Source organism: Frigoribacterium endophyticum (assembly GCF_011759585.1).
In the GTDB taxonomy this organism is placed as follows: Bacteria; Actinomycetota; Actinomycetes; order Actinomycetales; family Microbacteriaceae; genus Frigoribacterium; species Frigoribacterium endophyticum.
In genome coordinates, this window is sequence record NZ_JAAOYV010000002.1 from 1,031,248 (window position 1) to 1,087,196 (window position 55,949).

Here is a 55,949-nt window from a genome sequence, read left to right on the forward strand (position 1 = left end):
GGCGGCCTTCTCGGCCGCGGCCTGGAGGGCGAGCACCTGCGCGACGGGGGCGTTCCGGGGCGGGGTGCCCACCGCCTCCACCATGGCTCGGTTCATGCGCGACCGGCCGCGGGTTATGCCGAGCGGCGCGCTCTGCACGATGGCGCGGCGGAACAGGCCGCGGGCGCCCTCGCTGATCATCAGGTGGGCGACCGAGTCGCCGCCCGCCGACTGGCCGAAGAGCGTCACGCGGTCGGGGTCGCCGCCGAACGCCGCGACGTTCTCGTGCACCCAGCGCACGGCGGCCACTTGGTCGAGCAGCCCGAGGTTGGCGGGCACCGAGGCACCGTCGCCGTAGAAGCCCAGCATGCCGAGGCGGTAGGTCACCGTGACGACGACGACGCGCTGCTCGGCCACGAGCGCCCGCGGGTCGTAGACGCCGAGGTCGCCGGCGCCCGTGACGTACGAGCCGCCGTGGATCCACACCATCACCGGCAGCGACTCCCCCGGCTCGAGGTCGGCGGGCAGCGTGATCGACAGCGCCTGGCACTGCTCAGAGTCGACCATGCCGTCGCTCGCGCCCTCGATCAGGGCGCTGAGCGTGCGCGACGAGAGCTGCGGCGACGCGGGCGCCCGCGAGAACGCCTCGTAGGGCACGGCCCGGCCGTCGGCGTCGACCGCAGGAGTCGCGGGTCGGGGAGCCTCGAAGCGCTCGGCCTCCGCGTACGGCACGCCGAGCACCCGCACCACGTCGCCATCGACGAAGCCCACGACGGGCCCGCTCGGCGGGGCGAAGGAGCGGGTCTCACGGAGGGCTCGGGGCTGGGTCGGCGCGGTCACCGCCCCACGCTAGTCGCGCCTCCCCGGGGCCGGGCTCCGCGCTCGGTAGCGTGCGGGCATGATCGACTTCTCGTCCAGCTCCGTGTTCAAGCTCAGCCACATCGACCCGGCGGAGGTGCGCCCGCAGATCGAGGGGCTGCTCCTCGAGGGCGAGGTGCTCCTCGTCGCCGCCAAGACGATCCGCGACTTCGTCGTCTTCACCGACAAGCGCGTCATCGCGGTCGACGTGCAGGGCATCTCGGGCAAGAAGCGCGACTTCACCTCGCTGCCGTACTCGAAGATCCAGGCGTTCTCGGTCGAGACGGCCGGCACCTTCGACCTCGACGCCGAGCTGACGCTGTGGTTCAGCGGGCTGGGCATGGTCCACTTCGAGTTCCGCGGGGCCTTCGACGTGACCTACCTCGCCAAGCTCATCGGCTCGAAGGTGCTCTGACCCGCTCGTCTCGCCCCGGCCCCGGGGCCCGGGCTGGCCCTCGTGCGATCACGGGACAGCGCGGGTTCCTGGGGTCTCGCTGTGCAGTCGCGCCGTTGTCTTGAATGATTCAAAACTATGGTTAGAGTAGAGGCAACGCCGACGGTGACGAGGAACGCCACCCGACCCGACGGTGCCGCCTCGCCGCCCCGCACGCCGAGGAGGCCCCCATGAGCACGAACCACACCCGCACCGCCGCCCCCGCCCAGCCCTTCCCGCTGGGTGGCCAGTACACCAGCACCGCTCGCCGCGACGAGCCGGTCGGCAGCTACGTGACGTCGACCCGCAGCGCCGAGCGCCTCGTCGGGTCGTACGTCTCCCCGTCGGTGCCTCGCACGTCGCTCGGCCGCTACGTCCGCGCCCAGTTGGGCCGCCTGGCCACCCACACCTCGACGATCCGGACCCAGACCGGGTCGATCGTCCTCGGCCGCTAGCCGAGCCCCAGACCGGCACCGCTCCCCCCGGCGGTGCCCCGGCGGCGTCGTCCCCCCGACGCTGCCTGACGCCCTGCCTCGCGACGTGCTCACGCTTCCCGCGAGGCAGGGCGTCGCTGCGTCCGCGCGCCCCGATCGAGGTGACCCGATCCGGGCCTCGCGACCCTGCAGGGGCCCAGGAGGAGTCACCCCGTGCGTCGCGGCGTCGGGCGACCTGCTCGTGCGCTGCGTGACCGTCGTCGAGGTGACCCGATCCGGGCCCGGCGCGCACGCGGGGGCCCAGGACGCGTCACCTCGCTGCGGCGACACGCGCCGCGCGCCACGCACGCGGACGAGGTGGCCCGCCCCGCTCCCTCCACCGTGGTGGGGAGGGCGGGGCGGGCCACCTCGGCGGTGTGCCCGGGTCGCTACGCGCCCTGGACCGTGTCCTTCGACTGCTGGGCGCTGTCCTTCACGTCACCCGCGGCCGACCGGGCCTCGTCCTTGACGGTGCCCGCCGCCTCCTGCGCGGTGTCCTTGACGCTGGCGAACGCCTCCTGCGCCGGCTCCTTCAGGTTCTGCGCGACGTCCTGCGCGGCGCCCTTGACGGCGTCGACGGCGGGGCCGGCCTGCTCCTTCGCCTGGGCGACGAGCTCCTGCTCCTTGTCGGAGGCGGGGATCAGCGACGACACGAGCCAGCCCGCGCCGAAGGCGATCAGGCCGACGGCGAGCGGGTTGCCCTTCGCCTTCTGGACGCCCTGCTGCACGGTGTCCTTCGTGGAGTCGACGGCGCCCGACGCGGCGCCCGAGACGCTGCTCGAGCCGTGGTGCGCGGTGCCCATGACGGACTCCTTGACGCTGCTGAACTTGCCCTTGACCTTGTCGGTCTGGCGGTGGGCGATGCTCGTCGGGTTCACCTTGTCGGCGAGGGCGTCGACGTCGTAGCCGAGGCCGGCACGGGTGCGCTCGATCTCGGCCCGGATCTGCTCCGGGGTCTTGTTCTCGTTGGCGGTGCTCATCAGTGGCCTCCAGGCTTCACGGTCTCGGGGATCTTCTTGAGGGAGTCGGCCGTCTTCGGTGCTCCCGTGATGTCCTTGACTTCCTTGCGTCCGCGCGTGAACAGCACGAGCGCGACGACGGCGTAGACGACGGCGATGATCAGCGACGACCAGCCCACGCCGATCAGCTCGCCGAGGCCCCACATCGCGGCCAGCGACAGGAAGAGCAGGGCGAACAGGCCGGTCAGCCCTGCGCCGCCGAACATGCCGGCGCCCTTGCCCGCCTTCTTCGCCGACTCGGTCAGCTCCGCCTTGGCGAGGTCGACCTCCTGGCGGAAGAGGGTGGAGATGTCGCTCGTGACGCTGCCGAGGAGGTCGCCCAGCGACGTCGTCGCCGCGCGGTCCTCCGGGTCCGGCACGCCGGGGGTGGGCCCGCCGGCGGGCACGCCGCCGCCGGGGAAGGTGGCGTCGGTCACGGGCGCGTCGCCCCCTCGCCCGGGAAGGTGCCCGGGGTGCTGGAGCTCGTGGTCGTGCCGAAGCCGGGCACGTCGCCCTCGGTGACGACGTCGTACTCGCCCGCGACGGGGCCGGTGATCGTGGCGTCGCCCGTGGGGGGCGCGGTGCGGCTCGTCACGCCCGCGGGCGTCGTCGAGGCGGTGCCGGTGCCGGTCGAGCTCGCGTCGCTCGCGTGCTCGCTCTTCGCCTCGGCGGTGAGCGCCTTGACGACGCGTCCGGCGAAGAGGCCGGAGACGGCGGCGATCGCGATGAAGGTGCCGGGCTTGCGCGCGGCGTAGTGCTTGACGTCGTCGAGCAGGGTGCCGGGGTCGCGGCCCTCGAGCCAGCTGGCGACGCCGTGGGCGCGGCCGCTGAGGTTGCGGACGAGGTCCTGCGCGAGCCCGGTGTCGCTCGAGTCGGCCATGGAGGTCAGCTGCTGGCTGACGGCGTGGAGGCCCTCGGCCGCCTTCTGCTGCTGTGCGCCGGCCTGGTCCTTCAGCTCGGCGGTGGCCTGGCCGAAGAGCTGCTTCGCCTGGCCGGACGCCTCGGAGGCGACCTTGCCGGCCTGCTCCTTCGTGGTGCCCGCGACCTGCTGCGCGGAGTCCGCCGCGTCGCCGGCGACGGCCTTCGCCGCGTCGGCCTTGCCGGAGCCCGACGAGTCGGAAGAGCCGGAGCCCGTGCCGGTCGTGGTGGTGCCCGGGGCGGACGTGCCCGCGACGACGGAGTCGAACGGGTCGCCCTGACCGGTGACGTCGCCCAGGGACGACGTCGAACCGGCCGCCTGGTCGTACAGGGGGGCCGACGGGGTGCCGTCGGTGTGGTCAGTGTCGCTCATGTCGAGACCTCTCGGGATGGTCGGTCGGCCGCGGGGGGAGCGGCCGCTCTGTGGTTGCGGCCACTCTCGACCGGCCGCTCCCGCACGGCGCCCGGGTTGGGCCTGAGGGGTACATCCCGTCTCAAACGTGCTTGACAGCCCGACTCGACACCGTTCGCGAACCTCGTCCGCGCACGCGGAAGAGCCCCGCTGCGCGGTGCGCAGCGGGGCTCTTCCGGGAACCACCGGTCGGGTCGTCGACCGGGTGGGGTGCGTCGCCGGAGGGCGACGGCGGGTGCTACTTGGTGGCGACGGTGATCTTCGCGACTCCGACGAGCATCTCGTCCTGGACGGCGTCGGTCTTGAAGGTCTGGTTCAGCAGCGCGGCCGCGTCGGGGCTGATGTGCACCGTCGTGCCCTCGAGGATCGCGTTGTCGCCCTCGGTCTGCAGGGGCTTCAGCGAGCCGCCGTAGAGGTTGAACAGGTAGGCGTCCTCGGCGGCGACGGTGCCGTTGGCGGTGACGGTGCCGTAGAGCTTCGACTCGCCCGGGTCGATCCGGAAGTCGGTGAGCTCGACGACGGTGCCGTCGGCGGCGGTCAGCGACAGGCCGGAGCCGTCGTGGTCGATCTCGCCCTGGACGTAGGGGCGGACGTCGCTGGCGGGGTCGTAGTAGTCGACGTTGCCGCCCGTGATCGGGAAGGAGAACGTGCCGGTGGCGGAGTCGAAGCCGGCGGTGCCGACGACGCCCGGGGTCAGGCCGAGGCTCGTGAGGGCCTCGACGAAGGACGCGTCGACGGTGACCTGCGTGTCGACGCCCTTGCTCAGGTCGGGCAGCGACGCCAGCGGCGTGGCCTCGGCCGTGGGCTCCGCGGCGGCGGAGGACGAGCTCGACGAGCCGGCGTCGGACGAGGTGTCGTCCATCGAGCAGGCGGCGAGCGAGAAGACGAGTGCGCCGGAGGCGACGAGGCCGAGGGCGGTCTTGGTGATGGTCTTGCGCGTGATGGTCACGATGCAGCTCCTTGTCTGTGGTTCCCGGTGGGGATGACAAGGGTTCGCCGCCCCTCCCGAGATCGACTGGTCTCGTTACCCGACCGTGACCTGCGGGCCTGCACCGCGACTCCCGCCGGCCCGTGCCGAGGCAGCGCCGGGGCCGTCCGCGGCCGTCAGCTCGCGATGGCGAACAGCCCCCCGAGCCCCACGAGGTACAGCACGAGCACCACGAGCGAGTCGACGCCCATGCCCGCGATCCGCCGCCGGGGGCGGAAGAGCAGCCCCACCACGTAGACCAGCGTCAGCAGGGCCGCGAGCGCCGTCAGGTAGATGTCGGAGGCCTGCGCGGCGGGCAGCACCGCCTCGCCCGAGATGAGCGTCGCGACGAGGAAGAGCACGGGCAGGAAGGCGTTGCCGCCGAAGATGTCGCTCATCGCGAGGTTGTCGTCGCCCTGACGCACGGCCTGCAGGCCGGTCGAGATCTCGGGCAGCGACGTGGCGAGCGCCAGCACGGTCGCGCCGAAGAGCACCCCCGACAGCCCCAGCTGCGACGACGCCGCGTCGCCCGCCCGCTCGAGCACGACGCCGGCGGCGAGCGTCGCGAGGGCCGACACGGCGAAGACGACGGATGCGCGGGTCGTGCTCATGCGGGAGTGCGGCTCGGCGGGCTTCCGACGTCGGTGCCCCGTCGTGTGGGGCGACGCGTCGGGGGCCCGGCCCTCCTCGTGCCAGGGCAGCCCCTTCCCGGCGCGCTGCACCAGCAGCAGCCCGACCACCCAGAGGACGGCGATCAGCACCACGTCGGGCGTGAGCCGCAGCAGCACGAGCCCGTCGGGCAGCTGGCTGCCGGCCACGACGACCGTGAGCACGGCGACCACGACGACCGCCTCGAGCACGAGCGTGAGCGACGCGGCCCGGTAGGTGAGGGGCGCGACCCCCTTCCCCCGGCGGCCGAAGACGTCGAGCACCACGAGCACCACGGTCTGGATCGCGATGCCGCCGAGGATGTTGCCGACCGCGACCGACACGTCGCCCGACAGCGCCGCGCTGACCGTGATCGCGATCTCGGGGAGGTTGGTCGCGACGGCCAGCACGATGAGCCCGCCGAGCGCGCTGCCGATGTGCAGCCGGTCGTCGAGCACGTCGGTCGTCTTCGAGAGCTGGATGCCGGCGACCCAGGTCACGGCCGCCGCGGCGACGAAGATCACGATCAGGAGCCAGAGGGGGAGGGAGTCCACACGGCGAGGCAACTCCTCCCGACGGGCCGTGTCCGGCTCCGGGCCGCGGAGATCCGCCGTCGTCCGGGAGCGGGGCGCGGCCGCCCCCACTAGCACCCGGGGAGGCGCGGTGCCCGATCCCGAGGGAGGGCTCGACCCGCCGCCGGGGCCGGTCTAGGCAGGAGGCATGTCGTGCACTCCTCGTCCGTGCCGGGCCGCCCCGGCCGCCCCGGTCGCTCGGCGCCCGCGCTCGGTGGCCCTCGTCGCCGTCGCGCTCGTGATCGCCGGGCTCGCGTCCGGCTGCGCGGGCCCGTCCGACGGCCCCCGCGAGGTCGGTGAGGGCTTCGCCGCCGCCGTGGCCGACGGCCGGCTCGAGGACGCGTGCGCGCTGTTGACCCCGGCGGCGCGCGACGACCTCGGCGACGACTGCGCCGCCTCCCTCGGGGGCCTCGACGTCGCGCCGCCCGGGCCCGTCACCGGCGTCGAGACCTACGGCCGGGCCGCGCTCGTCCGCTACGACGACACCGTCGCCTTCCTCGCCCGGACGGGCTCGACCTGGCAGGTGCGCGCCGCCGACTGCAGCCCGCCCGCCGAGGCCGCGCCGGCCGACTGCACCGTGGCGGGCGGCTGACGTGAAGCCGCTGTTCGCGACCTACCTCGGCGGGATCGGGCTGGGGCTGCTCGCCTTCTTCGTGATCGGGGCGCTGGCACGGTGACCGGCACGCGCACGACGCGGCGTCGCCTCGTCGACCGGATCCGCGACTCCGGCCTGGGCCTGTTCTTCGGGGCGCTCTTCGTCGTCGCGCTCGTCGCCCAGTCGTTCGCGGGGTGGGCGACCTTCAACGACGACCAGACGAGCGCCCGCCTGCAGCCGATCAGCTGGCTCGAGTACGTGACGTCGTCGAGCTTCGCCGCCGACGTCGCCGAGAACTGGCAGTCGGAGTACCTGCAGTTCGTCCTCTACATCGGCGCCACGGTCTGGCTCGTGCAGCGCGGGTCGACGGAGTCGGGCGAGCTCGACCAGGTCGGCCCGCAGAGCGACGAACGGCAGCACGTGCGCGGGCACGCCCTGCCCGGCTCGCCCCGCTGGGCCGCGGCCTCGGGCTGGCGGCTGTGGCTCGCCTCCCACTCGCTCGGGCTCGTGATGGGGGCGATCTTCGTCGCGTCGTGGGCGGCCCAGGCCGTCACCGGCCACGTGGCCCACGACGAGCAGCAGCTGCTCGACCTGGAGGCGCCCACGGGCCTCGCCGGCTACGTCGCGTCGGCCGACTTCTGGAACAGGACCCTGCAGAACTGGCAGTCGGAGTTCCTGGCGGTCGGCAGCATGGTCGTGCTGTCGATCTACCTGCGCGAGCGCGGCTCAGCCGAGTCGAAGCCCGTCGGCGCCGCCCACGACGACACCGGGGTCGAGGGCTGAGGCGCCCTCGGCGAAGAAGTCGGCGTAGCGCGCCTCGTCGACGGCCGGGGGCACGTCGGCGGGGGCCGCCGCCGGCACGGCGCGGCGCTTCGGGTACGCGCCGATGTGGGCGCGGGGCACCGCGGAGTCGCTCGAGTAGGCCGTCACGGTGCTGACGCTAGGGGACGGGGGCGACGCCCCGGGCCCCGGGCGACGGCGCACGAACACGGGCCCCGCCCCACCGCGCATGCCGGACAACCGGGGGCCGACCGCGGCCGTGCGCGGCCACTCCCGCTCGTTCTGCCGATCGTGCAACTAGTGTCGTGCAGGTCCCGACCAGACCCCACCGATCGATCCGAGCCCATGACCACAGCCGCCGTGAAGCCCCCGCCCCTCGACGTCACCGGGCGCCACGTCGTCGACGTCGCCGACGACCTCTTCAACTCCCGGGGCATCCGGTCGGTGCGCCTGCTCGAGGTGGCCACCGCCTCCGGCGTGGAGATCGACGAGATCCGCCGCCTCTTCCAGTCGAAGTCGGGGCTCGTCGAGGTCGTGCTCGAGGCCCGCCACGTCAGCTGGTCGCAGCACATCGCCGACGCGACCGTCGAGGTGCCCGACTCGCGCGACAAGCTGCTCGCCATCTTCGGCTACCTCGAGGAGTGGTTCGCGGAGGACTCCTTCCAGGGCTGCGTCTTCATCAACTCCTACGGCGAGCTCGGCCGCAACAACACGCGGATCGCCGAGATGGCCCAGCGCCACAAGGAGTCGTTCGTCGCCCTCGTCACCGATCTCGCGCTCGACGCCGGCCTGCCCCGCGAGCTCGGCTCGAGCATCGCCCTGCTGGCCGAGGGCGCCCAGGTCTCGGCCGCGATGACCCGCACGACCTCGCCGGCCCGCGACGCGCGCCAGGCGGCCGCGATGCTCATCGCGCTCTACCAGGACGACGACGAGCGCTGAGCCCGCTCCCCCGCGCCGAGCCGCTCCCTCGCCTCGGCCCCTCCCCTGCACTGGGGCCGCGCCCGGACGGTCGGTCTGTCCACCCCGCGCATCGTCGGGCTCCGGGGTACAGCCCTTCGTGCGACACTCAGCCAGTGCGCGCCCTCGAGAACACCCCCGTGAGGCTCGAGCTCACCTCGTCGGACCTCACCACGGCGCGCGAGACGCTCGAGGGCCCTTTCGCGTCCGGCCGCTTCGAGGCCCGGCCCGTCCGTGACCGCCCCTTCTCCTTCCGGCACGCGGCCGTCGGCGACACCGCGATGACCCTCCGCGAGACCCGGTTCGCCGGGCACCTCGGTGGCGGGCTCGCTCCGCACGACGAGTACGTGGTCGCGTGGATGCAGTCGGGCACGGGGTCGTTCACCGAGGGCCGTGACGAGACCGAGTTCACCTCCGGCATGCCGGTGCTGCTGCCGCTCGAGACCGACTACTCGTTCGCCTTCGACGACTTCGTGCAGAAGTGCGTGCACTTCCGCACCACCGACCTCGAGCGCGTCGCCGCCGAGCGGGAGGGCGCCGCCCCCGGCCGCCTGCACTTCGACCGCCGGGCCACCCCGACGCCCGCCGCGATCCGCGCCTGGTGGAACACCCTCGCCCTCGTCTCGCGCACGGTCACCGACCCCGAGGTCAGCCCGCTGCTCGCCTCCGAGATGTCACGGCTGGCGGCCGTCGCCCTGTTGCAGCTCTACCCGTACCGCAGCGCCGACCTGCCGCCGCAGCTGCAGGCCCCGCGCAACGCCCGCATGCGCACGGCGGTCGAGTACGTGCACGCCCACGCGCACCTGCCGGTCACCTCGACCGACATCGCGAAGGCGGCCGACCTCAGCCTCCGGGCCCTGCAGGAGGGGTTCCAGCGCACCTTCGACCTCGCGCCCACGGCGTACCTCCGCCAGGTGCGGCTCGACCGCGCGCACGACGAGCTGCGCTCGGCGGCCCCGGGCGCGACCTCGGTCGCGACCGTCGCCCGCACCTGGGGCTTCGCGCACCTCGGCCGGTTCTCGGCGTCGTACATGGAGCGCTTCGGCGAGTACCCGCGCGAGACGCTGGCGAGCTGAGCTGAGCCCGCTAGCGGCGGGCGGCGCGGGCCTGGCGCGCAGCGCGGTCGCTGCGGGGCGGCAGGCTGAAGAGCGGGATCACCGGGGCGAGCCCCTCCTCGGGCTGGGCCTCGACCGGGCGGGCGGGCTCGACCCGCGCCTCCCACGCTTCTCCCTCGTCGATGACGAGGCCGCCGAGCTCGGCGCCGACGGGCACGAGCTCCTCGAGCGAGGTGACGAGCGCCAGCCGGTCGCGGGCCTCGCGGTCGTGCCGCAGGAAGGCCGACGCGGGCGTCGCGGGGCGGCGGTAGAGCACGTAGCCCTTCACGTCGTCTCCCACCGTCGAGGTCGCCCGCGGCCTGGTCGGCGCGGGCCCGGCGAGGTCGTGGCCGGAGCCGGAGGGGGTGCCCCCGGATGCGCTGAGCCTACGCGGCGGCACGGCCGCTGTCCGCGGCCCGCGGACACGTGCCTCCTGAGGCTCGCTCAGTGGGTAGCCTGTCCTCCGGACGGGACACGATCCCGGCCATCCTCGGGGTCAAGGGCGACCACCGGCTCGCACCACACATCGCAGGAGTCAACTCATGGCTGAAGACAGTCGCCCCCACATCGTCATCGTCGGTGGAGGCTTCGCCGGCATCGCCGCCATGCGGGCGCTGCGCCACGCCGACGTGCGCATCACCCTCGTCGACCGCCACGTCTACAACATGTTCCAGCCGCTCATGTACCAGGTCGCCACGGGCGGCCTCAACGCGGGCGACGTGACGTACTTCCTCCGCAGCCTCCGCTCGAAGCAGTCGAACGCCGAGTTCCGCCACGGCCTGCTCACGACCGTCCGGGCCGACGAGCGCGTCATCACGCTGCGCGACGGGGAGGAGATCGCCTACGACGCCCTCGTGCTCGCGAACGGCGTCAACACCAGCTACTTCGGCACGAAGGGCGCGTACGAGTACGCCTACTCGATGTACTCCCGCTCGCAGGCGCTCCGCATCCGCGACGAGCTGTTCACACAGCTCGAGAACGCCGCGGCCTCGGTCGGCAGCGGCGAGGTCAGGGTCGTCATCGTCGGCGGCGGCGCGACGGGCGTCGAGATGGCGGGCTCGCTGGCCGAGCTGCGCGACCAGGCCCTGAAGGACGCCTACCCCGAGATCGACGCCTCGAGCATCACGATCACCCTCGTGCACCGCAGCGGCGAGCTGCTCAAGCCGTTCTCGCCGCGCCTCCGCAAGTACGCCGCGAAGGTGCTGCGCAAGCGCGGCGTCGACCTGCGCCTCGACACCGGCGTCGAGGAGGTCCGCCCCGACGGCGTCGTCGCGGCGGACGGCGAGTTCATCCCCGCCGAGCTCGTGATCTGGGCGACCGGCGTCGCCGCCCACGCCGAGGTGGCCGGCTGGGGCGTGCCGCAGACCCACGGCGGTCGCATCCAGGTCAACGACGACCTCACCGTCAAGGGCCTCGACCGCATCTTCGCCGCGGGCGACATCGCCGCGACCGACGACGCCCTCGCCCAGCTGGCGCAGCCGGCCATCCAGGGCGGCGAGCACATCGGCGAGCAGATCCAGCGCATGCTCGCGGGCAAGCCCCTCGAGAAGTTCAAGTACCACGACAAGGGCACCATGGCGACGGTCGGCACGAACGCCGCCGTCGTGCAGCTGCCGAACGGCTTCACCCTGACCGGCCCGGTCGCCTGGCTGCTGTGGGTGTTCGTCCACATCACCAGCCTGCTCGGCAACGGCAACCGCCTGTCGACGCTGACGCACTTCTTCGTGCGCTACCTCTGGGCGCTCCGCAAGCGGGCGATCCCGATCGTCGGCGACGTGCGCCCGGTGCGCCCGAACGGCGACCGCGCGCCCGAGAAGTGGCAGACCGAGAAGGCGGAGTAGCTCCGCCCTCCCCCCGCACGGCGCGATGAACCGCGTTCCGTTCCGTGAACCGCGGTGCACAGCGGTTCACGGAGCGGAACGCGGTTCTTCGTGGGGCGGGGGCATGCGGGAGGCGCGGTCCACGCAGCGGAACGCGGTTCTTCGTGGGGCGGGGACATGCGGGAGGCGCGGTGCCGGAGTGACCGACACCGCGCCTCCTGGGGGCTGCTGTGGGCTGCTCAGCCCATGTGCACCACGGGGCCGGAGGGGAGCAGGTCCTCCTTCGAGCCGCGGATCATCACGAACGAGATGACGGCGGCGACCAGCGTCGCGACCCCGGCGGCGACGAACGCGGCCGAGTAGCCCTCGACGAGGCTGCCGAGGCCGACGGCGGCGCTGCCGGCCACGGCCGACGCGTAGAGGTTCGTGTAGACCGCGAGGCCGACCGAGCCGCCGATCTGCATCATGGCGTTCGAGGTGGCGCTGGCCGCGCCCGCCTCGTGCGGGGCCACGCCGGCGAGGGCGAGGTTCTGCATCGGCACGAAGACGCCGGCGAGGCCGACGCCCATCACGATCAGCGGGGGCAGCACGTGCGTGGCGTACGCGCCGTCGACCGTCACGAGCGAGAGCCAGAAGAGGCCGGCCGCGGCGATGACCGGTCCGACGATCATCAGCACGCGCGGGCCGATCACCGGCAGCAGCTTGGTGAGGATCGGCGCCATCACCATGATGACGAGGGTCATCGGCAGGGTCGCGAGGCCGGCCTCGAGCGGGCCGAAGCCGAGCACGATCTGCAGGTGGAAGGTGAGGTAGAGCAGGGCGCCGATCATGACGCTTCCGACGATCAGCTGCACGAGGAAGGCCCCGCCGCGGACGCGGTCCGTCAGCACGCCGAGCGGCAGCAGCGGGTGGTCGGAGCGCTTCTGGATCAGCACGAAGAGGGCGAGCAGGCCCGCGCCGAGGGCGATGAAGCCGATGACGACGGCGGAGCCCCAGCCGTCCTCCGCCTGCGTGAAGCCGTAGACGAGCGAGGCGAGGCCGAGGGCCACGACCACGGTGCCGGCGACGTCGAGGCGGTTGTCGCCCTCGGCCTTGCTCTCGCGGACGACGAGCGCGGCCGCCACGATGGCGACGATCACGATCGGCACGTTGACGAGGAGGCACCAGCGCCAGCTGACGAACTCGGTCAGCACGCCGCCGAGCACGAGGCCGACGGCGGCGCCGGCACCGGAGATGGCGCCGAAGACGGCGAAGGCGGTGTTGCGCTCGCGCCCGCGGTCGAAGGTCGTCGTGAGCACGGCGAGGGCGGCGGGGGCGAGCAGGGCCGCGAAGACGCCCTGCAGGGCGCGGGCGGTGACGAGCAGCTCGCCGGTCGAGACGAGGCCGCCGAAGGCCGAGGCCGCGCCGAAGCCGACCATGCCGACGATGAAGGTGCGCTTGCGGCCCCAGAAGTCGGCGATGCGGCCGCCGAGCAGGAGGAGCGCGCCGAAGGCGAGGGCGTAGGCCGTAACGACCCACTGGCGGTTCTCGTCGGTGAGGCCGAGCTCGGCCTGCGCCTGGGGCAGGGCGATGTTGACGATGGTGCCGTCGAGCACGACGACGAGCTGGGCGAGGCCGACGATGACGAGCACCCACCAGCGGCGGCTCGGGTGGGCGGGGGCGGAGCCCGGCGTGCGCGACGCGGAGGGCGCGGTCGTCGGGACGGAGCCTGTCGATGAGGTGGTCACTGTTCTCCTGGGTAGGGCGGGTCCCGGCATGAGGACCGGGCAACACTACCAACCATTTGGTTGGAGCACCAGCGTGGGCTAGGTTCTCGGCCATGGCCCACGACGCGAACGAGACCCGGCGACGCATCCTCGAGGCGGCGACGGCGGAGTTCTCGGCGCGCGGGCTCGCGGGCGCCCGGGTCGACCGCATCTCGGCCGCGGCCGGCTGCAGCAAGGAGCGCCTCTACGCCCACTTCGGCGACAAGGAGGCGCTGTTCACGACGGTGCTGAACCTCTCGTTCGCGGAGCTGGGCGCCGCCGCCGCCGTGCCCTACGCCAGCGCCGAGGAGTTCGCCGTCGCCCTCTTCGACCACCTGGCCGAGCACCCCGAGAACCACCGGCTGCTCAGCTGGGCCCGCCTGGAGGACACGCACGACTGGCAGGCCTCCTTCGCCGTGCTGCAGGAGACCCGCGACGCGTCGATCGACCAGCTCGACCGGGTGGGCGCCGTGCGCGCGACACCGTGGGGCGGCGACGACCTGTTCGCCGTGCTGCTCTCGATCGCGTCGTCGTGGGTGCAGCTGCCCGGGCTGGAGGGGGCGCCGGCCGCGACGACGGGGCGGGACGAGCAGCGCGAGATCGTGCGGGAGGCGGTGCGGAGGCTGGTGCGGGGGTAGGGGGCGCAGGGGCGGCTGCCGCGGGGGCGGCGTCGGTGGTCGGCCGTACGGTCCGGGGATGGACCTGACCGACGCCCCGCCCTGCACCGGCGACGGCGACTGCCCGTACGCCGTCGAGCCGGGTGCACCCGTGCCGCTCTGTCGGCGGCACCTCGAGCTGGCCGCGGACTGGTGGGGCGACGCGGAGCGGGGAGGCGCGGGCATCGGCGTCGAGGACGCGCTGCCCACGCCGTGCCCGGCCTGCGGAGCGCGGCTCGGGGTGCGCTGGCCCTCCGCCTGGCTCTGCGCGGTGTGCGAGTGGCGGCAGGGGGACGTCCCGGACGGCGAGCTGGCGCCTCCCCGGGTCGACGTCGTGTACTACCTCCGCTTCCGCGACAGGATCAAGATCGGCACGACCGGGAACCCCCGTCAGCGCCTCGCCGCGATCTGGCACGACGAGCTGCTGGCGCTCGAGCGCGGCGACCGCGCCGTGGAGCGGGCGCGGCACGAGCAGTTCGCGGCCCAGCGGCACGGACGCACGGAGTGGTTCACCGCGGACCGCGAGCTGCTCGCGCACGTGCGCGCCCTCGCCGAGGGGCAGCCGGACCCGTGGGCGCTGCACGCCCGCTGGCGGAGCGAGGCGGTCGCGCGGCGTGTGTGAGCCGGGCGGGGCGGAGTGAGCCGGGCGGGGCGGGAGGCGCGGGGCGGGCGGGACACGCGGGGCGCGCCGGGTGGTCGTCGAGCATCGGGGCGTCGGCAGCGGGCGTGACCACGACCGTGACCGTGACCGGATCGTCCGTGCGCCCGGAAGGCGCCCCACAGAAAGCTCCATCCACTCCGGAGTGGAGCAGCCTGGCACGAAGGGCGCGCCCACCCCACGCCGCTCCACTCCAGAGTGGAGGAGCAGAAGCGAGGAGGAGCAGGAGCAGGGCGCACCACCCTCAGACGACCGCTCCACTCCAGAGTGGATCAGCGCGGAGCGGGACCGTCACCAGCGCCCCGTCATCTGAGCCTCGCGCCCAACGACCCGCGGAGAGCCCCTCCACTCCGGAGTGGATCAGCGCGGAGCGGGACCGTCCTCAGAGACCCGTCGTCCGCGACCCGCCCCGGCCGGCGCCCGGCGACCCGCGCCTCCGACGGAGCACCACGAGACGACCCAGCACCCCCACCGCGAAGACCCCCGCCCCGGCGAGCACCGACGCGAGCGGCAGCGTGACCACGAGCGCCACGCACGCGACCGCCCCCAGCACCGGCAGCACGCGGGGCCAGCGACGGTGCTCCCCCGTCTGCGTCAGCGCCGCGACGTTCGCCACGAGGTAGTAGACCAGCACGCCGAACGACGACGCCCCGATCACGCCCCGCAGGTCGACGGTCAGCACGAGCACGCCGACGACGGCGGCCAGCACCAGCTCCGCGCGCAGGGGCACTCCCCTCCGGGCGTCGACCACGGCGAGCGCCCGGGGCAGGTCGCCCTCGCGCGCCATCGCCAGGCTCGTGCGCCCGATGCCCGCGACCAGCGCCAGCAGGGCCCCGCTCGCCGCGACGCCCGTCGCGACCGCGACCACCGGCGCCAGCCACCCCGCGCCGGCCGCCTCGACGGCGTCGACGAGGGGGCGCTGCGACGCCGCCGTCCCCGCCGACCCGAGCGCACGGAGCAGCACCAGCGCCACCGCGGCGTACACGACGAGCGCGGCCGACAGCGCGATGACGACGGCCCGCGGGATCGTCACCGACGGGCGCCGCACCTCCTCGGCGAGGGTCGCTATCCGGGCGTACCCGGCGAAGGCGAAGAACAGCAGGCCGGCCCCCTGCAGGACGGCGACCGGCGTCGGTCCCGCACCCGCGCCTCCCGCACCGCCCGCCGCACCTCCTGCACCACCAGCACCACCCGCACCGGAGGCCGCGTCGACGACCGCCCCGACCCCGGGAGGCGCGCTGCCGACCACGACCACCACCAGCACCAGCACGGCCAGCACCGCGGCCACGATCACCGCGGTCGCCGCTGCGGTCCGGGTGATGCCCGCGGCGTTCAGCACGGTCACGGCGACGACGAGCAGGAGGGCGGCGGGGCGGGTCCACGGGTCGGGCACCAGCGCGACCGCGGCGGTGGTCGCCATCGCGGCGCAGCTCGCCGTCTTGCCGACGACGAAGCCCCAGCCCGCGACGAACCCGGGCCACTCGCCGAGCCGCTCGCGGCCGAACGCGTAGGCGCCGCCCGAGGTCGGGTGCTGGGCCGCGAGCTGCGCCGTCGACGTCGCGTTGCAGAACGCGACGACCCCGGCGATCAGCAGGCTCACGAGCAGCAGGTCGCCGGCCGCCGCCGCGGCGGGGGCGAAGGCCGAGAAGACTCCTGCGCCGATCATGGAGCCGAGCCCGATCACGACGGCGGCGCCGAGGCCGAGCCGCCGCTGCAGGCCCCCGGGCGCGGACGACGAGGGCGAGGCCGAGGGAGGCGGGGCGGCGGTCACGCGCGGAGCATACCCACCGCGGGTGACGCGCCCGCGCTCAGGCCCGGCTGTCGTACTCCCGCTGCGAGTCGCTGACGTCGCCGAAGTGCTCGATCGACCAGCGCTCGAGGGCCTTGAGCGGGGCCCGGAGCGTCTGGCCCGCCTCCGTCAGCTCGTACTCGACGCGCGGCGGCACCTCGGCGTAGACGGTGCGCGAGACCAGGCCGTCGCGCTCGAGCCCGCGCAGCGTCTGCGTGAGCATCTTCTGCGAGATGCCGTCGACCACCCGGCGGATCTCCGAGAAGCGCCGCGGGCCGTCGTCGAGGGTGCCGACGACCAGCACCGTCCAGCGGTCGCCGATGCGGTCGAGCACCCGCCGCGTCGGGCAGCCCGCCTGGTAGGGGTCGAGCTCGTGCGACGAGGCGTCGAGCTCGCGGGTCTCGCTCGTCGACTCGCTGAGCTCGTGCGTGGCCGGATCGATGGTTACCAAAAAGTGCCTACTTCCCGATGGATACCAATGGACGTAGCGTAGCCCCGTACCGCCCCACCGCGACAGAAGGAGAACCACATGACCCGCATCACCGTCTTCGGAGGAACCGGCTACGCCGGCAGCGCGATCGTCGCCGAGGCCGCCCGCCGTGGCCACGAGGTGACCTCGGTCAGCCGCAGCGTGCCCGAGCAGCAGGTCGAGGGCGTGCGCTACGAGACCGGGTCGGTGCTCGACGCCGACGTCCGCGCCCGTGCGGTCGCCGGAGCCGACGTCGTCGTCTCCTCCCTCTCGCCCCGCGGCGAGCTCGACGGCCAGATCGTCGAGGCCGACCGCGAGATCGCGACCCTGGCCGCCGAGCACGGCGCCCGCCTCCTCGTCGTCGGCGGCTTCAGCTCGCTCCGTCTCGAGGAGGGCGCCGAGCGCCAGGCCGACACCGGCCAGCTGCCGCCCGAGTTCGCCGCCGAGGCCCTCCAGATGCACGCCGTGCTGCTCGAGCTGCTCGACCGCCCCGAGGGCCTCGACTGGACCTTCGTCTCGCCCGCCATGCTCTTCGGCGCCTACGCGCCCGGCGAGGCGCTCGGCCGCTACCGCGTCGGCGACGACGTCGCCGTCTACGACGCCGAGGGGAACTCCGCGATCAGCGGGGCCGACTTCGCCCTCGCGATCGTCGACGAGGTCGAGACCCCGGCGCACCGCCGCGAGCACGTCAACGTCGCGTACTGAGCGACCACGGGGCCACACGGTGACCCCGCGCGGGAGGCGCGGTGACCGGTCGACGGGCACCGCGCCTCCGGCGTGTGGTGGGGTGGTGCGCTCGGCCCACGCCGCCCGGAGCGGCTCAGCCCCGGCGGCGGCCGATCGCGACCGCGAGCGCCAGGACGGCGACCGTGACGCTGCCGCCGACGGCGAGGAGGACGCGCTCCTGACGGCGGCCCGCGAGGGCGAGCCGGTTCGTCGCGTCGCGGAGCGAGTCGGCGGCCGTCTCGGTGACGTCGCGGCTCGCCTGCGTCACGTCGGCGACGATGCGCTCGGCGGCGGCCGCGAGGTCGCGGCCCTCCTCGGCGGCGTCGTGCAGCAGGCCGCGGGCGTGCTCGGCCGCGTCGCGCCCGGTCGCGGCGGCGCCGTCGACGAGGCGGGCGGCACGGTCGGCCGCGTCGCGCCCGGTCGCGGCGCTCTCGCGGACCTTCTCGCCCGCCTTCGCGGCGAGGTCGCGGAGGGCGGCACGGTCGTCGGGCGAGACGACGCCGCTCTCGTCGAGGGCCGACAGCGCACGGCGCGCTGCGGCGCGGAGGGAGTCGCGGGGCCTGTCGGGTTCGCTCATGTCGTCGCCTCTCGTTCGCGGTGCTGAGGGCTCGACGCTACCCCGCGCACATCCGGATGCCCCTAGGTGGGCCCCGGCGGGCGCGGAGGGCCCAGGACGCGGCATCTCGACGCCGCCGGGGCGCGGCGTGCCGCGGCGGGGGGCATCGTGCCGCGGCGGGGCCAGCATGGGGGCATGACCCTCACCTTCCCCTCCTCCTCCGCCGCAGCGCTGCGCGGGGGCCCCGCCCTGCGCTGGGGCGTCATCGGCGCCGGCGAGATCGCCGGCGACTTCACCGACGCCCTGCACTCGCTCACCGACCAGCGCGTCGTCGCGATCGCCTCCCGCAGCCAGGAGCGCGCCGACGCCTTCGCCCGCCGTCACGGCGTCGAGCGCGGCCACGACGACGCCGCCGCGATGGTCGCCTCCCCCGACGTCGACGTGGTCTACGTCGCCACCCCGCACACCCGGCACCGGCCCGACGCCCTGCTCGCGATCTCCGCCGGCAAGCCGGTGCTGATCGAGAAGCCGATGGCCGTGAGCACCGCCGAGGCCGACGAGATCGCGGCGGCGGCCCGGGCGGCGGGCGTCTTCGCGGCCGAGGCGCTGTGGACCCGCTACCTGCCCCACATGACGGTCATGGCCCGGCTGCTCGCCGACGGCGCGATCGGCGACGTGCGGCTCGCGACCGCCGAGGTCGCCTGGGCCAACGACCTCTCCGCGCCCGGCCGCATGACCGACCCGGCCCTCGGCGGCGGCGCCCTGCTCGACATCGGCGTGTACGCCGCGTGGTTCACGCAGTTCGCCGGCGGGCACCCGGTCGAGGTGCGCGCCTCGGGCACCACCCGCGCCGACGGGGTCGACCTCGAGGCCGCGATCGTCACGCGCAGCGACCGCGGGGTGCTGGCGACGGCGGCGACCAGCCTGCTGGCGACCTCGCCCGGGCGGGGCACGATCAGCGGCTCGGCCGGCTCGGTGCGGACGCTCGACAACCTGGTCTTCCCCGCCTCCTTCGAGCTCTCGACCGACGAGGGCACCGCCGTCTGGAGCGACCCCGCCGTGCCGACCGGCCGACGCGGGCTCGCCTACGAGGCCGCGGCGGTCGCGGGCTTCGTCGCGGAGGGCGTCACCGACTCGCCGCTGCACTCGCTCGCCGACGCCCGCTCGGTGCTGGCGACGATCGAGGCGGCCCGGGCGCAGCTGACGGTGGTCTGAGGGCGGCCGCGGTGGGCTGGGCGGGGCCGCCGTCCCTCCCCAGGAGCCCGTACCCCACAGGGTCGAGACCCGGGGAGGCGCAGTCAGGCACCACCTGACAGGATCAGCCCATGAGATGGCGCTCCGTGCTGAAGGCACTCCCCACCGTGGTGCTCGTCGTGGACATCGTGATCCGCGTGGTGTCGGTGGCGGCCGTGCCGCGCAACCGCAAGCCGAGCTCGGCGATGGCGTGGCTGACCGCGATCTTCGTCGCGCCCATCCCGGGCAGCCTGCTCTTCGGGCTGATCGGCTCGTCGAAGCTGCCCCGCGACCGGCGTGAGAAGCAGCGCGAGATCAACCAGCGCATCCTCGACGGCACCGCGAGCCTCGACACGAAGGCCGCGACGGTCGAGACCGAGCCGCCGTGGTTCGGCAGCGTCGTGAAGCTCAACCGCACCCTCGGCTCGATGCCCCTCAGCCCGGGCAACACCGCCGAGCTGCTGCCCGACTACCGCGCGTCGATCGAGGCGATGACGGCCGCCGTCGACGAGGCCGAGCGCTACGTGCACGTCGAGTTCTACATCTTCACCCGCGACGAGACGACCTTCCCGTTCTTCGACGCGCTGAAGCGGGCCCACGACCGCGGCGTGCAGGTGCGGGTGCTCTACGACCACTGGGCGACGATCCGCAACCCGCAGGGCCGGGTCACGCGACGGTGGCTGCGCGAGGCGGGGCTGAACTTCGAGGAGATGCTGCCGTTCCACCCGACGAAGGGCATGTGGCGGCGCCCCGACCTGCGCAACCACCGCAAGATCGTCGTCGTCGACGGCGACGTCGCCTTCACGGGCTCGCAGAACATGACCGACCCGAGCTACAACAAGCGCGGCAACATCAAGCGCGGCCTGCAGTGGAAGGACCTGATGGTGCGGCTCGACGGGCCCGGCGCCGTCGGCCTCAACGCGCTCTTCCTCACCGACTGGTACTCGGAGACCGACGAGCTGCCGGTCGTCGACGACCTCGAGGCCCCCGTCGAGCGCCGCACCGGCCCCGACGCGATCGAGTGCCAGGTCGTGCCGAGCGGGCCAGGGTTCGACGGCGAGAACAACCTGCGGCTGTTCAACGCGCTCGTCTACGGCGCGCAGGAGAAGCTCATCATCGCGAGCCCCTACTTCGTGCCCGACGACTCGATGCTCTACGCGATCACCACGGCCGCCGAGCGCGGCGTCGACGTGCAGCTGTTCGCGTGCGAGGTGGCAGACCAGTTCCTCGTCTACCACGCCCAGCGGTCGTACTACGAGACGCTGCTGCGCTCGGGCGTCCGGATCTTCCTCTACGAGAAGCCGATCGTGCTGCACTCGAAGCACTTCACCGTCGACGACGACGTGGCCGTCGTCGGCTCGAGCAACATGGACATGCGCTCGTTCAGTCTCAACTTCGAGGTGTCGCTGCTCGTGCGCGGCGCCCACTTCGTCGAGCGCCTGCGCGCGGTGGAGGACGACTACCGCTCGAAGTCGCGCGAGGTGCACCTCGACGAGTGGCTGACGCGGCCGGCGGCGATCCAGGTCGTCGACAACGTCGCGAGGCTGACCGCGGCGGTGCAGTAGGCGGGAGGCGCGGGAGCGCGGGCCGGGCGCGGGCCGGGCGGGAGGCGCGGGCCGGGCGCCCCGCGGGTCCCGTCGCGCTGACGGCTGCGTCATGGGATGGCTCCCTAGGGTGTGCCCGCCCCGCGACCCGTCGACGCCCGACCCCCGGCGGGGCTCGTCCGGAAGGCCCCGCGGTGTCGTTCTCCCTCGTCTCCGTCCTCACCCTGGCGCCGGTGTACGCCCTGGCGCTCGGGCTGGCCGTGTGTCTCGTGCGCCCACCGCGCGGCTGGGTCAGGAGGCGGGACGCGCGGCCCCGACCCCGCCCCCGGCGCTGGTGGACGGCGGTCGGCGTCGCCGCCGTGGTCGGTGCCGGCGCGGGCGCCCTGGTGTCGTGGTGGGTCGGCGACGTGCAGGCCGCCCTCGACGTACCTCCGACCTGGGTCGACCGGGCCTGGGTCTCCGCGCTCGGCGCGGGCCTGGCCGTGGCGGTCGTCGCCGGCGTGCGCGGCGGGGCCGGGCGTCGCGTCGTGGCCGGGCTCGGAGTCGTCGTCTTCGCGCTCTCGACGGGCCTCGCCGTCAACCGTGACGCCGGGCTGTTCCCGACCGTGGGGGCGCTGCTCGGGGTGTCGCACGTCGCGCCGCTCACGCTGCCGCCCGCCCAGCACGGGGCGTCGGCAGGCGACGCGACCACCGCCTCCGGCACCCTCCCGGCGGAGTGGACCCCGCCCGCCGACCTGCCCCGGCACGGCCGGCTCGGCAGCGTGGTGATCCCGGCGACCGACTCGCACTTCCGGGCCCGGCCCGCCCTGGTGTGGCTGCCGCCCGCCGCGCTGACCGCCGACCCGCCCGCGCTGCCGGTCGTCGAGGCGCTCTCCGGCCAGGGGCCGGGCGCCGCCCCCGAGAACCTCGTCGACGCCGGGCACCTCGACGACCAGCTCGACGCCCTGGCGGCGCAGCACGACGGTCTCGCGCCCATCGTCGTGATGCCCGACCAGCTCGGCCGGCCGACCTCGAACCCGATGTGCGTCGACGGCGAGCTCGGCGACAGCGCGACCTGGCTCACCCGGGACGTGCCCGCCTGGGTCACGGCCCACCTCGACGTGCAGCGCTCCCCCGCCGCGTGGGCGATCGCCGGCTTCTCGCAGGGCGGCACCTGCTCGGTGCAGCTGGCGACGGAGCACCCCGACGTCTTCGGCTCGTTCGTCGACGTCAGCGGGCAGCTCGGGCCGCTGCTCGACGGCGGCGTCGACCGCACGATCGCCCGCGGATTCGACGGCTCGCGCGCCGCGTACGACGCTGCCCAGCCGGTCGCGGTGATGCGGGCGCATGGTCGGTACGCCGACCTCGGCGGCTTCTTCGCGGTGGGGGCCGACGACTCGCGCTACGGGCCCGTGCAGCCCGTCGTCTCGGCGGCGGCGCAGGCGGCGGGCATCGACGTGACCCGTCTCACGGTGCCCGGCAGCGGGCACGACTGGCACACCGCCTCCGTCGGGCTCGCTGCCGGCCTGCGCTGGCTCTGGCCGCGCCTCGGCCTCGGCGCCGTCGTGGGTGGCTGACTCCCGGAGGCGACCCGCCCCGCCGCCCCCGCCCGGCCCCCGCCCGGCCGTCCTCGCACCCGCGAGAACCACCGACTGATCAAAGAACCACGTCAGATCGTGGTTCTTTGATCAGTCGGTGGTTCTGCCGCGCAGCCGGGTCGCCCGCCGTGCACCTCGCCCGCCGTGCACCTGGCCGGCCGGGCGGGCGGGCGGGCGGGCGGGCGGCGGTGCTGGCGTTCGGCGCTCAGCGCGCGGCGGCGCCGTAGATGCTGCTCAGCCAGACGTGCAGCAGGGTGTCGACCGGGTCGACGGCCGCCCCGGGCAGGCTGGGCTCGGTGAGCGCCGCTATGATCACGCGCTCGTTGAGCAGGTTGAGGCTGGTCGCGAGCACGCGCGGCTCGGGCCCGGCGACGGCGGCGCCGCGGGCGCGCTCGGCCTCGATCGCGCGGGCCGTCTCGTCGATCCAGCCCTGCAGCAACCGCGACCACTGGGCGACGATCTCGGCGTCGGTGCCGCGCGCGCCGACCACGGCGGCGACGACGCCGGGGTGCGCCGCGAACGTCTCGAAGAAGGCCGAGATCGCGCGTCTCCAGGTCGCGGCGGGGTCGTCGGCGAGCCCGACGAACACCTCGGCCGACCGCCGCGACGCCTCGTGCGCGACCCGGTCGAGCAGCGCCAGCAGCACGCTGCGCTTCGACGCGAAGTAGAAGTAGAACGTCGGCCGCGAGATGCCCGCTCCGCGGGCGAGGTCGTCGATCGTCAGCGCCGAGAAGTCCTTCTCGCCGAGCAGCCGGTCGGCCGTCGTGAGGATCGCCTGCTCGCGCTCGTCGCCCGACACCCGGGTCGCCCGCCGACCCCGGCCCCCGGGAGTCGCGGCGACGGCGTCGAGGTCACGGGGCATGCGCCGATGGTACCGTCCCGCAGCGCTCGTCGGACACACCGTCGACACTCTCGACACTGTGTCGATACAGTGGACGCATGACCGATGAGACGACGACGTCCGCCCCGGCGAGCTCCGCGGCCGCCGCCGACGGCCCGACCGGCCCCGTCGAGCACCTCGACGTCGTGGTCGTGGGGGCCGGCCTCTCCGGCGTCGGCGCCGCCGCCCGGCTGCGCGCGGCGTTCCCCGGCCGGAGCATCGCCGTGCTCGAGGCCCGCGCCGTCAGCGGCGGCACCTGGGACCTCTTCCGCTACCCCGGCGTCCGCTCCGACAGCGACATGGCGACGCTCGGCTACTCGTTCCGGCCCTGGGTCGACGAGCGGTCGATCGCGCCGGGCGCGGCCATCCTGCAGTACGTCCGCGACACGGCGGCCGAGACCGGCGTCGAGCAGCTCGTGCGGTACCGGCACCGCGTCGTCGGCGCCGACTGGTCGTCCGACGACGACCGCTGGACCCTGCGGGTCGAGACGGGCGCGGCCGGCACCACCGGCACCACGACCCTCACCACCTCCTTCCTCTTCCTCGCCTCCGGCTACTACCGCTACGACCGGGGCCACCGCCCCGAGCTGCCCGGCGAGGCCGCCTACCAGGGCGAGTTCGTGCACCCGCAGCAGTGGCCCGAGGGCCTCGACACCGCCGGCCGCGACGTCGTCGTGATCGGCAGCGGGGCGACGGCGATGACCCTCGTGCCGGCGCTCGCGGCCGGGGGCGCCCGGGTGACCATGCTGCAGCGCTCGCCCACCTGGGTCGCGGCGCTCCCGAGCCGCGACCGTCGCCTGCTGCCGCGGGCGCGACGCATCGGGCTCCGCGCCTCCGCCCGGGTCTCGCGCTGGCGCGGCATCGCGACGGGCCTCGTCACGTACCGGTTCAGCCGGCGTGCGCCCGAGCGCACCGGGCGGATCCTCCGCGAGCGCGTGGCCGCCCGCCTGCCGGAGGGCTTCGACGTCGACCGCCACTTCGTGCCGCGCTACGACCCGTGGGACGAGCGGCTCTGCGTCGTGCCCGACGGCGACCTGTTCCGCGCGATCCGCGAGGGGTCGGCCCGGGTCGTCACCGACACCATCGCGGGCTTCACGCCGCGCGGCGTGCGGCTGACCTCGGGCGAGGAGCTGCCCGCCGACGTCGTCGTGACCGCGACCGGCCTCACGCTGCAGCTGTTCGGCGGGGTCCGGATGACCGTCGACGGCCGCGAGGTCGAACCCGCCGAGCACGTGACCTACAAGGGCGCGATGCTCGACGGCGTGCCCAACATGGCCTTCGCCATCGGCTACACGAACGCGTCGTGGACCCTCAAGATCGACCTCGTCGTCGCCTTCGTCGAGCGCCTGCTGCGATCGATGGAGTCGCGGGGCGAGTCGCGCGTCGTGCCCACCGCCCCGACCGGGTCGCGCGGCCTCGGCGAGCTCACGCCCCTCATCGACCTCCGCTCGGGCTACGTCGCGCGCGGCGTGCACCTCATGCCGAGGCAGGGCGAGCGGACGCCGTGGCGGCTGCACCAGGACTACCTGCGCGACCTCGTGCTGTTCCGGCTCGGCCGCGTCCGCGGCGACGGGCTGACGTTCGGCTCGGCGGGCGGGCGGGCGCCCTGGCCCGGGCCCGCGCCCGCGCCCGCGCCCGCGCCCGCGCCCGGCCCGAAGACCACTCCCCCGACCACCACCCGACCGACCCGACCGAAGGACCGACCATGACCTCCCCCCTCGACCCCGCCACCGCCTCCCACGGTCCTGACGCCGCCTCCGCCTCCGCGACCCCGCTGTCGCGCGTGACCGTGCTCGGCACCGGCGTGCTGGGCGCGCAGATCGCCTTCCAGGCGGCGTACACCGGCAGCGACGTCGTCGCGTACGACATCGGCGACGAGCAGATCGCCGTCGCTCGCGCCCGGTTCGACGGCCTCGCCGCGACGTACCTGACGCCGCAGGGGCTGCCCGGCGCGACGGAGGAGTCCACGCGGGAGGCGCTCCGTCGCGTCGCCTTCAGCACCGACCTGGCCGAGGCCGTCGCCGACGCCGACCTCGTGGTCGAGGCCGTGCCGGAGAGCCTCGAGCTCAAGCGCGACCTCTACGCCCGGCTCGCCCCGCTGCTGCCGGAGCGCACCGTGCTCGCCACGAACTCGTCGACGCTGCTGCCGAGCGACCTCGTCGACGTGACCGGGCGGCCCGAGAAGTTCCTCGCGCTGCACTTCGCGAACCTGATCTGGGTCAACAACACCGCCGAGGTGATGGGCACGCCGGCCACCTCGCCCGACGTGTTCCGCTCCGTCGTCGAGTTCGCCCGCGGCATGGGCATGGTGCCGATCGAGCTGAAGAAGGAGCAGCCCGGCTACGTGCTCAACTCGCTGCTGGTGCCGCTGCTGAACGCGGCCTCGGCGCTGCTCGTGAAGGGCGTCGCCGACCCCGAGACCGTCGACACGACCTGGCGCATCGGCACGGGGGCGCCCTTCGGGCCGTTCCAGATCATGGACGTGGTGGGGCTCCGCACCGTGCACGCCGTCTCCGTCGCCGGCGGGCCGGAGGGGCGCGCGTTCGCCGAGATGATCCAGCGCGACTACCTCGACCGCGGCGCCACCGGGCGCGAGAGCGGCGAGGGCTTCTACAGCTACCCGGCACCGTCGGCCGAGTAGCGTCCGCGTCGTGGAGCTGAGTCGCGTGCTGTCGTCCGTCCGTCGTCGTGCCGCCGGGCGGGGGGCGGGTGCGGGTGCGGGCGGCGCTGCGGCCGGTGCCGGGTCTCGACCCGCGACTCCCCCCGCCCGCCCCGTCCACGAGCCGCTCGCCACGCGGCTGGTGCTGCCGCGGGCGCTGGCCCCCGTCTTCCTGCGGCTGACGCGGGCGAACCGCACCTTCACGACCGAGGCCGGGGCCCGGCGCCGCATCCGCGAGCGGTCGCTGCGGCCCGCACCGTACGGGCCGCCCGCGACGCTGCGCTCGGACGTGCGCGTCGACGTCGAGCAGCGCGGCGGCTGGCCGGTCTACCGCGTCTCGCGCCGCGACGGAGCCTCGGCCGGCACCGTCGTCTACGCCCACGGCGGCGGCTGGGTCGGCGAGATCGTGTCGCAGCACTGGCACCTCGCCGCCCAGGTCGCGGCGGAGGTCGGCACCACCGTGCTGCTGCCGATCTACCCGCTCGTGCCCTTCGGCACCGCCGAGGAGGCGCGGGTCGGCATCACCGACCTGGTCACCTCGGCCGAGGGCCCGGTGGTGCTCGCGGGGGACTCCGCGGGCGGCCAGATCGCCCTCTCCGCGGCGCAGTCGCTGCGCGACCAGGGCGTCGACGTGGCGCACGTGCTGATGATCTCGCCGGCGCTCGACCTCACGTGGAGCAACCCGCGCATCCCCTTCGTGCAGCCGACCGACCCCTGGCTCGGCACGCCCGGCGGGCGCGTGCTCGCGGAGCACTGGCGCGGCTCGCTCGACCTGCTCGACCCCGTGGTGAGCCCGCTGGCCGGGGAGCTCGCGGGGCTCCCGCCCCTGACGGTCTTCACCGGGACGCGCGACGTGCTCAACCCCGACGCCCACCTGCTGCGGACGCGGGCGGCCGCCGCGGGCGTGGCGCTCGACTGGCGCGAGGGGGTCGGCGAGCTGCACGTGTTCCCGCTGCTGCCGACGCGGGCCGGGCGCGCCGCGCGGGCGCAGATCGTGCGCACGCTGCGCGCGGCGCTGCGCGGCTGAGCCGCGCGCGGCGCGCTCGAGGTGACCCGATCTGGGCCGTCGCCCGCCCGCAGGGCCCACGACGAGTCGTCTCGATGAGGGCCCGGCGCTGCGCGCCGACCACTCCCCCCACGAGCCACCCGCCTCGGTCAGTTGCTACTTTGGGGGCCCCACAGGGCCGCTCGACCCCTCAAATTGGCAACTCACGAGCGAGCACCCATCGAGACGACCCGATCTGGGCCCCAGCCCGCCCGCAGGGCCCACGACGAGTCGTTTCGATGAGGGCCCGGCGCTGCGCGCCGACCACTCCCCCCACGAGCCACCCGCCTCGGGTGAGTTGCCATTTTGGGGGCCCTACAGGCCCGCTCAACCCCTCAAATTGGCAACTCACGTTCGCGCCCAGATCGAGATGACCCGATCTGGGCCCCAGCCCGCCCGCAGGGCCCACGACGAGTCGTTTCGATGAGGGCCCGGCGCTGCGCGCCGACCACTCCCCCCACGAGGCCACCGCCTCTTGTGAGTTGCCACTTTGGGGGCCCCACGACGCTGCTCAGCCCCCCAAAACGGCAACTCACGAGCCGACACCGATCGAGGTGACCCGATCTGGGCCCCAACCCGCCCGCAGGGCCCACGAAGAGTCGTCTCGAGGAGAGGCCCGGCGCTGCGCGCCGACCACTCCTCCCACGAGCCACCCGCCTCGGTCAGTTGCCACTTTGGGGGCCCCACAGGGCCGCTCAACCCCTCAAATTGGCAACTCACGAGCGCGGCGCGCTCGAGGTGCCCCGATCTGGGCCCCAGCCCGCCCGCAGGGCCCACGACGAGTCGTCTCGATGAGGGCCCGGCGCTGCGCGCCGACCACTCCCCCCACGAGCCACCCGCCTCGGTCAGTTGCCACTTTGGGGGCCCCACAGGGCCGCTCAGCCCCTCAAATTGGCAACTCACGAGCGCGCCCCGATCGAGGTGACCCGATCTGGGCCCCAGCCCGCCCGCAGGGCCCACGAAGGGTCACCTCGACGAGCACGCCACGACGGCGAACGACGCCCCGCACACGGGCCCCGCCGAAGCGGGGCCCGCGTGCGGGGCGCGGCTCGCGCGTCGCGTCGCAGCTACAGCTACAGCGTCGCGAGCGCCGCGTTGAACGTCGCCGACGGGCGCATCACGGCCGCTGTCTTCTCGGGGTCGGGGTGGAAGTAGCCGCCGATGTCGACCGCCGTGCCCTGGGGCGCGATCAGCTCGTCGACGATCGTCTGCTCCTGCTCGCCGAGCGAGGCGGCGAGGGCGGCGAACGCCTCCGCCAGCTCCGCGTCGACGGTCTGCGCGGCCAGCTCGTCGGCCCAGTACTTGGCCAGGTAGAAGTGGCTGCCCCGGTTGTCGATCGAGCCGAGCTTGCGACCGGGCGACTTGTTCTCGGCGAGGAAGGTGCCGGTCGCGCGGTCGAGCGTGTCGGCGAGGATCTGCGCCCGTGGGTTGTCGGTCACCGTCGCGAGGTGCTCGAAGCTGACCGCCAGGGCCAGGAACTCGCCGAGGCTGTCCCAGCGGAGGTAGTCCTGGTCGACGAGCTGCTGCACGTGCTTCGGCGCCGAGCCGCCGGCGCCCGTCTCGAACAGGCCGCCGCCGTTGATCAGGGGCACGACCGACAGCATCTTGGCCGAGGTGCCGAGCTCCATGATCGGGAAGAGGTCGGTGAGGTAGTCACGCAGCACGTTGCCGGTCACGGAGATGGTGTCGGCACCGCGACGGATGCGCTCGAGCGAGAACGCCATGGCCTCGACCGGCGACAGCACCTCGATCTGCAGCCCGTCGGTGTCGAGCTCCGCCAGGTACGAGCGCACGAGGCCGATCAGCGTGGCGTCGTGGGCGCGGCTCTCGTCGAGCCAGAACACGGCCGGCGTCGCGCTGGCGCGGGCCCGCGTCACGGCGAGCTTGACCCAGTCGCGGATCGCGACGTCCTTCGTCTGGCAGGCCCGCCAGATGTCGCCCTCGGCGACCTCGTGCTCGATCAGCGACTCGCCGGCGGCGTTCACCACGCGGATCGTGCCCTCGGCCGGGGCCTGGAAGGTCTTGTCGTGCGAGCCGTACTCCTCCGCCGCCATGGCCATCAGGCCGACGTTCGGCACCGTGCCCATGGTCGCCGGGTCGAAGGCGCCGTGGGCGCGGCAGTCGTCGAGCACGGCCTGGTAGATGCCGGCGTAGCTCGAGTCGGGGATCACCGCGAGGGTGTCGTGCTCGGCGCCGTCGGGCCCCCACATGTGGCCCGAGCTGCGGATCATCGCCGGCATCGAGGCGTCGACGATGACGTCGCTCGGCACGTGCAGGTTGGTGATGCCCTTGTCGGAGTCGACCATGGCCAGGTCGGGGCCGGAGGCGATGCCGGCCTCGAACGCCGCCCTGATCTCGGCGCCCTGGGGGAGGCGGTCGAGACCCTGCAGGATCGCGTTCAGCCCGTCGGCGGGGTCGAGCCCGGCGGCGGCCAGCGCCTCGCCGTGCTGCTCGAAGACCTCGGGGAAGAAGGCGCGGATGACGTGGCCGAAGATCAGCGGGTCGGAGACCTTCATCATCGTCGCCTTGAGGTGCACCGAGAACAGGACGCCCTCGGCCTCGGCCCGGGCGATCTGCGCGGCGAGGAACTCACGGAGCGCGGCGACGTGCAGCACCGTGCCGTCGACGACCTCGCCCGCGAGCACGGGGATCGACTGACGGAGCACCCGCGTGCTGCCGTCCGCGCCGACGAACTCGATGGTGAGGGTGTCGTCGGCGGGCATGACGACCGACTTCTCGTTGCTGCGGAAGTCGTCGACGCCCATCGTGGCGACGTTCGTCGCCGAGTCGCTGCTCCACTCGCCCATGCGGTGCGGGTGGTTGCGCGCGTACTGCTTGACGCTCGCCGGCGCGCGGCGGTCGGAGTTGCCCTGGCGCAGCACGGGGTTGACGGCGCTGCCCTTGACCTTGTCGTAGCGGGCCCGCGCCTCCTTCTCGGCGTCGGTCGAGGGGTCGTCGGGGTAGTCGGGCAGGTCGTAGCCCTGCGACTGCAGCTCGCGCACGGCGGCCTTGATCTGCGGGATCGAGGCCGAGATGTTCGGCAGCTTGATGATGTTCGCCTCGGGCGTCGTCGCCAGGGCGCCGAGCTCGGCGAGGGCGTCGTCGACGCGCTGCGCCTCGGTGAGCCGCTCGGGGAACTGGCTGATGATGCGGCCGGCGAGCGAGATGTCGCGGGTCTCGACGTCGACCCCCGCGGTGCTCGCGTACGCCTCGATGACGGGAAGGAACGAGTAGGTCGCCAGCATCGGCGCCTCGTCGGTGAGCGTGTAGATGATCTTGGCCATGCCGCTGGTACTCCCTCGTGTGGCTCTGCGTTCGTGGGCCCCACGCTACTCGCGCAGGTCTCTCGACATGAAGATACAGGCGGCGACCGCCGGGCCGCGCCCGTCGCACGACGGAGGGAGCCGCGCGACAGGCCGGACGACGGAGGCGCGGTGCGCGTCGACCGCACACCGCGCCTCCCTGCACCGCGCCTCCCGCAGCGGCGGACCCCGCCTACCGGAGCCCGCGCACCGGCCCCGTCACCGGCCGGCGACGACGGCCGAACAGCACCAGCCCGAGCCCGGCGAGCATCACGAGCAGCGCGACGCCGAGGTCGGCGGCCACGTGGCCGGCCCCGGTGAACGCCAGGCCGAGGATCGCCGGGAAGCGCAGCGTGATCAGGCCCTCGAGGGTCTCGGCCGAGGTGTCGGCGACCCGGTACGCGATCGACGCGACGCCGGTGAAGCCGTCGACGGGGGTGAAGCGGACGCCGTCGGCGCCGACCGTCCAGGTGCCCTGGCCGGGCACCGTGACCGTGCTGGCCGCGACGCCGGTGGCCGGGTCGACGAGCACGAGCGTGCCGCGGTCGAGGGTCTGGCCGCCGCTCGCGACGTCGTTGGCGAGCGGGTCGATCGTGACCGGGCGGCCCGGCGTCGCGAGCTGCGTGTCGTCGGCGGCGACCGCGGCGCTGCGCACGGCGATGGTGACCGTCGCCGTGCTCGTGGCTCCGTCGACCGAGGTCACGAGGTACGTGAACGAGTCGGTGCCGGTGAAGCCCTCGGCGGGCTTGTAGGTCCACGAGCCGTCGGCCGCGACCGTGGCGGTGCCGTGCGCCGGCTGCGTCGCGATCGACGCGACCAGGCCGGTGCCGAGGTCGTTCGCCAGCAGGCCCGCGTCGGCCGGGACGCGCAGGGCGCGGCCCGCGACGGTGCTCGCCGCGTCGTCGACGGCGACCGGGTCGGTCACGATCGTGAGCGTGCTGCTCGCCGGCAGCCCCTCGGCGTCGACGACGTCGTAGGTCACCTCGTCGCTGCCCGACCAGCCCGGGGCCGGCGTGTAGACGACGGCGCCGTCCGAGCCGATCGACAGGGTGCCATGGGCCGCGGCGGCGTGGCCGACGACGACCAGGTCGCGGCCGAGGTCGTTGCCGAGCACCGCGGGCGCGGCGACCGTGAGCGTGGTGCCCGCGGCGACGTGCGCCCGGTCGGCGGCCGCGGTCGGCGTGACGGTGACGGTCACGAGCCCGGTGGTGACGCTGCCGCGGTCGTCGGTGGCCGTGTAGGTGAACGTGTCGGTGCCCGAGAACCCGTCGGCGGGCTCGTACGTGTACGACCCGTCGGCGGCGAGCGCCACCGTGCCGTGGCCCGGCTCGACGTCGACGCGGGCGGTGAGGCCCGTGCCGGCGTCGTTCGCGAGCACGCCCTGGGCGGCGGCGACCTCGAGGCGTCCGCCGGCGGCGACCGTCGCGGCGTCGGGCGTCGCGATGGGGCCGACGAGCACGGTCACGACGGAGTCGGCGGTCAGGCCGTCGGCGTCGGTCACCGTGTAGTCGAAGGTCGCGGCGCCCGAGGTGCCGGGGGCCGGCACGAAGCGCACCGAGCCGTCGGGCAGCAGCGTGGCCGTGCCCGACGAGGGCGTGCCGACCCGGGTCACGGCGAGGCGCGAGCCCCGGTCGTTGCCGGTCAGCTGGGCGGCGCGCAGCACGAGCGGGGTGCCGGCGGGGGTGCTGGCGGAGTCGACCGTCGCGACGGGCGAGACGGTCACGGTGACAGTCGACTCGCGCTCCTGGCCCGAGTCGTCGGCCACGCGGTAGCTGAACCCGTCGACGCCCGAGAACCCGGCGTCGGGCACGTAGGTGACCCAGCCGTCGGTCGTCGACGTGGCGGTGCCGTGCACCGGGGCCGTGACCGAGAGCAGGCGCAGGCCGCGGCCGCGGACGTCGCCCATCAGGCTGAACACGGTCTGCTGGCCCGAGACGGTGCGGCGCGCGTCGGGCGACGCGGTCGGCGTGACGGTGACCGAGACGGTCGTGCTGCTGGTCTGCCCGGCGGCGTCGACGACCGTGTAGCCGAAGGTCTCGACGCCCGAGAAGCCGTCGGCCGGCGTGTAGACGACCCGGCCGTCGGTGCCGAGGCGGGTGGTGCCGCCCTGGTCGCCGGCGGTGACGGACTGGATGCGCAGCGCCTTCCCGTGGTCGTTCGCCAGGAGGTCGGCGATCGTCAGGGCCGTGTCGGCGGGGGTGCTCCGCACGTCGGCGACGGCGGTCGGCACGACGGTCACGGTGACGACGGCGTCGGCCGTGCGGCCGGCCGCGTCGGTCGCGGTGTACCCGAAGGAGTCGGTGCCCGAGAAGCCGGTGGCGGGCACGTACGTGACCTGGCCGGCCCGGTCGACCGACGCCGCGCCTCCCGCGGTGGTCGACCCGACGGCGGTGACGACGAGGGCCTTCCCGTGGTCGTCGGCGACGAGGTCGGTGAGCGACAGCGCCGTGTCGGCCGGCGTGCTGCGGGCGTCGTCGGCGGCGGTCGGGCGGATCGTCATGGTGACGACCGACGAGACGACCTGGCCGGAGGCGTCGGTCGCCGTGTACCCGAAGGTCTCGGTGCCCGAGAAGCCGGGCGCACCGGTGTGGGTGACGCGGCCGCGCTGGTCGACGGAGGTCGTGCCGCCCTGGTCGCCCGCGGTGACGGAGGTCACGACGAGGCGCTGGCCGCGGTCGTTGGCCGTGACGTCGACGAGGGTCGTCGCGGTCTCGGCCGGCACCTCGTAGGCGTCGGGCGCGGCGCGGGGCGTGACCGTCAGGGTGACGGTCGCGGTGCTCTCCTGCCCGTCGACGTCGGTGACGGTGTAGTCGAACTGCTCGGTGCCCGAGAAGCCGACGGCGGGGGTCACGACGACGGCGCCCGAGGCGTCGAGGGCCACGTCGACCCGGCCGCCCGTGCTGGCGGTGACGGCCGTGACGGTCAGGTCGCGGCCGCGGTCGTTCGCGAGCAGGTCGGCGAGCGTCGTCGCCGCCCCGGTCGGGACGGTGCGGGCGTCGTCGACGGCGGCCGGCGCGACGGTCATCGTGACGGTCGCGGAGCTCGTGCGCCCCGCGGCGTCGGTGACCGTGTACCCGAAGGTCTCGGCCCCGCTGAAGCGGGCGGCGGGGGTGTACGTGACGGTGCCGTCCTGCTCGAGGCGCACCGCGCCTCCTGCACTGCCCGCCGTGACGGCGGTGACGGTGAGGCCGCGACCGAGGTCGTTCGCCCGGAGGTCACGCAGCGTGGTCGACTCGCCCGGCGTCGCCGTCCCGCGGTCGTCGCGGGCCTGGGGCGTGACGGTGACCGTGACGGTCGCGGTCGAGGTGCGGCCCGAGGCGTCCTTCGCCGTGTAGGTGAAGGTCTCGGTGCCCGAGAAGTCGTCGCGGCTCGTGTAGGTGACCGAGCCGTCGCGGCCCAGCTCGACCTTGCCCCCGGCCGAGCCCTGGGTCACGCCGGTGACGGTCACGTCGGTGCCCACGTCGTTGCCGGCGAGGTCGGTGAAGGTGGTCGGCGTGCCCGCGACGACGGTCTTCGCGTCGGCGGCGGCGGCCGGGTCGACCGTGACGGTCAGCGTCGCCGTGCGCTCGGTGCCCGAGGCGTCACGGACGGTGTACGTCACCACGATCGTGCCCCCCGAGGAGGCGGTGGCCGGGTCGAGCACGACGCCCCCGTCGCGGTCGACGGAGACCTTCCCGCCGCCGGAGACGACCTTCGCGCCGACGACCGTGAGGCCCGTGCCGAGGTCGTTGCTGAGCAGGTCGGTGAAGGTGGTGGTCTGGCCGGCCGGGGCGCTGCGCGCGTCGTCGCCGGGGGTCGGGGCGACCGTCAGCGAGACCGTGGCGGTCGAGCGCACGCCGGCGGCGTCGGCGACCGTGTAGGTGATGCTCGCGGGGCCGGAGGTGCCGGGCTCGGGCGAGTAGACGAGGTCGCCGCCGGGGGCGACGGTGACGCTGCCGCCGCCGGAGACGACGGTCGCGTCGACGACCGTGAGGCCCGAGCCGGCGTCGTTGCCGAGCAGGTCGGCGGCCGGGATGGTCGTCGAGCTGCCGCTCGGCTGCGCGGGCACGGTGGCGTCGTCGTCGACGGCGCGCGGGGCGACGGTGACGGTGACGGTCGCCGTGGAGGAGGCGCCGCTCGCGTCGGTGACCGTGTAGGTGAAGGTCTCGGTGCCCGAGAAGCCGCGGTCGGCGGTGTAGCCGACGGTGCCGTCGGCGCGCAGCGCGACGACGCCGCGGGCGCTGCCCTGGGTGACGCCGGTGATCTTGAGGCCCGTGCCCGCGTCGTTCGCGCGCAGGTCGGTGAAGGTGGTGGCGACTCCGGAGGCGGCCTCCTCGGCGTCGTCCTTCGCCGCGGCCGCGAGCACGTTGACGAAGGAGCAGGTGACCTCGGAGGAGGCCTCCGTCTTGGACGTCGGCTGCGTGTACGTGGCCTTGGTGCCGGTGCCCTCCGAGACCACCGTGCCGCCGTCGGCGCAGGTGTAGCTCGTCGCGTAGTCGGCGGGGAGGGTCGTCGAGTTGCCGGGCTTCTGCTCGACCGTGTACTGCGTGCCGCCGACCGCGAGGATCGGGCCCGCCGTGGCAGTGTCGGAGCCGGGCGCCGTCGTCGCGGTCGCGCTGGGGCTGCCGGCGGGGATGCCGCCGCCGGTGAGCGTGACGCCGAACTGGTCGGAGGGCTTGGCGCGGTCGACGATCGTCGTGCTGGCCGAGGTCGTGTTGGGGTAGTTGCAGGTCGCGAGGTCGACGGTCGCGAAGCCGGGCAGCACCGTCTCCTTGATCGTCGCGCCGGAGGCCGGGTCGACCTCGGTCAGCGTCGTCTGCGGGGCCTGGGCCGTGCCGGTGCTGCGGGAGAGGAAGAGCGTGCCGTCGTGCGAGAACGCGATGCCGTTGTAGGCCGCGTTGGTGCCGCCGAGGGTCGCGATGTTCGTGGTCGGGATGGGGGTGTCGCCCGAGGTCGTCGGCACGGGCACGTCGGCGCGCTGCACGAGCGCGTTCGAGACGACGAACATGGTGCCGCTGCGGCTGAACGCGAGGTCGCCGTTGCCCACGGTGGTGTTGCCCGTGATGCCGATGGTGCCGACGCGGCCGAGGGCGACGCCGGGCTCGGGGGGCTTCGGCGGCACGTAGGCGCTGAGCTGCGGCTGCGCCTGGGCGGCCGCGTAGTAGTAGCTGCCGCTCTGCGGGTTCACGCCGCCGCGGATGATGTTGAGGTTCGCCGCCTCCGGCCGGGTGGTCGGCGTCGAGGTCTCGCCCTCGCGGTCGTAGGTGATGATCTGCGGCACGCCGTTCGAGACGCCCGTGGCGTAGGCCCGGAGCCCGCCCGCGCCGATGCCGAGGCCGTTCGTCGCGCCGGTGAGCGTCGCGACGGAGGCGACCGTGCCCGTCGCCAGGTCGACCGAGCGGACCTGGCCGGTGCTCGTGATCGAGTACACGGTGTTCTGGTCGCAGGCGAGCGGGCTGGCGGCGAGCGCGGGGGCCGCAGGCGTGACGGTGGTGAGCACGCCCGCCGCGAGCAGGGCGGTGAGCCCGACGGCGACGGTGCGGCGCCCGAGCGAGCGGGCAGACAGGGAGGAGGGCATGGTGGGGGCCTTCGGGTGGGGTGGGCGCGGGTCAGGAGGCGCGGAGCGGGTGGGGGGAGCCGGTCCGGTCGCGCAGGTGGTGCTGTCGGGGGCGTCGGGCTGCACGGTCGGGTCGCAGGGGTGTCGGGCGCCCTGCGGTCGGGCTCAGGTTATTGACAGGGAGGGGTCCCCCACATGCCCCACAACGGGCATCCCCCGCTCGGGTGTCACGGCACGAGCTGTCCTCTCGGCGCACCCTCGGCAGGGCGACTCGCCCCGACGGCCGGTCTGTGGTCCACTGGGGGCCGACGCGCCGACGGAGGGCGCGAGCAGGGAGACGACCGTGACCGACGACCTCCTGCCGCCGACCCCCGCCAACCACCCCGACTCGATCAAGAAGCTCGCAGCGACGCTCCGGCGGCTCGACGAGGCGCACCGTCGCTACCGGGTGCACGCCGCGAAGGTGGTCGGCATGGCCCCGACCGACCTCTCCGCCCTGCTCGTCGTGAGCGAGAACCCCGGCATCACCCCCGGCGCCCTCGCGAAGGAGCTCGTGCTCAGCACCGGCACGGTGACCGCCGTCGTCGACCGCCTCGAGGCGTCCGGCCGAGTGGCCCGGGTGGCCCACCCGGGCGACCGGCGCAGCCTCCACCTGCAGCTCACCGAGCAGGGCACCCAGATCGCCTCCGCGCTCGACGAGGCCTACTGGTACGTGCTGTCGACCACCGGCACCGACGAGACCATCGCGGGGGCGCTGCCCCAGCTCGACGGCATCACCGAGGCGCTCGACGCCGTCGCGAGCGAGGCCGTGGGCTGAGCCGCCCTCGCCGCCTCGTCGCCTCGTCGCCTCGTCATCGAGGTGCCCCGTCCTGGGCCCTCCCGGCTCAGCAGGCCCCAGATCGAGTCACCTCGACGCGCACAGCAGGGACGCCGAGGAGGCGCGGGGCGCGACGCGCCCCGGCTCAGGGCGCGACGAAGGGGGCGAGCGCCGCGATCCAGGCGTCATGAGCGTCGAGGTGCGCGTCGTGCGAGCCCCCGTCGAGGTCGACCCTGGTCACGGTCCGGCTGTGGGCGACGAAGGCATCCTGCTGCTCGGCGGTGAACATGCCGCCCTCCGCCCACACGACGAGCGTGGGTGCCGTGACGCTCTCCCACTCCGCCCAGCGCGGCACCCCGACCGCCTCGATCGTGGCCTGGAGCACGTCGGCGTCGAATCGCGGGCGCAGCCCGTCGGGCCCCTCCTCGAGGTCGTCGACCCAGGCCCGCTCGAGCGGGCCGTCGCCGAGCGCGGCGAGCGCGGCCGCCCGGTCGGCGAACGGGACCGCCCACGACCGGAAGAAGTCGCCGAGCGCCCGGTGCGACTCCGGGGTCCCTCCGCCCTGGTCGCCCTCGAGCAGCACCAGCCGGCGCACGAGGTCGGGGCGTGCCGCCGCGACGAGCATCGCGGTGTGGGCGCCCATCGACTGGCCCACGAGGTCGACCGGGCCAGCGGCCTCCGCCTCGACGACGCTGACGACGTCGGCCACGAAGGCCCGCCGCGAGAGGTCGACGGGGCGCCGCGTGCTGCGGCCGTGCCCGCGTTGGTCGACGAGCACCACGCGGCGCCCGACGAGCGCCCGGGCGGTCGGCAGCAGCTCGCGGCCGCTGCCCGCGAGGCCGTGCAGGAGCACGACGGTCGGCTCGGCGCCCTCCTGCACCGCGTACGCGACGCGGGTGCCGTCGGCGGCCGTCACGGCCGCCTCCCGCAGCTCGCCGGGCTCCGCGGGCTCCGCGGAGGCGGTGGTCACGCCGCCGAGGCGACGGACGCGGGGGCGCCGTCACGGAGCGCGGGGCAGTGCTCGGGCGTCGGGTGCAGCGAGACGTCGATGACGCGGTCGAGCTCGGCACGGGCGGCGGTCAGCTCGGCGATGCTCGCCGTGATGCGGTCGCGCTCGCGACGGAGCAGCGCGAGCGACTCGTGGGTGGCGACGCCCGCGTCGACGCAGGGCAGCAGCTCGACGATGGTGCGGCTCGCCAGGCCGGCGGCGAAGAGCTGCTGGATGAGCTGCACCCGCTCGACCGCGGCCTCGTCGTAGACGCGCTGGCCGCTGCCGGTGCGGTCGGCGGGCAGCAGGCCCTGCTCCTCGTAGTAGCGCAGGGCGCGGGGGCTGACCCCGGCGCGGGCAGCGACGTCTCCGATGCGCACGAGCGCTCCTCCCGGTGGGGCGTCGGGCGGGTGCACGACGCGGGGCTGGTGGTCGATCTCGGGCAGGACTTGCCCTTGACGTCGACGTGAGGTCCTAACGTAGCCGCGCAGGCCCGGACGCACCGCCCGGCCGCCCCGAGAAGGAAGAACGAACACCATGGACATCACCGACCAGGTCGCCCTCGTCACCGGCGCCAACCGCGGCATCGGCCGCCGCTTCGTCGACGAGCTGCTCGCCCGCGGGGCCCGGAAGGTCTACGCGACCGCCCGTCGCGTCGATTCCCCCGAGGCCCTCGAGCTGGCCGCCCTCGACCGCGTCGAGGTGCTCGCCGTCGACATCACCGACCACGCGTCGGTCGTCGCCGCGGCCCGCGTCGCCACCGACGTCACCCTGCTGGTCAACAACGCGGGCATCGCGACCTCGACGCCGCTCGTCACGGGCGACCTGGCCGAGCTGCGCCGCGAGATGGACACGCACTACTGGGGCACGCTCGACGTGATCCGCGAGTTCGCGCCGGCCCTCGCCGCGAACGGCGGCGGGGCGATCGTCAACGTGCTCAGCGCGCTGTCGTGGTTCGCGTACCCCGGCAACGGCGGCTACGGGGCCGCGAAGGCGGCCGAGTGGAACATGACCAACGGCGTCCGCCAGGACCTCGCCGCGCAGGGCACCCTCGTGCAGGGCGTCCACCTCGGCGCCGCCGACACCGACATCATGGCCGGCTACGACGGCCCCATGATCGACCCGGCGGACGTGCCCCGCGCCTCCTTCGACGGCCTCGCCGCCGGAGCGATCGAGGTCGTCGTCGACGACTGGAGCGCGATGGTCAAGGCCTCGCTCGCCCACGACCCCGCGCTGCTCTACGCGCAGATCAGCCCCGCGAGCTGAGGCGGGTGCGGGCCGGGCCCGGCGGGTCCGTGTCCTCATGGGCTGCCCGGGCCCGGCGGGTCCGTGTCCTCCTGGGCTGCCCGAGCCCTGGGTGCGGCGGGTCCCCGTCCTCCTGGGCGGGTCGGCGCCGACCCGCCCAGGAGGACACCGACCCGCCACACCGCGGCGCAGACCCCTCCGGGCCGCCTCGCGGGCTCGCCAGACGCTAGCGGTGCGCGGCCTGCACGTCGACGACCCAGGTCACCCCGAAGCGGTCGGTGAGCATGCCGAAGCCGGGGCTCCAGGCCGACGCGGCGAGGGGCTCGACCACGTCGGCGCCCTCGGCGAGACGCTGCCAGAGGGCCTCGACCTCCTCCAGCGTCTCGCCCTGGAGCGACTGGAAGAAGGTGCGGTCGGTGACGGTCGTGCCGTCGACGCGGCGGGTGGTGCCCGCGACGGCGGCGGTGTCGGTCGTGTCGAGCCCGGGCACGTCGTAGGCGAGCAGCCGGAAGCCGTCGGCGGCGTCGACCTGGCCGAAGACGACCTTGTCGGCGCCCGGCAGATCGTGGGGCATGCCGAAGTCGCCGTAGGTGGCGGCCGCGGTCACCTCGCCGTCGAAGACCGAGGCGTAGAAGTCGAGGGCGGCCCGGGCCGTGCCGGGGAAGTTCAGGTGGGTGGTCGTGCTGACGGTCATGGAAGGGTCCTCCCGGTCGTGGTGGTGCGCGGCGACCTGCCGCACGCTCACCGTCCCGCACGATGCGGACAGTTACGGTCCGCTCCTCACGGCAGACTCGGGGCATGGTCGGGAACTCGTCGCGCATGCTGTCGCTCCTCTCGCTGCTGCAGACGCGGCGCGACTGGCCGGGGCCGCTGCTCGCCGACCGGCTCGGGGTCACCGCGCGCACCGTCCGGCGCGACGTCGACCGGCTCCGTGAGCTCGGCTACTCCGTCGTCGCCACGCGCGGGCCCGAGGGCGGCTACCGCCTCGCCCCCGGCGCCGACCTGCCGCCGCTCCTCTTCGACGACGAGCAGGCGGTCGCGATCGCGGTCGCCCTGCAGGGCGTGACGGCGAGCGGCGTCGACCTCGACGAGGCCGCGTCGCGCGCGCTCGCGACGGTGCGGCAGGTGATGCCGTCGCGTCTGCGGCACCGGGTCGACGGGATCCGCTTCACCGCGCCTCCCCCCGTCGACCCGGTCGACCCGGCCGTGCTCGAGCTCGTCAGCGCCGCGACGCGGGACGCTCGGGTGCTGCGGTTCCGCTACGACCGGGTCGCGGTGCCCGGGGCCGATCCCGCGCCGGGCACGGACACGCCCGGCACGACGGCCGGCCAGTCAGCCGCTGACCTGCCCGCCCTGGCCCGCCGGGTCGAGCCGCACGGCGTCGTGCTGCGCGGCGGGCGCTGGTACCTGCTCGCCTGGGACCTCGACCGCGACGACTGGCGCGTCTTCCGCCTCGACCGCGTGCACCCCCGGAGCCCGGGAGGCGCCCCCTTCGCCCGCAGACCGCTGCCGGGCCCCGACGCGGCCGCGGTCGTCACCGCGCGCGCCAAGGGCTCGGCCGACGCCGACCGCTGGCCCTGCCAGGGCGTCGTCGACCTCGAGCTGCCGCCCCGCGAGGTCGCCCCCTGGGTCGCGGACGGCCTGCTGGAGGCGCGGGGCGAGCACCGCAGCCGCCTCACGATCGGCTCGTGGTCGTGGGCGGGGGTGCTCGCCGCGGCTCTGCGCTTCGACGCGCCGTTCACGGTGGTGGGCCCGCCGGAACTGCGGTCGGCGGCCGAGGTCGCGGCGGTGCGGCTGCGCAGCAGCTCCGCGTGATGATCGCCGCGTGGCGCGCGAGCGGGCCCCGGGCGCGGCGGGTCCGTGTCCTCGTGGGCTGCCCGGGCCCGAGGTGCGGCGGGTCCCCGTCCTCCTGGGCGGGTCAGCGGCGACCCGCCCGGGAGGACACCGACCCGCCGCACCCGATCAGCCCACCGCCCGACGCGAGGGCCGGACACGCTCGTCGAGTCGGGCGTCACGCGCAGCGGGCGCTTCCTCCGCCCAGCAGCGAGAGCCCGTTCACGCGCACGCCCGTCGCCGCGGGCCCCATCCAGCTGCCGCCGTAGTCGGCTCGGACCAGGAGCGTCTGCACTCCGAGCTGGAGCAGGGCGCTCGGCCGGTAGACGAGCGACTGCGGGGTCGCCCCGGTCGGAGTCGCCGTCCCGACCACCGTGCCGGTCGAGGCGTTGACGAGGCTGAAGACGTTCGGCGGGGTCGCCCCCGTGTACGTCCAGGTGATCCTGACCGCCCCGCTGTCGGCCCCGGTCGTGATGTCCGTGCAGGTCACGCCCGTCGGCGGGGTGATCGTCCCCGCCGTCAACGACGCCGACGTCGCCGTCCGCGCGAAGAACGGCGCGGCCGCCGCCTCGGTGGGCAGCGTCGCGAGCGGGGCCGTGACGAGCATCGCGAGCGCGAGGGCGGACGACGCGGTGCGCAGGCGCCGCAGCCTCCGGGCCCGGTGGCGGATCGACCGCCGGGTCGGCCAGGCGACGAGGGCGGGCAGGCCCGTGCCGACCCGCGACTCCCCGGCGCCTGCCGCGGCTGCGGCCTCGGCCTCCACCTGGGCGCAGATCCGACGCTGCTCGCGGTCGACCGTCGTCAGCGCCAGCAGCACGAGCACCCCGAGGGCGACCATCGCGAGCGGCACCCACCTGCCCTCGCGGGCCCAGACGACGGGCATGCCGATCGACGGCACGCGGAGGAACCCCACCCCGTGCACCGCCGACGCCCCGATCGGCGTCGAGTCGACGGCGGGGTTGGCGTCGCCCTTCGTCACCATCATGCCGCCGGCCAGCGCCTCCGCGTAGCGGTGCAGGCGAAGGTGCCCCGGCTGGTCGGGGTCGTCGGCGAGCAGCACGTGCCCGGTCTGGACGAGGTCCATCGGCACGGGGCGCGAGACGACGACGTCGCCGACGCGGATGCGCGGCTCCATCGAGCCGGTCACGACCGTCGTCGGGTGCCAGCCGAGCACCGCGGGCGCCGCGGCCCAGAAGGCGAGCCCCAGCAGGGCGACGATCACGCCGCGGGCGACCGTGGCGACGACGATCCGCGACCAGTCCTCGACCCCGGTCCGCGCCGTCGGCAGGGTCGACAGGGTCGGCGAGGAGGCGCGGGTCGAGCCCCGCAGCGGGCTCGCGACGTGCTGTGCCGTCGCCGACATGGCGGCCTCCCCTCTCGACGTGGGGTCCGTGACGCGGGGCGGGCGGCGGCGCGGCACGAGCCGCGCAGCCGCCCGGGGACTGGCTAGTTGTTCTGGGCTTCCCAGGTGAAGCCCTGCTTGACGTTCAGGCCCTGCGACGCGTTCAGCAGGTCCGGCGCGACGGTGTAGGTGAACTTGTACAGGCGGTTCTCGGCGGTGGCGTCGGCCCCCGTCGGGTTGCCGGTCGTGACCCAGGCGTCGGCGCCGTTCGCGTAGCTGGAGCGCGCCGTCTGGAACGCGGCGAGCGTGCCGTCGTAGACGGTGCCGCCCGTGCCCGCGGCGACGAACGCCTGGCAGGTGCCGGTGCCCTGCTCGATCTTGAGCGTGGTCTTGACGCCGAGGTCGTTGCTGACGTTGACCGCACCCGTGCCGTAGAGCTTCACGGTCGAGGGCAGGCTGCCGGTCGAGGTGACGGTGATGCAGTTCGTGCCGGTCGAGCCGGGCTTGAGGTTGACGGCGGTGAAGAGGGCCACGTCGGCGTCGTTGTCGGTGAGCTTCACCGAGCCGGTGGTCCAGTTGCTCGTGGGGTTGCTCGTCTGCGCGCTGAACGCCGAGTACGACGCGTTCGAGACGACGAGCCCGGAGGCGACGAGGGCGAGCGGGACGCCGATGACGGCGGCGAGGCGGGCAGCACGGGGCGTGGCGGTGCGCATGGCGGGGTGTCCTGATCCTTGGGTGCAGCGTGTCCGGGCGACGGAGTGCCACGGAGGGGCGCGGGAGGCGGCTGGTGAGACCGCGGTGCGCCGACCGCACGGGCGTGGTGAGGGCCCGACGTCGTCCGGTTGTTACGGTCACCAAGATAAACCTGTGAGCGCTCCTCAGCAAGGCCGCGGGGCACCCCCCGAGGGAGGGGGCTCGCGCATCGGCCAGGCCCGGGCGGAGGCGCGTGCCTGGGCGCCAGCAGCACCCGCGTCGGTACCGTGGCGGGCATGCAGCAGCCCGACGCCCCCGCCCCGACCGACGCCGCGACCCCGGGTGGCGCCTCGACCCCGGGCGGCGCCCCGGCCTGGACGGAGCACGTCGTGTGGTGGCACGTGTACCCCCTCGGGTTCGTGGGGGCCGACACGACCGGGGCGGACCGCTCGCCGGCACCGCGCCTCCTCGACCTCGTGCCGTGGCTCGACCACCTCGTGGCGCTCGGCGCCAACGGGCTCGCGCTCGGGCCCGTGTTCGCGTCGTCGACGCACGGCTACGACACCATCGACTGGATGCACGTCGACCCGCGGCTCGGCAGCGACGACGACCTCGTCACGCTGATCGACGCGGCGCACGAGAAGGGCGTCCGCGTGATGCTCGACGGTGTCTTCAACCACGTCGGCCCCGAGTTCCCGCCGCTGGTCGAGGCCCGCGCCGACCCGTCGTCGCCGGCGGCCGCGCTGTTCCGCCGTGACGGGTCGGGCGACCTGGCGACCTTCGAGGGGCACGGCGGTCTGATCGCCCTCGACCACTCGTCGCCCGAGGTGGCACGGCTCGTCACCGACGTCATGACGCACTGGAGCGACCGCGGCGCCGACGCCTGGCGCCTCGACGCCGCCTACTCGGTGCCGACCTCGTTCTGGGCGACGGTGCTGCCGGCCGTGCGCGACCGCCACCCCGACGTGTGGGTGGTCGGCGAGGTGCTGCACGGCGACTACGCCGCGATCGTGCGCGAGGCGGGGCTCGACGCGGTCACCCAGTACGAGCTCTGGCAGGGCGTCTGGCACGCGCTGCAGAGCGTCAACCTGCACGAGCTCGCGTGGGCCCTCACCCGGCACGACGAGTTCCTCGACGCGTTCGTGCCGCTGACCTTCGTCGGCAACCACGACGTCACCCGCATCGCCAGCCAGGTCGACGACGAGCGCCACCACGCGCACGCGACCGTGCTGCTGTTCACCCTCGGCGGGGTGCCGTCGGTCTACTACGGCGACGAGCTCGGGCTGCGGGCCGTGAAGGAGGAGCGGGTCGGCGGCGACGACGCGGTGCGCCCGGCCTTCCCCCGCTGGTCGGGCGACGACGTCGTGTCGCTCGTGCCCGACGCCGACCCCGTCGCCCTGGCGCTGCACCAGCAGATGATCGGGCTCCGTCGCCGTCACCCGTGGCTGCACACGGCCCGGTCGCGGACGGTGTCGGTGACGAACGAGTCGCTCGTGCTCGAGCTGCGGCCAGGGGCGGGCGCCGAGGCGGGCGCGGGCGGGGGCACGGGCGGGGACGCGGGCGACGTCGCGCTGGTCGTCGCCCTCTCGCTCGGCGACGAGCCGCTGCGGGTGGCCGACCCGGCGCCGGGCGAGTTCCTCGCCGGGCGCGACGCGGGGCTCGACGGCGACGAGCTCGTCATCGGCGCCCACGGCTGGGCGGTCGTCGCGCGACGGTAGGAGCGGCGGGTCGAGTGGTCACGATCTGTTCGTCCCCCGCCCCGGGAGCAGCAGTTCGTGACCACTCGACGGCCGCGCGCGGGAGGCCCGCGCGTGGTGGACTGGCTCCGTGCTCGACCCCTTCACCACGCCCCTGCCCGACCGGCACTTCGAGGACTACCCGCCCGGCCTCCACGCCGAGTACGGCCCGACCACGGTCACGGCCGACGAGATCGTCGCCTTCGCGACCGCCTTCGACCCGCAGCCGATGCACGTCGACGCCGAGTGGGCCGCCGCCGGCCCGTTCGGCGGGCTCATCGCCAGCGGCTGGCACACGACCGCGATCATGATGCGGCTGCTCGTCGACCACTGGCTGAACGGCGAGACGAGCCTGTCGTCGCCCGGCGTCGACGAGCTGCGCTGGCACCGCCCGGTGCGCCCGGGCGACCAGCTGACGGCCCGGTTCACGGTGCTCGAGGCGCGGCCGTCGGCGTCACGGCCCGACCGGGGCATCCTCCGCACGCGCATCGAGCTGGTCGACGCCGACGAGCGGCTCGTCATGTCGCAGGTGATGACGAGCTTCGTCCTGCGCCGGGTGTAGCCCGCGCCCGCGCGCCGCGAGCCCGGGCGTCAGCCCTGCAGGTCGCCCGCGTGCCGCACGACGTCGTCGGCGGTGAGCCGCTCGGCGTCGGACTCGGCGACCCCGGTCACCCGGAACGTCGCCGACTCCCCCGCGAGCAGCGTCACCATGCCCGTGTCGACCACGGCCCCGGGGTCGACCCGGTCGACGAGCAGGGTCACGTCGCGGGCGTAGCTGCGGGCGGTGACGGTGACCAGCGCGACGCCGGGAGCGGTCTCGGCGAGGGCGACCACCGCCTCCACCGCACCGGGGTCGAGGTGCTGGTCGACGACCTCGGCGGCGTCCCACCGGGCGCGGCCGGCGCCGAAGCCGGGCAGGTCGGCGACGAGCAGCTCGGCGGCGGGGTCGAGGCCGTCGACGAGCGCGGCCGGCAGCGCGACCGTGGTGCTGCCCCGCGCCTCCACCGTGACCGGCAGCGCGACCTCGTCGCGGCGCCCGCCGTCGAACGCGGCGGCCGCGACCGTGGCGGTGCCGCTCCACGCGTCGTCGGTGTCGTTGAGCAGCACCAGGGCCAGGCCGGAGGCGCGGGGCTGGATCGTCGCCAGCCGCGCCTCGTAGACGGCCCGGAGCACGTGCCAGAGCGGCTTGCGGTGCCCCGCGAAGTCGACCGCCGCCCACGACACGACGGGCCAGTCGTCGTTCAGCTGCCAGACGACGACGCCGGTGTTCCGCGGCGCCAGCGAGCGGAAGTGCTCGACGCCGAAGCGGATCGCCGCGGCCTGGTTGAGCTGGGTCGCCCAGTGCCAGTCCTCGATCGTCGAGGGCGCGGGCAGGTGGCCGTCGAGGCCCCGCTCGAGCTTGAGGTTGCCGTCCTCCGCCTTCTGGTGCACGAGCATCTCGTGGCCGTAGGGGTCGAGCGGCTCGTCGTGCACGACCGAGGTCAGCGTCGACCAGGCGGGCGGCCCCTGGAAGCCGAACTCGGAGACGAAGCGCGGCTCGTGGTCGCGGTAGGCGGTGTAGTCGAGGCGGTTCCAGACGTCCCAGATGTGCATGGTGCCGTTCGCGGCGTCGTTCGGGTGCAGGTACTCGCCGAACGACCACGGGCTGCCGGGCGAGTACGGCCGGGTGCCGTCCAGCTCGGCGACGACGCGCGGCAGCAGGTCGAAGTAGTAGCCCTCGCCCCAGGTGCGGCCGGCGAGCTGGCGACGCCAGTCCCAGTCGACGTAGCCCCAGATGTTCTCGTTGTTCCCGTTCCAGATCACGAGGCTCGCGTGGCGGCTGAGGCGGGTGACGGCCTCCCGGGCCTCGGCCTCGACCTCGTCGGCGAGCCAGGGCTCCTCTGCGTAGGCGCCGCAGGCGAAGAGGAAGTCCTGCCAGACGAGCACGCCGGCCTCGTCGCACGCGTCGTAGAGGTCGTGCGACTCGTAGACGCCGCCGCCCCACACGCGCAGGAGGTTCATGTTCGCGTCGGTCGCGTCGGCGACGCGGAGGCGGTAGCGCTCGGGGGTCATCTCGGTGAGGAAGGCGTGGTCGGGGACCCAGTTCGCGCCCCGCACCTGCACCGGCCGGCCGTTGACGCTCAGCACGAAGGGGGCGCCGTGCTCGTCGGGGGCGGTGTCGAGGGCGACGGTGCGGAAGCCGACCCGCGCCTCCCACGGCTGCGGGGCCGGCTCGGTCTCGCTGCTGCTGCCGACCGTGACGGTGACGGGGTAGAGCGGCTGGGCGCCGTGGCCGCGGGGCCACCAGAGCTCGGCGTCGGGCACGACGACCGTGAGCTGCACCTGCGTCGTGCCGGGGGCGACCGCCGAGGAGGCGCGGTGCCCGTCGACGAGGACGGTCACCTCGGTCTCGGGGGCGGTGGTGCCGATGCCGTCGGTGCCGACGGTGCCGGCGACGGCGCTGGTGTCGGCCGGGGCCGTGGGGCTCGCCCACTCGAGCTCGACGTGGGCGTCGAGCACCCCGCCCTCGTCGGTGACGTCGACGAGCGGCCGGACGGACGCGATGCGCACGCCCGACCAGCTGTCGAGCCCGATCGGTCGCCAGATGCCGCTGGTGGCGACGTCGACGCCCCAGTCCCAGCCGAAGTTGCTGGCGGACTTCCGCAGCATCGTGAACGGGTGGTGGTTGACGTGCGGGAGCGCTCCGTGGCGCTCGACCCGCGACTCCACCTCGGGCACGGGCGCGGCGAACGTCACGACCAGGTGGTTGTCGCCGTCGGTCAGCGCGTGGCGCACGTCGACGCGGTACGAGCGGTGCTGGTTCTCGGTCTCGGCGACGACGACGCCGTTCAGCTCGACGCGGGCGACGGTGTCGAGCCCCTCGGCGACGAGGTCGTGGCGGTCGGAGCCGTCGTCGTGCCACTCGAACGTCGTCCGCCAGCGCCAGACGGTGTCGCCGATCCACTGCTGGGCGGCCTCGGCGTCGCCGTCGAACGGGTCGGTGACCAGCCCCGCGGCGAGCAGGTCGGTGTGGGCGACGCCGGGCACGGTGGCCGGGACGAGCCGGCCCGCGACCTCGGCGGGCACCGGGCCGCTCACGGCCTCGAGGGTCCAGTCGTCGTGGAGGGGTCGGAGAGCCATGCGTGCGTGTCCTCGTCGTCGAGATGCGGGTGGGCCTCGCACCACGCTAGCGGGAGGCGCGGCGCCGCGGGCGGGGAGCCGGCGGGTCGCCGTCCTCCGCGGTGCTCGCCGGCGCTCGGCTACCGGGTGCGGCGGGTTCCCGTCCTCGCCGGTGCTCGCCGACCGGGTGCGGCGGGTTCCCGTCCTCCTGGGCGGGTCGGCGCCGACCCGCCCAGGAGGACACGGACCCGCCGCACCGGCGTGACCTCCCCCGGCGGGCCGACCCGCGCCTCCCCGGGCCCTCAGAACTGGCGGGCGGCGACGTCCGGGCGGTGCGACGCGGCGACCAGCTCGCGGAGGCGCTCCGCCGTCACGGGCGCGCCCGGGTCGGCGAGGTGGTCGACGGCGAGGGCCGCGGCGTCGGCCGCGTAGATCGGGGTGTACGCGCCCGACTCGGGCTCCGTGCGCCACGACTCGGCGAGCGAGCCCGCGTCGACCGGCTCGAAGCCGAGCAGGTCGACGAGCTCCATGACCCGGGCCTTCGCCGTGGCGTCGTCGCCCTGGACGGCGAGCGCCGTGCGCGGGGTCGAGCCCGTGAGCGCCGGGATGTGGTGGGCGAGGATCCCGTTGAACGCCTTCACGACGAGCGCGCCGGGCAGCAGCCGCTGCTCGAGCTCGGCGGTGGCGAGCTCGAGGCTGTCGAGCTCGGCGATGCGCCCGTCGCGGTGCGGGTAGTAGTTGCCGGTGGAGAGCACGACGCGGCCGGCGAGGGCGTCGACGGGCAGCGCCGGGTAGGCGCCGAGCGGGACGGCGAGCACGACGAGGTCGCCGGCCTCCGCCGCCTCGCGGGGAGCGGCGGCGCGGGCGCGGGGGCCGAGCTCCTCGACGAGGCCCGCGAGCGACTCCGGCCCGCGCGAGTTCGCGACGACGACGTCGAGGCCGGCCGCCACGGCGAGGCGGGCGACACCGCTGCCGATGTCGCCGCTGCCGATGACGCCGATGCGGGTGAGGGGTGTGGGGATGCTGGTGGTGTCGGTCATGGTGCCTCCTGGTCGGGGTCGGGGTCGTGGTCGTGCGCGGGGCGCGGGGCGCGGGGTGCGGGGCTCGGGGCCGCCGTCAGGCGTCGTCGCCCGCGGCGGCCGGACGTGCCTGCCACCCCCGGCGGGTGAGCGCCGCGAGCCCGTCGGCCGAGTCGTCGTCGGCGAGCGCGGCGCCCCGCACCCAGCTCGTGGCGAGGGCGGCGAGGAAGAGGTCGCGGGCGCGCACGTCGCTCCGGGCGGCGCCGTCGCGGCGGGCGGCGTCGAGGAACTCCTCGGTCACGGTGACGAAGCCCTGGCAGGTCGTCGCGAGGGGCGAGTCGCTCGTGAGCGTGGCGGCGCGCAGGGGCCCGGGCAGGCCGTCGAACGCCCCCGCCCAGTCGATCACCGCGGCGAGCCAGCCGTGCAGGGCGTCGCCCGCGTCGACGGTGCCGTCGTCGCGGCCGGCCCGGAGGGAGTCGCGGCGTGCGACGAGCGCGTCGTCGCGGGCCGTCAGCAGGGCCGCGAGCAGGGCCTCGCGCGTCGGGAAGTGGCGGTACAGGGTGCCGGCGCCGACGCCCGCCCGCTTCGCGATCGCGTCGAGGGAGCCGCCGACGCCGTGCTCGGCGAAGTGCTGCTCGGCGGTGGCGAGGAGGTGCTCGCGGTTGCGGAGGGCGTCGGCGCGGGGAGCCCTGGCTCCGCGGGTGGTCGTGTCGGGCACGGCGTCCTCCTCGTCGCGATGCGGAGGACCTCTCCGCATCACGAAGAGGAGACTATCTCCGTTCGCGTGGGAGCGCACCCCGGAGCACGGCCATCGCCCTGGCGCGGCTCACCGCCGTCGCGGCTCAGCGCTGGCGCGGCGCGACGACGAAGGCCGCCGCGGCGTCGAGCACCGGGTCGGCGCGGTCGCTCACGACCGTGCAGACGCCGAGGCCGAACGAGCGGCAGAGCGAGACGACGCCGAACTTGCTGCTGTCGGCGAGCACGACGGTCTCGCGGCTGTGCGCCTGCACGAGGCGCTTCTTGTTGGCCTCGCGGATGTCGAACGTGGTGACGCCGGCCTCGGCGTCGATGCCGGTGACGCCGATGAAGGCCCGGTCGAAGTAGAGGTCCTCGAGCTGTCGGTCGGTCATCGTGCCGGCGACGGAGCCGATGTCGGGCAGGTAGTCGCCGCCGAGCGCCGTCACGGTCACCCGGGGCCGGGGCACCATGCCGAGCACCTGCGTGTTCGAGGTGATGACGTGCACGTCGATGTTCGGCAGAGCCACCATGAACTCGGTCAGCGACGTGCCCGAGTCGACGTAGATCGTCTCGCCCTCGACCACCATGGCGGCGGCGGCGCGGGCGATCGCGACCTTCTCGTCGCGGTTGATCTGCGACTTCATCGCCGCCGGCAGCTCGGCCGAGCGCTCCTCGGCACGGATCGCCCCTCCGCGCAGGCTCACGACGTGGCCGGACTGCTCCAGCTCGCGGATGTCGCGGCGCACGGTCGAGGGCGACGCCCCCGTGGCCGTGACGAGGTCGTCGATCAGGATCGAGTCGCCCGAGGCGACACGGTCGAGGATCAGCTGGTGCCTGGCGAACGATCTCACGCCTCGAGGTCCTCCCGGGTCGGCATGCTGGACTGTGCCCCCATCCCCGCGACGGTGATCGAGGCGACGAGCGCGGCGGTGCGGGCGGCTGAGAACGGGTCGACCCCGTCGGCCAGCGCGACGGCGAAGGCCCCGATGAACGAGTCGCCGGCGCCGGTCGTGTCGACCGCGCGGGCGGGCACCGCCCCCACGAACTCCACCCGTCGGCCCTCGAGAACATAGCAGCCGCGACTGCCGAGGGTCAGGACGACAGAGTCGCAGAACGCCGCCAGCTCGGCGACCGCGGCCCGCATCGCCGCGTCGTCGGCGACGTCGCCGAGGGGGCGTCCGAGGTACTCGGCCGCCTCGTCCTCGTTGACGACGAACCAGGCGCAGGCGCGGGTCACCTCGAGCGGCACGGGCCGGGCGGGCGCGGCGTTGTAGACGACCGGGACGCCCGCGGCCGCGGCGAGCGCCACCGCCCGCTCGTTGGCCGAGGCCGGCACCTCGTTCTGCAGCACGACCACGGCCGACGACGCGACGAGGTCGGCGTTCTCGTCGACCCACTCGCCGGTCACGTCGGCGTTCGCCCCCTCGACGATCGTCGCGTGCACCTCGCCCTCGCCGACGACGTGCACGATGCCGAGGCCGGCCGCCGCGTCGGTGGGCCGCAGCCGGCACTCGACGCCCTCGCGCTCGAGGGCGGCTCGGCAGATCTCGCCGTGCTGGTCCGCCCCCGCGGCGCCGACGAAGCGGACGGAGGCGCCGAGGCGGGCCGCCTGGACGGCCTGGTTCGCGCCCTTGCCGCCGGGGTCGGCGCGGAACCCGGTGGAGACGAGCGTCTCGCCCCGCCGCGGCAGCCGCTCCTGGCTGACGATCAGGTCGTAGTTGATGCTGCCGACCACCAGGATGGCGTGCGCCGCCATGCGGTCCTCCACTTCGTCGTGTCGACGACGTGCCGTCGCCAGGGCCGACAGTAGGCGGCAATGACGACGGTTGTCAAAAATGATCAGCATTCTGGTGCGGTGCACGCGCTCATCCGGGCTGCAGACGTGACCAGAAATGACGACGCTTGACAATCGTGGTCATGCTCCGTACGGTCGCCACCATGAAGTTCGCCACGCGCCTCAACTCGTTCATCGCCGGTGGAGACACCGCCGCAGCCCTCCGCCGCATCAGCGCGACGAAGGGCATCGACCACGTCGACCTCAACTACCCCGAGCACTTCGTGGGCATCGAGCCCGCCGACATGAAGCCCCTCCTCGACGAGCTCGGGCTCTCGCTCAACAGCGTCGCCATGCGCTTCCGCAAGGACTTCGTCCACGGCGAGTACAGCAACCGCGACGAGGCGGTCCGCCGCGAGGCGATCGAGCTGACGAAGGCCGGCATCGACGCCGCGGCCCTCGGCGGCAGCGACCTCGTGACGGTCTGGCTCGGCTACGACGGCTTCGACTACACGTTCCAGAAGGACTACGCGCGTGACCTCGGCCGCATCGTCGAGGCCTTCCAGGAGCTCGCCGACCACCGCCCCGACGTCCGCATCAGCATCGAGTACAAGCCCTACGAGGAGCGCGTGCACTCGGTCATCCGCAGCGTCGGGCAGACCCTGCACGTCCTCCAGCTGATCGACCGGCCCAACGTCGGCGCGACGCTCGACTTCGCGCACATGCTGATGGCCGGCGACGCGCCCGGCTTCGGCGCCGCGCTGCTGCTCGCCGAGGGCAAGCTGTGGGGCGTCCACCTCAACGACGGCAACAACGACCACGACGACGGGCTCATGATCGGCTCGATCCACCCCTTCGAGACGATCGAGTTCCTCTACTACCTGCTCCGCCACGACTACGACGGCGTCATCTACTTCGACACGTTCCCCATCCGGGAGGACGCACAGGAGGAGGCGGAGACCAACCGGGCCACCGTCGAGCTGCTCATCGCGAAGATCGAGGCGGTCGGCGTCGACCACATCACCTCGGTCATCGACCAGGCCGACGGCATCGCCTCGCAGCGCCTCCGCAACGAGCTGATGAGCGTCGCCGTCCCCGCTCCCGGCGCCTGACCCGTCGTCGAGGGCGTCCCGAGACTCCTCGGGCCCCGGCCGGTGCCTCCCCGCGACCCGCGCGTGCGGAGGCACCCGGCCCGCGACTCCCCGGGCCCCCGCCCGACCCCGTGCGACCCGACCGACACGCACCACCCCGCACGACGAACACCCCCCGACCCCTTCTCACACACAGGTGGACACGCAATGGCGCGATCTAGAACAGTCTTCTCCCTCTCCCTCGTGGCGACCATCGCCCTCGTCGCCCTCGTCGGCGGCGTCGTCGGCGGCAGGGCCACGGTCTCCGAGGCGGCATCGAGCGGAGGGGGTGAAGGAGGCGCGGCGTCCGGAGTCAAGGTCGACGTCATCATCCGGGCCAGCGACTCCGCCTACTGGCAGACCCTGCTCGCCGGCTCCGAGGCCGCCGCGGCCGACTACGGCATCGAGGTCGCGACCTTCGGACCGACCTCCGAGACCGACATCGCCGGGCAGGTGCAGCTCGTCGAGAACTCCGTCTCGCGCGGCGCCGACGCCATCCTCATCGCGCCCAGCTCGAGCGAGGCCCTGAACGCCTCCATCGACCAGGCGCGGGCGGCCGGCATCAAGGTCATCACGGCCGACACGAAGGTCACCGCCGACATCGAGGGCCACATCGGCACGAACAACGTCCTCGCCGGCACGGCCGCCGGCGAGCGCATGTGCCAGCTGCTCACCGACGCGGGCACGACCACCGGCAAGGTGCTCGTCGAGGCCCCGATCGCGGGCATCGAGGCCAACCAGGACCGCGACGCGGGCTTCCGGGCCGGGCTCGCGGCCGGCTGCCCCGACATCGACTCCAGCCTGCAGAGCTACAACAACAACGACATCGGCACGGCGGCCTCGCAGGTGAACGACGCCATCTCGGCGAACTCCGACCTCGTGGGCGTCTTCGCCGACAACAACAGCTCCGGCGTCGGCGCGGCCACCGCCATCAAGGACAACGACGCGTCCGACGACATCGTCGTCGTCGCCTTCGACTCCGACCCGGCGGAGAACGCCGCCCTGGCCGACGGCAGCATCGACGCGCTGGTCGTGCAGAACCCCTGGTTCCTCGGCTACCAGGGCGTCGTCGAGGCCGCGATGGCGACGCAGGGGCGCATCCCGCCCGCGAGCCTCGACCCCGGCGTCGCGGTGGCCGACCGCGACAACATGGAGAGCCCCGAGATCAAGTCGCTCCTCGAGCCGCAGACTGCCGAGACCAACGGATGACCGTCCGCGAGCCCGAGGGCGCTGCCGTGCTGCAGCTCACCGACGTCTCGAAGGCGTTCGGCGCCGTCCAGGCCCTCAGCGGCGTCTCGCTCAAGCTCGTGGCGGGGCAGGTGCACTGCCTCGCCGGCGAGAACGGCGCCGGCAAGTCGACGCTGATCAAGGTGCTCACCGGGGCGCTGCCCCGCGACTCGGGCGACTACGACATCGACGGCCGCACCGTCACGACGGCCACCCCGGCCGCCCTCCGCGGCGCGGGCGTGCAGGCCGTCTACCAGGAGCTCAGCCTCCTGCCGCACCTCTCAGTGGGCGAGAACATGTTCATGGGCCGCCTGCCGGCGCGCTCGGGCGTGATCCGCTCCCGCGACCTGCACGACCGCTGCCGGTTCGTGCTCGACTCGCTCGGCCTCGCCGACGTCGACCCCGACGTCGTCGTCGAGCGGCTGCCCGCCGCGACGAAGCAGCTCGTCGAGGTCGCGAAGGTCGTCACCGCCGACTCCGTCAAGGTGATCGTCTTCGACGAGCCGACGACGGCGCTGACCGAGGCCGAGTCCGACCGACTGCTCGACCAGATCCGGAAGTTCAAGGCGGAGGGCGTCGCGATCCTCTACGTCACCCACCGCCTGGAGGAGATGTTCGCCGTCGGCGACTGGGTCACGGTGCTCCGCGACGGCGAGCTGTCGCAGAGCGGGCCGATGAGCGACTACACGGAGGACACGCTGATCAACGCCATGGTCGGCCGTGAGGTGTCGAGCCTGTACCCGGACGAGGCGCGCGAGGTCCACCCGGCGCGCCTCAGCCTCCGGGGCCTGCGGCGCACGCCGGACAGCCCGACCATCGACCTCGAGGCCCGGGGCGGCGAGATCCTCGGCATCGGGGGCCTGCTCGGCTCGGGGCGCAGCGAGCTGCTGCTCAGCGTCTTCGGCTCGGAGCCGGTCGCGGAGGGCGAGATCCTCGTCGACGGCGTCGTGGTCCGGCCCGACGGGCCGCGCACGATGATGGACGCGGGCGTGGCCCTGCTCACCGAGGACCGCAAGGTGCTCGGCCTGCTGCCGGAGCTGTCCATCCGCGAGAACGTGACGATCGCGAGCCTGCGCGTCGGCTCCCGACGGGGGCTGCTGCCCGGCCGGGCACAGTCCGACGAGGCCGACGCCCTGCTCGACAGCCTCCGCATCCGCGCCGGCTCGTACGACCAGCCGGTCTCGACGCTCTCCGGGGGCAACCAGCAGAAGGTGCTGCTCGCCCGCTGGCTGCTGACGAAGCCCGGGGTCATCATGTTCGACGAGCCGACGAAGGGCATCGACGTCGGCGCCAAGGGCGAGCTCTACGACGTGATCAACGACCTGGCCCGCCGCGGCCTCGCGGTCGTCGTCGTCTCGTCGTACCTGCCCGAGCTGCTCGGCCTCGCCGATCGCGTGGTGGTGCTCCGCGAGGGCGCCGTCGCGGGCGAGCTGCCGGGCGGCGCCTCCGAGGAGGACGTGCTCCGCCTCGCCAGCGGCGGGGTCGACGACCCCGCCGACCACCTGCACGGCGTCCCGCCGCTCAGGCACGACCCCCGCACCGACCCGGTCACCCGACAGAACATCGAGGAAGTCCCCCATGCCTAAGTTGATGTGGCGCGAACCCATCGAGACGACGACCATCCGGGTGGTGCGGAACGGCGACGACGCCGCGGCCGCGGCCGCCCGGGCGTCGACCAAGCCGCGGGTCACGACCCTCGGCAGCATCGCCGGCCGCGAGAGCGGGGTGCTGATCGTCCTGCTCGTCGTGTTCGGAGCGCTGACGCTCGCGAGCGACGACTTCCTGACCGGCAACAACCTCGCGAACCTGGCCCGCCAGGTGTCGATCTTCGGGATCCTCGCCATCGGGCAGCTGATGGTCATCCTCACCGGGGGCATCGACCTCTCGGTCGGGTCGATCCTCGGCCTCGCCGGGGCGGTCACCGCGCAGCTGCTCGTCGCGGGGGTGCCGATCCCGCTCGCGCTGATCCTGGGCGCGCTCGTCGGGGCGGTGCTGGGCATCATCACGGGGCTGCTGGTGACGAGGTTCAAGCTCCCCCCGTTCATCGCGACGCTCGGCATGCTCGGCATCGCCCGGGGCGTGGTGCTCGTGATCACCGACGCGAACACGATCCAGGGCCTGCCCGAGGGCTTCCAGACGATCGCCAACGGCTCGGTGGTCGGCGTGCCGAACCTGCTGATCCTGTTCGTCGTCATCGCGGCGATCGCGGCCTTCGTGCTGAAGCGCACCGTCTTCGGCCGGTACGTCTACGCCGTCGGCTCGAACCCGGAGGCGGCGCGCCTGGCCGGAGTGCCGGTGCGACTGGTGACCATCACGGTCTACGGCATCGCGGGGCTGCTGTCGGCGGTCGGCGGCGTGCTGCTGACCTCGCGGCTCGGGGCCGGCGTGCCCACGGCGGGCACCGGCTTCGAGCTGCAGGCGATCGCGGC

The 55,949-nt window shown here is 74.4% G+C and carries 50 protein-coding genes (2 of these 50 only partly in view); 25 read left to right on the forward strand and 25 right to left on the reverse strand.

What is annotated here, in order from left to right; translation table 11 throughout:
* Positions 1 to 819 carry the 5' portion of a carboxylesterase family protein gene (locus FHR77_RS12155; protein ID WP_167260549.1) on the reverse strand. It extends 558 nt beyond the left edge of the window, so only the first 819 of its 1,377 coding nucleotides appear in the window; its start codon is at positions 817 to 819; the stop codon falls past the left edge of the window.
* Positions 820 to 877: 58 nt separating this feature from the next.
* Between FHR77_RS12155 and FHR77_RS12160 the strand changes: the two genes are divergently transcribed.
* Both FHR77_RS12160 and FHR77_RS12165 read left to right on the forward strand, forming a co-directional pair.
* The gene (locus tag FHR77_RS12160; protein WP_167260551.1) at positions 878 to 1,252 is read left to right on the forward strand and encodes a PH domain-containing protein; all 375 of its coding nucleotides are present in this window, start codon (positions 878 to 880) and stop codon (positions 1,250 to 1,252) included.
* 209 nt (positions 1,253 to 1,461) lie between these two features.
* On the forward strand, positions 1,462 to 1,725 hold the full coding sequence (locus FHR77_RS12165) for a hypothetical protein (protein WP_167260553.1): 264 nt from the start codon (positions 1,462 to 1,464) through the stop codon (positions 1,723 to 1,725).
* A gap of 407 nt (positions 1,726 to 2,132) precedes the next feature.
* Here FHR77_RS12165 and FHR77_RS12170 read toward each other — a convergent pair whose 3' ends face one another.
* The 5 genes from FHR77_RS12170 to FHR77_RS12190 all read right to left on the reverse strand — a co-directional run bounded on the left by FHR77_RS12170 (position 2,133) and on the right by FHR77_RS12190 (position 6,240).
* Positions 2,133 to 2,723, reverse strand: a complete 591-nt coding sequence (locus FHR77_RS12170; RefSeq protein WP_167260555.1) for a DUF3618 domain-containing protein — start codon at positions 2,721 to 2,723, stop codon at positions 2,133 to 2,135.
* On the reverse strand, positions 2,723 to 3,178 hold the full coding sequence (locus tag FHR77_RS12175; protein WP_424955983.1) for a phage holin family protein: 456 nt from the start codon (positions 3,176 to 3,178) through the stop codon (positions 2,723 to 2,725). Before FHR77_RS12175 ends, FHR77_RS12170 begins: the two co-directional genes overlap by 1 nt.
* Positions 3,175 to 4,032: a hypothetical protein gene (locus FHR77_RS12180; RefSeq protein WP_167260557.1), complete on the reverse strand. Its 858-nt coding sequence runs from the start codon at positions 4,030 to 4,032 to the stop codon at positions 3,175 to 3,177. The genes FHR77_RS12175 and FHR77_RS12180 overlap by 4 nt, the downstream gene beginning before the upstream one ends.
* A 277-nt stretch (positions 4,033 to 4,309) precedes the next feature.
* On the reverse strand, positions 4,310 to 5,020 hold the full coding sequence (locus tag FHR77_RS12185) for a hypothetical protein (RefSeq protein ID WP_167260559.1): 711 nt from the start codon (positions 5,018 to 5,020) through the stop codon (positions 4,310 to 4,312).
* Between the two features lie 155 nt (positions 5,021 to 5,175).
* Entirely contained in the window at positions 5,176 to 6,240 is a 1,065-nt protein-coding gene (locus FHR77_RS12190; RefSeq protein WP_167260561.1) for a sodium:calcium antiporter, read from the reverse strand.
* Positions 6,241 to 6,406: 166 nt separating this feature from the next.
* On the opposite strand from FHR77_RS12190, the gene FHR77_RS12195 reads away from it, so the two are divergent.
* Complete coding sequence (locus FHR77_RS12195; protein ID WP_167260563.1) at positions 6,407 to 6,850, forward strand: hypothetical protein; 444 nt, start codon at positions 6,407 to 6,409, stop codon at positions 6,848 to 6,850.
* A gap of 81 nt (positions 6,851 to 6,931) precedes the next feature.
* On the forward strand, positions 6,932 to 7,636 hold the full coding sequence (locus FHR77_RS12200; protein ID WP_167260565.1) for a DUF6766 family protein: 705 nt from the start codon (positions 6,932 to 6,934) through the stop codon (positions 7,634 to 7,636).
* On the opposite strand, the gene FHR77_RS12205 is transcribed toward FHR77_RS12200, so the two are convergent.
* Positions 7,580 to 7,783: a hypothetical protein gene (locus tag FHR77_RS12205; protein WP_167260567.1), complete on the reverse strand. Its 204-nt coding sequence runs from the start codon at positions 7,781 to 7,783 to the stop codon at positions 7,580 to 7,582. The genes FHR77_RS12200 and FHR77_RS12205 overlap by 57 nt on opposite strands.
* 195 nt (positions 7,784 to 7,978) lie before the next feature.
* Between FHR77_RS12205 and FHR77_RS12210 the strand changes: the two genes are divergently transcribed.
* Together FHR77_RS12210 and FHR77_RS16685 are read left to right on the forward strand one after the other, a co-directional pair.
* Complete coding sequence (locus FHR77_RS12210; protein ID WP_167260569.1) at positions 7,979 to 8,572, forward strand: TetR/AcrR family transcriptional regulator; 594 nt, start codon at positions 7,979 to 7,981, stop codon at positions 8,570 to 8,572.
* 134 nt (positions 8,573 to 8,706) lie between these two features.
* Entirely contained in the window at positions 8,707 to 9,666 is a 960-nt protein-coding gene (locus tag FHR77_RS16685) for a helix-turn-helix domain-containing protein (RefSeq protein ID WP_167260571.1), read from the forward strand.
* A 10-nt stretch (positions 9,667 to 9,676) separates the two neighbouring features.
* Here FHR77_RS16685 and FHR77_RS12220 read toward each other — a convergent pair whose 3' ends face one another.
* On the reverse strand, positions 9,677 to 9,973 hold the full coding sequence (locus tag FHR77_RS12220) for a hypothetical protein (protein ID WP_167260573.1): 297 nt from the start codon (positions 9,971 to 9,973) through the stop codon (positions 9,677 to 9,679).
* 253 nt (positions 9,974 to 10,226) lie between these two features.
* Between FHR77_RS12220 and FHR77_RS12225 the strand changes: the two genes are divergently transcribed.
* Entirely contained in the window at positions 10,227 to 11,525 is a 1,299-nt protein-coding gene (locus tag FHR77_RS12225) for an NAD(P)/FAD-dependent oxidoreductase (protein ID WP_185230523.1), read from the forward strand.
* 218 nt (positions 11,526 to 11,743) lie between these two features.
* On the opposite strand, the gene FHR77_RS12230 is transcribed toward FHR77_RS12225, so the two are convergent.
* Entirely contained in the window at positions 11,744 to 13,231 is a 1,488-nt protein-coding gene (locus tag FHR77_RS12230) for an MFS transporter (protein ID WP_341777345.1), read from the reverse strand.
* Positions 13,232 to 13,323: 92 nt separating this feature from the next.
* Between FHR77_RS12230 and FHR77_RS12235 the strand changes: the two genes are divergently transcribed.
* Together FHR77_RS12235 and FHR77_RS12240 are read left to right on the forward strand one after the other, a co-directional pair.
* Positions 13,324 to 13,887, forward strand: coding sequence for a TetR/AcrR family transcriptional regulator (locus FHR77_RS12235; protein WP_167260577.1), 564 nt, complete (start codon positions 13,324 to 13,326; stop codon positions 13,885 to 13,887).
* Between the two features lie 58 nt (positions 13,888 to 13,945).
* The gene (locus FHR77_RS12240; protein WP_167260579.1) at positions 13,946 to 14,527 is read left to right on the forward strand and encodes a GIY-YIG nuclease family protein; all 582 of its coding nucleotides are present in this window, start codon (positions 13,946 to 13,948) and stop codon (positions 14,525 to 14,527) included.
* A gap of 418 nt (positions 14,528 to 14,945) precedes the next feature.
* Here the strand turns inward: FHR77_RS12240 and FHR77_RS12245 are convergent, their stop codons facing one another.
* A complete protein-coding gene (locus FHR77_RS12245; RefSeq protein ID WP_341777346.1) occupies positions 14,946 to 16,334 on the reverse strand; it encodes an APC family permease in 1,389 nt (462 codons plus the stop codon).
* Between the two features lie 37 nt (positions 16,335 to 16,371).
* Positions 16,372 to 16,686 carry a winged helix-turn-helix transcriptional regulator gene (locus FHR77_RS12250; protein ID WP_056059166.1) on the reverse strand — a complete coding sequence of 105 codons (315 nt, stop codon included), beginning with the start codon at positions 16,684 to 16,686 and terminating at the stop codon, positions 16,372 to 16,374.
* Positions 16,687 to 16,881: 195 nt separating this feature from the next.
* Here FHR77_RS12250 and FHR77_RS12255 point away from each other — a divergent pair, with 195 nt between their 5' ends.
* Entirely contained in the window at positions 16,882 to 17,526 is a 645-nt protein-coding gene (locus FHR77_RS12255; RefSeq protein ID WP_167260581.1) for an NAD(P)-dependent oxidoreductase, read from the forward strand.
* Positions 17,527 to 17,641: 115 nt separating this feature from the next.
* Here FHR77_RS12255 and FHR77_RS12260 read toward each other — a convergent pair whose 3' ends face one another.
* On the reverse strand, positions 17,642 to 18,124 hold the full coding sequence (locus FHR77_RS12260; RefSeq protein ID WP_056057729.1) for a hypothetical protein: 483 nt from the start codon (positions 18,122 to 18,124) through the stop codon (positions 17,642 to 17,644).
* A gap of 174 nt (positions 18,125 to 18,298) precedes the next feature.
* On the opposite strand from FHR77_RS12260, the gene FHR77_RS12265 reads away from it, so the two are divergent.
* The 3 genes from FHR77_RS12265 (at position 18,299) to FHR77_RS16690 (ending at position 22,436) form a co-directional block, all read left to right on the forward strand.
* Positions 18,299 to 19,318 (forward strand): Gfo/Idh/MocA family protein, encoded by a 1,020-nt coding sequence (locus FHR77_RS12265; RefSeq protein WP_167260583.1) that lies wholly within the window; start codon positions 18,299 to 18,301, stop codon positions 19,316 to 19,318.
* Between the two features lie 110 nt (positions 19,319 to 19,428).
* Positions 19,429 to 20,901 carry a cardiolipin synthase gene (cls, locus tag FHR77_RS12270; protein ID WP_167260585.1) on the forward strand — a complete coding sequence of 491 codons (1,473 nt, stop codon included), beginning with the start codon at positions 19,429 to 19,431 and terminating at the stop codon, positions 20,899 to 20,901.
* A 173-nt stretch (positions 20,902 to 21,074) separates the two neighbouring features.
* On the forward strand, positions 21,075 to 22,436 hold the full coding sequence (locus FHR77_RS16690) for an alpha/beta hydrolase-fold protein (protein ID WP_167260587.1): 1,362 nt from the start codon (positions 21,075 to 21,077) through the stop codon (positions 22,434 to 22,436).
* Positions 22,437 to 22,662: 226 nt separating this feature from the next.
* Here FHR77_RS16690 and FHR77_RS12280 read toward each other — a convergent pair whose 3' ends face one another.
* Entirely contained in the window at positions 22,663 to 23,319 is a 657-nt protein-coding gene (locus FHR77_RS12280; RefSeq protein ID WP_167260590.1) for a TetR/AcrR family transcriptional regulator, read from the reverse strand.
* A gap of 77 nt (positions 23,320 to 23,396) precedes the next feature.
* Here FHR77_RS12280 and FHR77_RS12285 point away from each other — a divergent pair, with 77 nt between their 5' ends.
* From FHR77_RS12285 to FHR77_RS12295, 3 genes are read left to right on the forward strand one after another with little or no spacing between them, the layout of a single operon-like run.
* Entirely contained in the window at positions 23,397 to 25,046 is a 1,650-nt protein-coding gene (locus FHR77_RS12285; protein WP_167260592.1) for a flavin-containing monooxygenase, read from the forward strand.
* On the forward strand, positions 25,043 to 25,978 hold the full coding sequence (locus tag FHR77_RS12290; protein WP_167260594.1) for a 3-hydroxyacyl-CoA dehydrogenase: 936 nt from the start codon (positions 25,043 to 25,045) through the stop codon (positions 25,976 to 25,978). The genes FHR77_RS12285 and FHR77_RS12290 overlap by 4 nt, the downstream gene beginning before the upstream one ends.
* Before the next feature lie 10 nt (positions 25,979 to 25,988).
* Positions 25,989 to 27,023: an alpha/beta hydrolase fold domain-containing protein gene (locus FHR77_RS12295; protein ID WP_341777349.1), complete on the forward strand. Its 1,035-nt coding sequence runs from the start codon at positions 25,989 to 25,991 to the stop codon at positions 27,021 to 27,023.
* Between the two features lie 1,091 nt (positions 27,024 to 28,114).
* Here the strand turns inward: FHR77_RS12295 and FHR77_RS12300 are convergent.
* Positions 28,115 to 30,325: an NADP-dependent isocitrate dehydrogenase gene (locus tag FHR77_RS12300; RefSeq protein WP_167260596.1), complete on the reverse strand. Its 2,211-nt coding sequence runs from the start codon at positions 30,323 to 30,325 to the stop codon at positions 28,115 to 28,117.
* A 211-nt stretch (positions 30,326 to 30,536) separates the two neighbouring features.
* Positions 30,537 to 35,900: a beta strand repeat-containing protein gene (locus tag FHR77_RS12305; protein WP_167260598.1), complete on the reverse strand. Its 5,364-nt coding sequence runs from the start codon at positions 35,898 to 35,900 to the stop codon at positions 30,537 to 30,539.
* A gap of 322 nt (positions 35,901 to 36,222) precedes the next feature.
* On the opposite strand from FHR77_RS12305, the gene FHR77_RS12310 reads away from it, so the two are divergent.
* Entirely contained in the window at positions 36,223 to 36,696 is a 474-nt protein-coding gene (locus tag FHR77_RS12310) for a MarR family winged helix-turn-helix transcriptional regulator (RefSeq protein WP_156370141.1), read from the forward strand.
* 145 nt (positions 36,697 to 36,841) lie between these two features.
* On the opposite strand, the gene FHR77_RS12315 is transcribed toward FHR77_RS12310, so the two are convergent.
* Both FHR77_RS12315 and FHR77_RS16435 read right to left on the reverse strand, forming a co-directional pair.
* Positions 36,842 to 37,666 (reverse strand): alpha/beta fold hydrolase, encoded by an 825-nt coding sequence (locus FHR77_RS12315; RefSeq protein ID WP_341777350.1) that lies wholly within the window; start codon positions 37,664 to 37,666, stop codon positions 36,842 to 36,844.
* The gene (locus tag FHR77_RS16435) at positions 37,663 to 38,064 is read right to left on the reverse strand and encodes a MerR family transcriptional regulator (RefSeq protein ID WP_167260600.1); all 402 of its coding nucleotides are present in this window, start codon (positions 38,062 to 38,064) and stop codon (positions 37,663 to 37,665) included. Before FHR77_RS16435 ends, FHR77_RS12315 begins: the two co-directional genes overlap by 4 nt.
* 157 nt (positions 38,065 to 38,221) lie before the next feature.
* Between FHR77_RS16435 and FHR77_RS12325 the strand changes: the two genes are divergently transcribed.
* A complete protein-coding gene (locus FHR77_RS12325) occupies positions 38,222 to 38,950 on the forward strand; it encodes an SDR family oxidoreductase (RefSeq protein WP_167260602.1) in 729 nt (242 codons plus the stop codon).
* A gap of 205 nt (positions 38,951 to 39,155) precedes the next feature.
* Here FHR77_RS12325 and FHR77_RS12330 read toward each other — a convergent pair whose 3' ends face one another.
* Positions 39,156 to 39,623, reverse strand: a complete 468-nt coding sequence (locus FHR77_RS12330; protein WP_167260604.1) for a VOC family protein — start codon at positions 39,621 to 39,623, stop codon at positions 39,156 to 39,158.
* A gap of 104 nt (positions 39,624 to 39,727) precedes the next feature.
* Here FHR77_RS12330 and FHR77_RS12335 point away from each other — a divergent pair, with 104 nt between their 5' ends.
* The gene (locus tag FHR77_RS12335; protein ID WP_167260606.1) at positions 39,728 to 40,744 is read left to right on the forward strand and encodes a helix-turn-helix transcriptional regulator; all 1,017 of its coding nucleotides are present in this window, start codon (positions 39,728 to 39,730) and stop codon (positions 40,742 to 40,744) included.
* A gap of 196 nt (positions 40,745 to 40,940) precedes the next feature.
* Here the strand turns inward: FHR77_RS12335 and FHR77_RS12340 are convergent, their stop codons facing one another.
* Both FHR77_RS12340 and FHR77_RS12345 read right to left on the reverse strand, forming a co-directional pair.
* Complete coding sequence (locus FHR77_RS12340) at positions 40,941 to 42,125, reverse strand: S24/S26 family peptidase (protein ID WP_167260608.1); 1,185 nt, start codon at positions 42,123 to 42,125, stop codon at positions 40,941 to 40,943.
* Between the two features lie 83 nt (positions 42,126 to 42,208).
* The gene (locus FHR77_RS12345) at positions 42,209 to 42,817 is read right to left on the reverse strand and encodes a hypothetical protein (protein WP_167260610.1); all 609 of its coding nucleotides are present in this window, start codon (positions 42,815 to 42,817) and stop codon (positions 42,209 to 42,211) included.
* 276 nt (positions 42,818 to 43,093) lie between these two features.
* Between FHR77_RS12345 and FHR77_RS12350 the strand changes: the two genes are divergently transcribed.
* Together FHR77_RS12350 and FHR77_RS12355 are read left to right on the forward strand one after the other, a co-directional pair.
* Positions 43,094 to 44,515 carry an alpha-amylase family glycosyl hydrolase gene (locus FHR77_RS12350; protein WP_167260612.1) on the forward strand — a complete coding sequence of 474 codons (1,422 nt, stop codon included), beginning with the start codon at positions 43,094 to 43,096 and terminating at the stop codon, positions 44,513 to 44,515.
* A gap of 109 nt (positions 44,516 to 44,624) precedes the next feature.
* Positions 44,625 to 45,095 (forward strand): MaoC/PaaZ C-terminal domain-containing protein, encoded by a 471-nt coding sequence (locus tag FHR77_RS12355; protein WP_167260615.1) that lies wholly within the window; start codon positions 44,625 to 44,627, stop codon positions 45,093 to 45,095.
* Between the two features lie 29 nt (positions 45,096 to 45,124).
* Here FHR77_RS12355 and FHR77_RS12360 read toward each other — a convergent pair whose 3' ends face one another.
* The 5 genes from FHR77_RS12360 to FHR77_RS12380 form a co-directional block, all read right to left on the reverse strand.
* On the reverse strand, positions 45,125 to 47,653 hold the full coding sequence (locus FHR77_RS12360) for a glycoside hydrolase family 2 protein (protein ID WP_167260617.1): 2,529 nt from the start codon (positions 47,651 to 47,653) through the stop codon (positions 45,125 to 45,127).
* 281 nt (positions 47,654 to 47,934) lie between these two features.
* Positions 47,935 to 48,672 carry an NADPH-dependent F420 reductase gene (locus FHR77_RS12365; RefSeq protein WP_167260619.1) on the reverse strand — a complete coding sequence of 246 codons (738 nt, stop codon included), beginning with the start codon at positions 48,670 to 48,672 and terminating at the stop codon, positions 47,935 to 47,937.
* A gap of 76 nt (positions 48,673 to 48,748) precedes the next feature.
* Complete coding sequence (locus tag FHR77_RS12370; protein WP_341777351.1) at positions 48,749 to 49,369, reverse strand: TetR/AcrR family transcriptional regulator; 621 nt, start codon at positions 49,367 to 49,369, stop codon at positions 48,749 to 48,751.
* 124 nt (positions 49,370 to 49,493) lie between these two features.
* Positions 49,494 to 50,240, reverse strand: coding sequence for a DeoR/GlpR family DNA-binding transcription regulator (locus FHR77_RS12375; protein ID WP_167260621.1), 747 nt, complete (start codon positions 50,238 to 50,240; stop codon positions 49,494 to 49,496).
* Positions 50,237 to 51,250, reverse strand: a complete 1,014-nt coding sequence (locus tag FHR77_RS12380) for a PfkB family carbohydrate kinase (RefSeq protein ID WP_167260623.1) — start codon at positions 51,248 to 51,250, stop codon at positions 50,237 to 50,239. The genes FHR77_RS12375 and FHR77_RS12380 overlap by 4 nt, the downstream gene beginning before the upstream one ends.
* Before the next feature lie 77 nt (positions 51,251 to 51,327).
* Between FHR77_RS12380 and FHR77_RS12385 the strand changes: the two genes are divergently transcribed.
* The 4 genes from FHR77_RS12385 to FHR77_RS12400 all read left to right on the forward strand — a co-directional run.
* Positions 51,328 to 52,275 carry a sugar phosphate isomerase/epimerase family protein gene (locus FHR77_RS12385; protein ID WP_056059192.1) on the forward strand — a complete coding sequence of 316 codons (948 nt, stop codon included), beginning with the start codon at positions 51,328 to 51,330 and terminating at the stop codon, positions 52,273 to 52,275.
* 222 nt (positions 52,276 to 52,497) lie between these two features.
* Positions 52,498 to 53,502 (forward strand): ABC transporter substrate-binding protein, encoded by a 1,005-nt coding sequence (locus FHR77_RS12390; RefSeq protein WP_197981568.1) that lies wholly within the window; start codon positions 52,498 to 52,500, stop codon positions 53,500 to 53,502.
* On the forward strand, positions 53,499 to 55,106 hold the full coding sequence (locus tag FHR77_RS12395) for a sugar ABC transporter ATP-binding protein (RefSeq protein WP_167260625.1): 1,608 nt from the start codon (positions 53,499 to 53,501) through the stop codon (positions 55,104 to 55,106). Before FHR77_RS12390 ends, FHR77_RS12395 begins: the two co-directional genes overlap by 4 nt.
* Positions 55,099 to 55,949 carry the 5' portion of an ABC transporter permease gene (locus FHR77_RS12400; RefSeq protein ID WP_056057786.1) on the forward strand. It continues 205 nt past the right edge of the window, so 851 of the gene's 1,056 nt are visible here — the first part of the coding sequence; the start codon lies at positions 55,099 to 55,101; its stop codon lies beyond the right edge, outside the window. Before FHR77_RS12395 ends, FHR77_RS12400 begins: the two co-directional genes overlap by 8 nt.

Coding starts and splice junctions, on each gene's coding strand:
- FHR77_RS12165 (WP_167260553.1), top strand. CDS start 1,462: ATGAGCACGAACCACACCCGCACCGCCGCCCCCGCCCAGCCCTTCCCG.
- FHR77_RS12290 (WP_167260594.1), top strand. CDS start 25,043: ATGACCTCCCCCCTCGACCCCGCCACCGCCTCCCACGGTCCTGACGCC.
- FHR77_RS12345 (WP_167260610.1), bottom strand. CDS start 42,817: ATGCGCACCGCCACGCCCCGTGCTGCCCGCCTCGCCGCCGTCATCGGC.
- FHR77_RS12160 (WP_167260551.1), top strand. CDS start 878: ATGATCGACTTCTCGTCCAGCTCCGTGTTCAAGCTCAGCCACATCGAC.
- FHR77_RS12210 (WP_167260569.1), top strand. CDS start 7,979: ATGACCACAGCCGCCGTGAAGCCCCCGCCCCTCGACGTCACCGGGCGC.
- FHR77_RS12255 (WP_167260581.1), top strand. CDS start 16,882: ATGACCCGCATCACCGTCTTCGGAGGAACCGGCTACGCCGGCAGCGCG.
- FHR77_RS12265 (WP_167260583.1), top strand. CDS start 18,299: ATGACCCTCACCTTCCCCTCCTCCTCCGCCGCAGCGCTGCGCGGGGGC.
- FHR77_RS12260 (WP_056057729.1), bottom strand. CDS start 18,124: ATGAGCGAACCCGACAGGCCCCGCGACTCCCTCCGCGCCGCAGCGCGC.
- FHR77_RS12340 (WP_167260608.1), bottom strand. CDS start 42,125: ATGTCGGCGACGGCACAGCACGTCGCGAGCCCGCTGCGGGGCTCGACC.
- FHR77_RS12285 (WP_167260592.1), top strand. CDS start 23,397: ATGACCGATGAGACGACGACGTCCGCCCCGGCGAGCTCCGCGGCCGCC.
- FHR77_RS12325 (WP_167260602.1), top strand. CDS start 38,222: ATGGACATCACCGACCAGGTCGCCCTCGTCACCGGCGCCAACCGCGGC.
- FHR77_RS12300 (WP_167260596.1), bottom strand. CDS start 30,325: ATGGCCAAGATCATCTACACGCTCACCGACGAGGCGCCGATGCTGGCG.
- FHR77_RS12180 (WP_167260557.1), bottom strand. CDS start 4,032: ATGAGCGACACTGACCACACCGACGGCACCCCGTCGGCCCCCCTGTAC.
- FHR77_RS12330 (WP_167260604.1), bottom strand. CDS start 39,623: ATGACCGTCAGCACGACCACCCACCTGAACTTCCCCGGCACGGCCCGG.
- FHR77_RS12385 (WP_056059192.1), top strand. CDS start 51,328: ATGAAGTTCGCCACGCGCCTCAACTCGTTCATCGCCGGTGGAGACACC.
- FHR77_RS12280 (WP_167260590.1), bottom strand. CDS start 23,319: ATGCCCCGTGACCTCGACGCCGTCGCCGCGACTCCCGGGGGCCGGGGT.
- FHR77_RS12195 (WP_167260563.1), top strand. CDS start 6,407: ATGTCGTGCACTCCTCGTCCGTGCCGGGCCGCCCCGGCCGCCCCGGTC.
- cls (WP_167260585.1), top strand. CDS start 19,429: ATGAGATGGCGCTCCGTGCTGAAGGCACTCCCCACCGTGGTGCTCGTC.
- FHR77_RS12235 (WP_167260577.1), top strand. CDS start 13,324: ATGGCCCACGACGCGAACGAGACCCGGCGACGCATCCTCGAGGCGGCG.
- FHR77_RS12305 (WP_167260598.1), bottom strand. CDS start 35,900: ATGCCCTCCTCCCTGTCTGCCCGCTCGCTCGGGCGCCGCACCGTCGCC.
- FHR77_RS12225 (WP_185230523.1), top strand. CDS start 10,227: ATGGCTGAAGACAGTCGCCCCCACATCGTCATCGTCGGTGGAGGCTTC.
- FHR77_RS12395 (WP_167260625.1), top strand. CDS start 53,499: ATGACCGTCCGCGAGCCCGAGGGCGCTGCCGTGCTGCAGCTCACCGAC.
- FHR77_RS12170 (WP_167260555.1), bottom strand. CDS start 2,723: ATGAGCACCGCCAACGAGAACAAGACCCCGGAGCAGATCCGGGCCGAG.
- FHR77_RS12240 (WP_167260579.1), top strand. CDS start 13,946: ATGGACCTGACCGACGCCCCGCCCTGCACCGGCGACGGCGACTGCCCG.
- FHR77_RS12350 (WP_167260612.1), top strand. CDS start 43,094: ATGCAGCAGCCCGACGCCCCCGCCCCGACCGACGCCGCGACCCCGGGT.
- FHR77_RS12335 (WP_167260606.1), top strand. CDS start 39,728: ATGGTCGGGAACTCGTCGCGCATGCTGTCGCTCCTCTCGCTGCTGCAG.
- FHR77_RS12365 (WP_167260619.1), bottom strand. CDS start 48,672: ATGACCGACACCACCAGCATCCCCACACCCCTCACCCGCATCGGCGTC.
- FHR77_RS12360 (WP_167260617.1), bottom strand. CDS start 47,653: ATGGCTCTCCGACCCCTCCACGACGACTGGACCCTCGAGGCCGTGAGC.